Source organism: Pseudomonas sp. Pse35, from assembly GCF_024519715.1.
Classification (GTDB): Bacteria; Pseudomonadota; Gammaproteobacteria; order Pseudomonadales; family Pseudomonadaceae; genus Aquipseudomonas; species Aquipseudomonas paracarnis.
This window is the reverse complement of the sequence record NZ_JALJRP010000040.1, coordinates 1-46,137: the sequence shown is the minus strand read 5'-3', so window position 1 is coordinate 46,137 and position 46,137 is coordinate 1. Positions and strand designations below refer to the sequence as shown.

General features: G+C 60.6%; 40 protein-coding genes, 1 tRNA gene and 1 pseudogene. 19 read left to right on the top strand and 23 right to left on the bottom strand.

The annotated features are described in order from the left end of the window. Positions 1–215: 215 nt before the first annotated feature. Positions 216–292, bottom strand: a tRNA-Met gene (locus OC445_RS24160). Positions 293–570: 278 nt separating this feature from the next. On the opposite strand from OC445_RS24160, the gene dinB reads away from it, so the two are divergent. After that, positions 571–1,629 (top strand): DNA polymerase IV, encoded by a 1,059-nt coding sequence (gene dinB / locus OC445_RS24155; RefSeq protein ID WP_003193948.1) that lies wholly within the window; start codon positions 571–573, stop codon positions 1,627–1,629. Positions 1,630–1,758: 129 nt separating this feature from the next. Here the strand turns inward: dinB and OC445_RS24150 are convergent, their stop codons facing one another. From OC445_RS24150 to OC445_RS24135, 4 genes are all read right to left on the bottom strand, one after another. After that, complete coding sequence (locus OC445_RS24150) at positions 1,759–2,712, bottom strand: hypothetical protein (protein ID WP_057975080.1); 954 nt, start codon at positions 2,710–2,712, stop codon at positions 1,759–1,761. 20 nt (positions 2,713–2,732) lie between these two features. Beyond that, positions 2,733–4,448 (bottom strand): proline--tRNA ligase, encoded by a 1,716-nt coding sequence (locus tag OC445_RS24145; RefSeq protein WP_034128629.1) that lies wholly within the window; start codon positions 4,446–4,448, stop codon positions 2,733–2,735. Positions 4,449–4,645: 197 nt separating this feature from the next. Continuing rightward, the gene (locus OC445_RS24140; RefSeq protein WP_034128628.1) at positions 4,646–6,178 is read right to left on the bottom strand and encodes an AmpG family muropeptide MFS transporter; all 1,533 of its coding nucleotides are present in this window, start codon (positions 6,176–6,178) and stop codon (positions 4,646–4,648) included. A gap of 43 nt (positions 6,179–6,221) precedes the next feature. Then, the gene (locus tag OC445_RS24135) at positions 6,222–6,536 is read right to left on the bottom strand and encodes an MGMT family protein (RefSeq protein ID WP_054897670.1); all 315 of its coding nucleotides are present in this window, start codon (positions 6,534–6,536) and stop codon (positions 6,222–6,224) included. Between the two features lie 194 nt (positions 6,537–6,730). Between OC445_RS24135 and OC445_RS24130 the strand changes: the two genes are divergently transcribed. The 5 genes from OC445_RS24130 to groL all read left to right on the top strand — a co-directional run bounded on the left by OC445_RS24130 (position 6,731) and on the right by groL (position 11,354). After that, entirely contained in the window at positions 6,731–7,738 is a 1,008-nt protein-coding gene (locus OC445_RS24130) for a DUF481 domain-containing protein (protein WP_034128627.1), read from the top strand. A 102-nt stretch (positions 7,739–7,840) separates the two neighbouring features. Then, positions 7,841–8,572, top strand: coding sequence for a HugZ family protein (locus tag OC445_RS24125; protein WP_057975083.1), 732 nt, complete (start codon positions 7,841–7,843; stop codon positions 8,570–8,572). Positions 8,573–8,638: 66 nt separating this feature from the next. After that, positions 8,639–9,115 carry an FxsA family protein gene (locus OC445_RS24120; protein ID WP_003193941.1) on the top strand — a complete coding sequence of 159 codons (477 nt, stop codon included), beginning with the start codon at positions 8,639–8,641 and terminating at the stop codon, positions 9,113–9,115. 245 nt (positions 9,116–9,360) lie between these two features. Beyond that, positions 9,361–9,657 (top strand): co-chaperone GroES, encoded by a 297-nt coding sequence (groES, locus tag OC445_RS24115; RefSeq protein WP_017846112.1) that lies wholly within the window; start codon positions 9,361–9,363, stop codon positions 9,655–9,657. A gap of 50 nt (positions 9,658–9,707) precedes the next feature. Further along, on the top strand, positions 9,708–11,354 hold the full coding sequence (groL, locus tag OC445_RS24110) for a chaperonin GroEL (protein WP_034128624.1): 1,647 nt from the start codon (positions 9,708–9,710) through the stop codon (positions 11,352–11,354). A gap of 175 nt (positions 11,355–11,529) precedes the next feature. Here groL and OC445_RS24105 read toward each other — a convergent pair whose 3' ends face one another. Further along, positions 11,530–12,243 (bottom strand): phosphatase PAP2 family protein, encoded by a 714-nt coding sequence (locus OC445_RS24105; RefSeq protein WP_034128623.1) that lies wholly within the window; start codon positions 12,241–12,243, stop codon positions 11,530–11,532. Positions 12,244–12,293: 50 nt separating this feature from the next. After that, positions 12,294–14,243, bottom strand: coding sequence for an LTA synthase family protein (locus tag OC445_RS24100; RefSeq protein ID WP_186527669.1), 1,950 nt, complete (start codon positions 14,241–14,243; stop codon positions 12,294–12,296). Between the two features lie 201 nt (positions 14,244–14,444). On the opposite strand from OC445_RS24100, the gene colR reads away from it, so the two are divergent. From colR to OC445_RS24075, 5 genes are all read left to right on the top strand, one after another. After that, positions 14,445–15,128 (top strand): two-component system response regulator ColR, encoded by a 684-nt coding sequence (colR, locus tag OC445_RS24095; RefSeq protein ID WP_003208587.1) that lies wholly within the window; start codon positions 14,445–14,447, stop codon positions 15,126–15,128. Beyond that, complete coding sequence (locus tag OC445_RS24090; protein ID WP_034128621.1) at positions 15,118–16,398, top strand: sensor histidine kinase; 1,281 nt, start codon at positions 15,118–15,120, stop codon at positions 16,396–16,398. The genes colR and OC445_RS24090 overlap by 11 nt, the downstream gene beginning before the upstream one ends. A gap of 188 nt (positions 16,399–16,586) precedes the next feature. Further along, on the top strand, positions 16,587–17,267 hold the full coding sequence (locus OC445_RS24085) for a class I SAM-dependent methyltransferase (protein ID WP_034128620.1): 681 nt from the start codon (positions 16,587–16,589) through the stop codon (positions 17,265–17,267). Positions 17,268–17,271: 4 nt separating this feature from the next. Continuing rightward, complete coding sequence (locus OC445_RS24080; RefSeq protein ID WP_019817333.1) at positions 17,272–17,991, top strand: lipopolysaccharide kinase InaA family protein; 720 nt, start codon at positions 17,272–17,274, stop codon at positions 17,989–17,991. After that, positions 17,988–18,215 (top strand): hypothetical protein, encoded by a 228-nt coding sequence (locus OC445_RS24075; protein WP_003193932.1) that lies wholly within the window; start codon positions 17,988–17,990, stop codon positions 18,213–18,215. Before OC445_RS24080 ends, OC445_RS24075 begins: the two co-directional genes overlap by 4 nt. 201 nt (positions 18,216–18,416) lie before the next feature. Here the strand turns inward: OC445_RS24075 and OC445_RS24070 are convergent, their stop codons facing one another. Genes OC445_RS24070 through OC445_RS24060 form a run of 3 tightly spaced genes read right to left on the bottom strand, consistent with a single transcriptional unit; the run spans position 18,417 to position 22,052 of the window. Continuing rightward, on the bottom strand, positions 18,417–19,514 hold the full coding sequence (locus OC445_RS24070) for a DUF1513 domain-containing protein (RefSeq protein ID WP_181123970.1): 1,098 nt from the start codon (positions 19,512–19,514) through the stop codon (positions 18,417–18,419). Positions 19,515–19,516: 2 nt separating this feature from the next. Further along, positions 19,517–20,581 (bottom strand): imelysin family protein, encoded by a 1,065-nt coding sequence (locus tag OC445_RS24065; RefSeq protein ID WP_054897663.1) that lies wholly within the window; start codon positions 20,579–20,581, stop codon positions 19,517–19,519. 31 nt (positions 20,582–20,612) lie between these two features. Further along, a complete protein-coding gene (locus OC445_RS24060; RefSeq protein ID WP_181123948.1) occupies positions 20,613–22,052 on the bottom strand; it encodes a di-heme oxidoredictase family protein in 1,440 nt (479 codons plus the stop codon). Between the two features lie 140 nt (positions 22,053–22,192). Between OC445_RS24060 and OC445_RS24055 the strand changes: the two genes are divergently transcribed. Beyond that, positions 22,193–22,756 carry an NAD(P)H nitroreductase gene (locus OC445_RS24055; protein WP_038451385.1) on the top strand — a complete coding sequence of 188 codons (564 nt, stop codon included), beginning with the start codon at positions 22,193–22,195 and terminating at the stop codon, positions 22,754–22,756. 145 nt (positions 22,757–22,901) lie between these two features. Here OC445_RS24055 and OC445_RS27220 read toward each other — a convergent pair whose 3' ends face one another. The 8 genes and pseudogenes from OC445_RS27220 to gap all read right to left on the bottom strand — a co-directional run bounded on the left by OC445_RS27220 (position 22,902) and on the right by gap (position 31,960). Then, positions 22,902–23,657: a methyl-accepting chemotaxis protein gene (locus OC445_RS27220; RefSeq protein WP_370706227.1), complete on the bottom strand. Its 756-nt coding sequence runs from the start codon at positions 23,655–23,657 to the stop codon at positions 22,902–22,904. A 102-nt stretch (positions 23,658–23,759) separates the two neighbouring features. After that, positions 23,760–24,899, bottom strand: a pseudogene (locus OC445_RS27215) (HAMP domain-containing protein); the annotation flags it as partial. Positions 24,900–25,178: 279 nt separating this feature from the next. After that, entirely contained in the window at positions 25,179–25,580 is a 402-nt protein-coding gene (locus OC445_RS24045; protein WP_014719757.1) for a YbaN family protein, read from the bottom strand. A 169-nt stretch (positions 25,581–25,749) separates the two neighbouring features. Beyond that, a complete protein-coding gene (locus OC445_RS24040; RefSeq protein ID WP_181123943.1) occupies positions 25,750–26,358 on the bottom strand; it encodes a biliverdin-producing heme oxygenase in 609 nt (202 codons plus the stop codon). 137 nt (positions 26,359–26,495) lie between these two features. Continuing rightward, positions 26,496–29,060: a TonB-dependent receptor gene (locus tag OC445_RS24035; protein WP_034128615.1), complete on the bottom strand. Its 2,565-nt coding sequence runs from the start codon at positions 29,058–29,060 to the stop codon at positions 26,496–26,498. 115 nt (positions 29,061–29,175) lie between these two features. Then, positions 29,176–30,144 (bottom strand): FecR family protein, encoded by a 969-nt coding sequence (locus tag OC445_RS24030; RefSeq protein ID WP_054897660.1) that lies wholly within the window; start codon positions 30,142–30,144, stop codon positions 29,176–29,178. A gap of 74 nt (positions 30,145–30,218) precedes the next feature. Continuing rightward, on the bottom strand, positions 30,219–30,737 hold the full coding sequence (locus OC445_RS24025) for an RNA polymerase sigma factor (protein ID WP_003193922.1): 519 nt from the start codon (positions 30,735–30,737) through the stop codon (positions 30,219–30,221). Positions 30,738–30,958: 221 nt separating this feature from the next. Next, a complete protein-coding gene (gap, locus tag OC445_RS24020; protein ID WP_003193921.1) occupies positions 30,959–31,960 on the bottom strand; it encodes a type I glyceraldehyde-3-phosphate dehydrogenase in 1,002 nt (333 codons plus the stop codon). 221 nt (positions 31,961–32,181) lie between these two features. Here gap and edd point away from each other — a divergent pair, with 221 nt between their 5' ends. The 4 genes from edd (at position 32,182) to OC445_RS24000 (ending at position 37,292) form a co-directional block, all read left to right on the top strand. Beyond that, positions 32,182–34,008, top strand: coding sequence for a phosphogluconate dehydratase (gene edd / locus OC445_RS24015; protein WP_014719752.1), 1,827 nt, complete (start codon positions 32,182–32,184; stop codon positions 34,006–34,008). Beyond that, on the top strand, positions 34,005–34,961 hold the full coding sequence (locus tag OC445_RS24010; RefSeq protein ID WP_034128613.1) for a glucokinase: 957 nt from the start codon (positions 34,005–34,007) through the stop codon (positions 34,959–34,961). The genes edd and OC445_RS24010 overlap by 4 nt, the downstream gene beginning before the upstream one ends. A 137-nt stretch (positions 34,962–35,098) precedes the next feature. After that, positions 35,099–35,833 carry a response regulator gene (locus tag OC445_RS24005; RefSeq protein ID WP_003193918.1) on the top strand — a complete coding sequence of 245 codons (735 nt, stop codon included), beginning with the start codon at positions 35,099–35,101 and terminating at the stop codon, positions 35,831–35,833. Next, the gene (locus OC445_RS24000) at positions 35,823–37,292 is read left to right on the top strand and encodes an ATP-binding protein (protein ID WP_034128612.1); all 1,470 of its coding nucleotides are present in this window, start codon (positions 35,823–35,825) and stop codon (positions 37,290–37,292) included. Before OC445_RS24005 ends, OC445_RS24000 begins: the two co-directional genes overlap by 11 nt. Positions 37,293–37,415: 123 nt before the next feature. On the opposite strand, the gene OC445_RS23995 is transcribed toward OC445_RS24000, so the two are convergent. Then, on the bottom strand, positions 37,416–38,345 hold the full coding sequence (locus OC445_RS23995) for an AraC family transcriptional regulator (RefSeq protein WP_054897658.1): 930 nt from the start codon (positions 38,343–38,345) through the stop codon (positions 37,416–37,418). Between the two features lie 327 nt (positions 38,346–38,672). Between OC445_RS23995 and OC445_RS23990 the strand changes: the two genes are divergently transcribed. After that, positions 38,673–39,014, top strand: a complete 342-nt coding sequence (locus tag OC445_RS23990; protein WP_003193915.1) for an antibiotic biosynthesis monooxygenase family protein — start codon at positions 38,673–38,675, stop codon at positions 39,012–39,014. Between the two features lie 41 nt (positions 39,015–39,055). Continuing rightward, the gene (locus OC445_RS23985) at positions 39,056–39,301 is read left to right on the top strand and encodes a hypothetical protein (protein WP_019817340.1); all 246 of its coding nucleotides are present in this window, start codon (positions 39,056–39,058) and stop codon (positions 39,299–39,301) included. Between the two features lie 125 nt (positions 39,302–39,426). Here OC445_RS23985 and OC445_RS23980 read toward each other — a convergent pair whose 3' ends face one another. After that, the gene (locus OC445_RS23980) at positions 39,427–40,059 is read right to left on the bottom strand and encodes a flavin reductase family protein (protein ID WP_054897657.1); all 633 of its coding nucleotides are present in this window, start codon (positions 40,057–40,059) and stop codon (positions 39,427–39,429) included. Positions 40,060–40,236: 177 nt separating this feature from the next. On the opposite strand from OC445_RS23980, the gene OC445_RS23975 reads away from it, so the two are divergent. Then, the gene (locus tag OC445_RS23975) at positions 40,237–40,992 is read left to right on the top strand and encodes a hypothetical protein (RefSeq protein WP_019817341.1); all 756 of its coding nucleotides are present in this window, start codon (positions 40,237–40,239) and stop codon (positions 40,990–40,992) included. 140 nt (positions 40,993–41,132) lie between these two features. Here the strand turns inward: OC445_RS23975 and OC445_RS23970 are convergent, their stop codons facing one another. The 3 genes from OC445_RS23970 to OC445_RS23960 form a co-directional block, all read right to left on the bottom strand. Continuing rightward, entirely contained in the window at positions 41,133–42,452 is a 1,320-nt protein-coding gene (locus tag OC445_RS23970; RefSeq protein WP_034128609.1) for an MFS transporter, read from the bottom strand. Positions 42,453–42,785: 333 nt separating this feature from the next. Continuing rightward, positions 42,786–44,111, bottom strand: a complete 1,326-nt coding sequence (locus OC445_RS23965) for a sigma-54-dependent transcriptional regulator (protein ID WP_262020390.1) — start codon at positions 44,109–44,111, stop codon at positions 42,786–42,788. Beyond that, on the bottom strand, positions 44,105–45,871 hold the full coding sequence (locus OC445_RS23960) for an ATP-binding protein (protein ID WP_054918384.1): 1,767 nt from the start codon (positions 45,869–45,871) through the stop codon (positions 44,105–44,107). Before OC445_RS23960 ends, OC445_RS23965 begins: the two co-directional genes overlap by 7 nt. Positions 45,872–46,137: the final 266 nt, after the last annotated feature.

Sequence of the window (46,137 nt, the reverse complement as noted above, 5' to 3'; positions counted from 1 at the left end):
GACCTTCGGGTTATGAGCCCGACGAGCTACCAGACTGCTCCATCCCGCGTCTGTGGGCGGCATTCTACAGCCCAATGGCGGGGTGTCAACCGTTAATGAGCCGATCGCTGAAATAAGCGCTAATTATTCTGAAATCAAGGTGTTGGGCGCATTCTGCAAGGGAAAACAAGCGCGCACAAAAAAGGCCACTCTTTCGAGTAGCCTTTTTTGATGTTTGGTTGCGGGAGCCGGATTTGAACCGACGACCTTCGGGTTATGAGCCCGACGAGCTACCAGACTGCTCCATCCCGCGTCTGTGTGTCGGCATTCTACAGAGGAACGCGAGTGTGTCAACCTGTGAATCGAAGAAAAGCGCTTTTGCTTCAATCGGTTAGCGCTTGATGAGGGGCTTCTTGAGGGCTTGAAGCCAGACAGGGCAAGGCTTTCAGCTCTATTGGGATGCTGGATTCGATTGATAAAATATATTCGTCTACGAAATTTCCTACCGCTCAGACAGAAGATTCAAACTACTGGTGCTATATACAGGGGTGAGTGCGATACTGGCCACCCGTTGGTTAACACCCCGTTTATATGACGCAGCGCAAAATCATCCACGTCGACTGTGATTGCTTCTACGCCGCCATCGAGATGCGCGACGACCCGAGCCTGGCGCAAAAGCCCTTGGCTGTCGGTGGCTCGGCAGATCGGCGCGGCGTGATCGCCACCTGCAATTATGAGGCGCGGGCGTATGGGGTGCGTTCGGCGATGTCGTCACGTCACGCCCTGAAGCTGTGCCCGGACTTGACCATCGTCAAGCCGCGCATGGATGCCTATAAAGAAGCGTCGAAAGAAATCCAGCTGATTTTCCGCGACTACACCGACTTGATCGAGCCGTTGTCGCTGGATGAGGCTTACCTCGACGTGTCTGACAGCCCGCATTTTGGCGGCAGCGCCACGCGTATTGCTCAGGACATTCGGCGCCGGGTCTCCAACCAGCTGCATATCACTGTGTCTGCCGGCGTGGCGCCCAACAAGTTTTTGGCCAAGATCGCCAGCGACTGGAAAAAGCCCAACGGCCTGTTTGTGATCACGCCGGATCAAGTTGAAGACTTTGTCTCGCAGTTGCGTGTCAGCAAGCTGCATGGCGTGGGCAAGGTCACCGCTGACAAGCTGGCGCGCCTGGGCATCGAAGACTGCCTGCAATTGCGCGACTGGAACAAACTGGCGCTGGTGCGCGAATTCGGCAGTTTTGGCGAGCGCCTCTGGAGCCTGGCCCGTGGGATTGATGATCGTGTAGTGCAAAACGACAGCCGGCGGCAATCCATCAGTGTAGAAAATACCTTCGACGTGGACTTGCCCGATCTTTCAAGTTGCCTGGCGAAACTGCCGGAGTTGATGGAGACCCTGGCCGGGCGCATGGCGCGTATCGACAGTAGCTACCGGGCGGGCAAGCCGTTCGTGAAAGTGAAGTTTCATGACTTTACCCAGACGACGCTGGAGCAGGCGGGGGCAGGGCGGGATCTGGAGAGTTATGAACAGTTGATGACCCAGGCGTTCAATCGCGGGGGCAAGCCGGTGCGGTTGTTGGGGATAGGCGTACGGTTGCTGGACCTGAGCGGCGGCAACGAACAGCTCGAGTTTTCCTGGTAAAAAACCGAAACAAATGTGGGAGCTGGCTTGCCTGCGATAGCAGTGTGTCAGTCACGAATGCTTTAACTGATACACCGCTATCGCAGGCAAGCCAGCACCCACAGTTTGATCTTCACAGGTATTGAGCGATCAGCGTGCGCCGGGATCCGCCACCAAACGCCCCCCGTCCTTGGTCAACGCCTGCACAAACTCCTGCTGCAACTCCGGATCATTGCGCGTCAGTTCGATCAGGCTTTGTTCCAGCTCGCTGGCTTCTTCTTCCAGGCCCAGCTCCGACAGGCGTTTGACCCGGTGTACCCACTGGTTCACTTCGTCATCTTCCAGGTCGTCATAGATCAGGGCATGGGCTTCGAGCAGCTTGCTGCGCAGCGTGTTGCTGACCGCCAGGGTCGAGTCGGTATGCACGTCGTCCTGGCCATCCGCCACAGTGATTTTCAGCGTGGTGACGCGGTTCAGGTCCTGCTCGGCAAAGGGGCTGTCCAACAGGTTAAGGCGCAGGATGCCGTTACGGTCGGTGGTCAGCTCATGGGTCTGCTTGCCGGCAGTGACTTGCACCGGGCGCTCGCTCCAGGGCAGGCTCGAATACTCCAGGCGCTTGTCACGCTGGACTTCATCGATAGCCGCCAGGTTCTGTTGCGCACGGCCGTGGGATTGCACGTTCATGAACGGGTTGATGCCGTCCACGCCATAGCTCAACCAGTCATGGGTCACACTCGTGGGCAGGTTGCCGAGGGCGAAGATATTCGCCACGTTGGCACCCACGCCCGCCACCAGCGCCACGGCACCCAAGGGCATCTCATAGAGTTTGCGCCAGGGCTGGTAGGGCGTGTAGCGGTCATAACGACGGGTGACTTCGAATTCGGTGACCTCGAAGGTCTTCTGCTCATGAATGCGAACCCGGCGTTGCGGCAGCTCCAGCACTGTGGGTTCGCCTACATCGATCTGCAGGCTGTGGTCGAGCAACTTACGCTCGACCCGCTCCTCGTGCTCACTGCGTTGCGACATCTGATTGGCGCAGCCGCTGACCAGCAGGGCGCCGCACAAGGCGGCGCCCCCCAGGGCTCTGGTGTTTCGCTTGAACATGACTTCTCTTGATCTGGTTTTCAGCGACGAATACGCGCCTGGAGGAAAGACAGCACGTCAGCCACCGGCAACGGTTGGGCTTCGGCTTCGGTCCGGCTCTTGTATTCCAGATTGCCATCCGCCAGGCCGCGGTCACTGACCACGATCCGGTGCGGGATGCCAATCAGTTCCATGTCGGCGAACTTGATGCCCGGGCTGGTTTTCTTGTCCCGATCATCGAGCAGCACTTCGAAACCGGCAGCGGTGAGTTCCGCGTACAGTTTGTCGGTGGCTTCGCGTACTTGCTCGGTTTCATAGCGCAATGGCACCAGGGCTACCTGGAACGGCGCCAGCGCGTCACTCCAGATGATGCCTTTCTCGTCGTTGTTCTGCTCGATGGCAGCGGCAACCACGCGGGATACGCCAATGCCGTAGCAGCCCATGTCCAGGGTGATCGGCTTGCCGTTCTCACCCAGTACTTCGCACTTCATCGCCTTGCTGTACTTGTTGCCCAGCTGGAAGATGTGCCCGACTTCGATGCCGCGCTTGATCTCCAGGGTGCCCTTGCCATCCGGGCTCGGGTCGCCGGCCACGACGTTGCGCAGGTCGGCCACGGTCGGAACCGGCAGGTCACGCTCCCAGTTCACGCCGAAGTAGTGCTTGTCGTCGATGTTCGCGCCGATACCGAAGTCGCTCATCAGCTCGACCGAACGGTCGATGATGATCGGCAGCGGCAGGTTCAGCGGGCCCAGGGAGCCGGCACCGGCGCCAATGGCGTCGCGCAGTTCGGCATCGGTGGCCATGACCAGCGGGCTGGCCACGCCAGGTTGCTGGGCAGCCTTGATTTCGTTGAGCTCGTGGTCGCCACGGATCACCAGGGCGATCAGTTTGCCTTCTTCTTCGGCGCGCACGATCAGGGTCTTGATGGTCTTTTCAATCGGCAGATTGAATTTCTCCACCAGGGCCGCGATGGTCTTGGTGTCTGGCGTGTCGACCAGGCGCAGCTCCTCGGTGGGAGCAGGGCGCGAGGTTTCACGTGGTATGGCTTCGGCCTTCTCGATGTTCGCCGCGTAGTCGGAACCGTTGCTGAACACGATATCGTCTTCGCCGGACTCGGCCAGCACGTGGAATTCGTGGGAGCCGGCACCGCCGATGGAGCCGTTGTCCGCTTCAACCGGGCGGAACTTCAAGCCCAGGCGCGTGAACACGTTGCAGTAGGCCTGGTGCATGCGGTCGTAGGTCGCTTGCAGGGAAGCCTGGTCTGCGTGGAACGAATAGGCGTCCTTCATGATGAATTCGCGGCCACGCATCAAGCCGAAGCGTGGGCGGATCTCATCACGGAACTTGGTCTGGATCTGATACAGGTTGAGCGGCAACTGCTTATAGCTGCTCAACTCGTTGCGCATCAGGTCGGTGATGACTTCTTCGTGGGTCGGGCCGGCGCAGAAATCGCGGCCATGACGGTCTTTAAAGCGCAGCAACTCAGGGCCGTACTCTTCCCAGCGCCCGGATTCCTGCCACAACTCAGCCGGTTGGGTGCTCGGCATCAACACTTCCAGAGAGCCGGCAGCGTTCATTTCTTCACGAACGATGGCTTCGACCTTGCGCATCACCTTCAAGCCCATGGGCAACCAGGTGTACAGGCCCGAGGCCAGTTTGCGGATCATACCGGCGCGCAGCATCAACTGATGGCTGATTACAACCGCGTCGGAAGGCGTTTCTTTCTGTGTGGCGAGCAAATATTGACTGGTACGCATGGTAGGCCGTTGTCGGTTGCTTGGACTTGAAATGACTTGGGATTGTACGGGCGCTTGTCGCCGGAGTACAGGCGTGAGGTAGCTGGGTGTATCTGTCGTAACCGTCGCTTGTGTGGGAGCTGGCTTGCCTGCGATAGCGATGGTGAACCCAACGCCGCTATCGCAGGCAAGCCAGCTCCCACATTGACCGAGTCGTATCAGTCTTCCGGCGGGGGATTCAGTCGGGCGCGGCGGTTCTCCTGGAACCAATGCAACGCAATCAGGAGCAGCGTCGGCACACCCAGCAGGCAGGTGATCATAAAGAAGTTGTGATAACCGAACTTCTCCACCATCACCCCTGAATAGCCGCCGATCAAACGCGGCAGCAACAGCATGATCGAACTGAGCAGCGCATATTGGGTGGCGGAGAACTTGAGGTTGGTGAGGCTCGACAGGTACGCCACGAACGCCGAAGTGGCCATGCCCGAACTGAAGTTGTCCAGGGAGATGGTGACGATCAACATCTGCAGGTCGGGGCCCATGTCGGCGAGCATCACGAACAGCAGGTTGGTACCGGCCGAGGCCACGCCGCCGATGAACAGGATCGGCAGTATCCCGAACCGCACGATCAACAGGCCGCCCATGCCGGCGCCGAGCAGGGTCATGATCAGGCCGAAGATCTTGCTCACCCCGGCGATCTGGTCCTTGGTGAAACCCTGGTCGATATAGAACACGTTGGCCATGACGCCCATCACCGTGTCGGACATGCGATAGGTGGCAATCAGCCCGAGCAGCAGCAGCGCCTGCCAACGGTAGCGCAGGATAAAGTCGTTGACCGGCGTGAGCACGGGCGCCAGGCCCCGGCGGCCCATGGCTGAAAGGCACAGGGTAGTGAGGATGATATAGAGGATGGCGCGCAGGAACGCGCGGTCTTCCATCAGCAGTTCCCACAAACTCACGCCCTGGAACAGCACGCTGGCGAAGTCGGTGTTGTACAACTGGGTGAACATCGCCGGCACCGAGACCAACAGCACGATGAGTACAAACACCGACACCAACTGGTGCATGAAACTGTAGCGGCCGGCCTGCAACTGGGTGCGCAGTGGCACATCAGGTTCACGCATGAGGAAGGTGGTGAGCAACGCCGGCACCATCAACACGCCGAACAACACATAGGTGCCGGTCCAGGCCGAGTGTTTATAGTTGAAGCCAGTGGAGCCAAAGCCTTCGGCAAAGAACAGCGCACCGGCCGTGGCCAGCAGGGCGGCGATGCGATAACCGGACATGTAGCTTGCCGCCAGGGCGGCCTGACGGCTGTCGTCGGCGATTTCCAGGCGGTAGGCATCCACGGCAATGTCTTGCGTGGCCGACGCGAAGGCGACGACCACCGCAATGGCGATCAACCAGGACAGGTGTTTTTGCGGGTCACAAAAGCCCATGCCGATCAATCCGAGGATCACCAGCGATTGGGCCAGCACCAGCCAGGAGCGACGTCGCCCCAGTTTGCCAAGCAACGGCAGGCGCCATTGGTCGAGCAGCGGCGACCAGACCCATTTGAAGGCGTAGGCCAGGCCTATCAGGCTCGCATAGCCAATGGTCTCGCGAGCCACACCGGCTTCACGCAGCCACACTGAAAGCGTCGAGAACACCAACATGTAAGGCATGCCGGCGGCGAAACCGAGCAACAACAGCACTAACGTCGAAGGGCTGGCATAGGCGGCGAGCGCGGCGCGCCAGGTTTTACGGGGCATGGGCTGGAGTCTGCCTCAGATTTGCGGAAACAAAGCGCGCACTCTAACCGCTGTGCTCTACCGGGCGCCAGCCATGACGCTGAATATCAACACGATTGTTCAGGATGGTGACGCCTTCGCTACGTAAACGCGCACGTTGTTCGTCACCCGAGGCACTGCCCACCGGCAAACTTATCCGACCACCGGCAGCCAGCACCCGATGCCAGGGCAACCGCGTGTCTTGCGGCAACTGGCTCAGGGTGCGCCCGACCCAGCGGGCAGCCCGCCCCAAACCGGCCAGGTGGGCCAGCTCGCCGTAACTCACCACGCAGCCTTCGGGCACCTGCGACAACGTCAGGTAGAGTGCGGTGCGGCGCATCTCGGCGGGGCTTTGTGGCGTATCGGCGGGTAGGATCACTGTGGGGATATCCGTTGAGATCGTCGTTGTTTTGTCAGAAACGTCTGTAAACATGACGATGAGTATTGAACTCAATATAAATCCTTGAGTCAGTTCTAGCCATGTAACACTATAACGCCCCTTATTTTCGCCAACCCCGAGTCCCGTACTTGCTTATGTTGTCCAGAACCCTGTTGTGCCTTGCTGTTTTCAGTGCTTCCACGCCCTTGCTCGCCGATACCGTCTGGTTGAAAAACGGTGACCGGCTCACCGGCAAGATCAAAGTCTTCGACGGTGGCAAGTTGCTGATCCAAACCGACTACGCAGGCTCCATTCCGGTGGACTGGAAGCAGGTCAAAACCCTGGAAAGTGACCAGGAGCTGCTGGTCAAGCAGGACGCCTACAGCGGTGAAAAGGCCAAGTCCTTGCAGGCATCGGATGACGGCAAGGTGGTGCTGGCCAATGGCGAGGCGCCCAAGACGGTGGAACTGGCAAGTATCCAACAGATCATGAAGCCCAAGCCCGTGATCGAAGACCTGGTTTGGAAGGGTAATGTCGACCTAGCGCTGGACTACAAACGCGCGGACAAAGACACCAACGACTACGACATCGACTTCAAGACCTCGGCCCGTCACGGCCAGTGGCGTCATACGGGCAAGGGCGAATATAACCGGGAGTTCCAGGACGACGTCACCACCACCGACAACTGGGCCCTGGAATACGACCTGGACCGTTTTATCACCGAGCACTGGTTCTGGCAGGGGCGCCTGACCTACAAGCGCGACAAGGTCGAGGACCTGGCGCGCCAGCGCACCGTGGGTACCGGCCCGGGCTACCAGTTCTGGGATGATGAGTTGGGCGCGTTCTCCCTCGGTTCGCTGGTCAACCGCACCGATTACGAATATGCCGACGGCGGCAAGGACAACTTTTACTCTCTGGCCATGAAGTGGAACTACAACCGCTACTTGGTGGGCAAGACCGTGGAGTTCTTCACCAACGGCGAATTGGGCAAGCCTCTGGACGGTCCGGCCGATTACTCCCTGGATGCCGAGATGGGCCTGCGCTACAAAGTCACCGAATGGGCGTCCCTCAATCTCAAGGCCGAGCGTGACGTCATCAGCGGCGACTCCGATAGCAGCTTGAGCAAGACCCGTTACACCGCAGGCTTCGGCGTGGCCTGGTAAACCGGCGTCGGCCACTCTGGCAACCTGCGCAGATATTGATTACCTTGTGTTGAGATCCATTCCCATATGCCATGGGCGGCGGAACACCCGAGGAGTCATCTATTGAGCACGCAGGTTGCCAAGAACGCCCGAGAGCTGTTGCTCAAGGAATACCGTGGGGCGCTCGCCACACAGTCCAAAGCCATGCCCGGCTTTCCCTTTGGCTCGGTGGTGCCCTACTGCCTGGACGAGCAGGGCCGCCCGCTGATCCTGATCAGCCGCATTGCCCAGCACACCCACAACCTGCAAAGAGATCCCAAGTGTTCGCTGTTGGTGGGTGAGCGCGAGGCCGATGATGTGCAAGCCGTGGGGCGCCTGACCTACCTGGCCGAAGCCGAGAAGCTGGAAGACCCGGCCGTCATCGAAGCTGCGGCCGAGCGCTACTACCGCTACTTCCCTGATTCGGCCAACTACCACAAGGCCCACGATTTCGATTTCTGGGTGCTCAACCCCGTCCGTCACCGTTACATCGGTGGGTTTGGCGCGATCCATTGGGTCGACCAGTTAACCTTGGCCAACCCGTTTGCGGGCAAGGCCGAGCGCAGCATGATCGAGCACATGAACAGCGATCACACCAAGGCCATCGCCCATTACGTCGACCTCGGCGGTTTGCCGACCAGCGAGCCGGCACAGCTGGCCGGCATCGACAGCGAAGGCATGCACTTGCGTATCGGCCAATCCTTGCACTGGTTGCCTTTCGAGACGCCTTGCAACACACCGACACAAGTACGCGAAGCCCTGGTTTCATTGGCTCACGCCGAGGTGTGGCCGAAAAAAACCACGGTTGACGCTTGAATTTACACAACGGCGACGTCATCTAAGGTGGACTGGCAAGGCATTCTTGCGTTGAGGAACCATTTGATGCGCCCTTTTTTATTGCTCTTTCTGCTGTTCCCGGTGCTGGAGCTGTTCGTATTCGTTAAAGTCAGCGGTGCGATCGGGTTTTTCCCGGCGCTGTTGCTGATCATCGTAGGCTCCATGCTCGGCGTCCTGGTGCTGCGTGTCGCCGGCCTGGCGACCGCGTTGCGTGCCCGTGAAAGCCTGAACCGCGGCGAACTGCCGGCCCAGACCATGCTTGAGGGCCTGATGATGGCCCTGGCCGGTGGCTTGCTGATCCTGCCGGGCTTTATCAGCGACGTGCTTGGCCTGGTGCTGTTGCTGCCATTCACCCGCAAGCTGCTGGCCGGCAAAATGCGCCAGCGTGCTGAAGAGGCGGCGATGCGCCAGCGTGCGTTCGCCGACGACCTGCAACCCCGTGGTGGCCCGGCTCCACGCCAACCCCTGGGGCGTGAAGGTGATGTGATCGAAGGCGAGTTCGAACACCGCGACCCTAAGTAACCGCTTCACTGGCACGGCACCTTCGGGTGCCGTGTTGCATTTACCCTTGAGCCGACACAAAAAATTTCATCCTCGGCCCCTTGTAATAAGCCTGGGCGCCCTTATGTAACGGTCACCGCAAGGTTTCTGGTGGTGACACTAGACAGACTTCCGCGTCTCGCCCAGCGAGCCGCGACCGGCACCGCCGGAATTTAACCCGCCGGATTGAACCGGCCGATGAAAAACACAATTAGGAGAGATCGACAATGAGCAAGCTTCGTCCTCTGCACGACCGCGTCGTCATCCGTCGCAGCGAAGAAGAAAAGAAAACCGCTGGCGGGATCGTTCTGCCAGGTTCGGCTGCTGAAAAAGCCAACCACGGTGTGATCGTCGCTGCTGGCCCAGGCAAGACCCTGGAAAACGGTGAAGTACGTGCGCTGGCCGTGAAAGTGGGTGACAAGGTTGTTTTCGGCCCTTACTCCGGCAGCAACACTGTGAAAGTCGACGGCGAAGACCTGCTGGTAATGGCTGAGAACGAAATTCTCGCTGTACTGGAAGGCTGATTTCCCCGCTCATTTTCCCGTTACTACAAAGTATTTAAGGAATATCGATCATGGCTGCTAAAGAAGTTAAATTCGGCGACTCCGCCCGCAAGAAAATGCTCACTGGCGTCAACGTGCTGGCTGACGCAGTAAAAGCGACCCTGGGCCCGAAAGGCCGTAACGTGATCATCGAGAAGAGCTTCGGCGCTCCGACCATCACCAAGGACGGCGTTTCCGTAGCCAAAGAGATCGAACTGGAAGACCGTTTCGAAAACATGGGCGCGCAGCTGGTCAAAGACGTTGCCTCCCGTGCCAACGATGACGCAGGTGACGGTACTACCACCGCAACCGTACTGGCTCAGTCGATCGTCAACGAAGGCCTGAAGGCCGTTGCTGCCGGCATGAACCCGATGGACCTCAAGCGCGGCATCGACAAGGCGACCATCGCCATCGTCAAAGAGCTGAAGAACCTGTCCAAGCCATGCGCCGACACCAAGGCCATCGCTCAGGTAGGCACCATCTCTGCCAACTCCGACAGCTCCATCGGCGACATCATTGCCGAAGCCATGGAAAAAGTCGGTAAAGAAGGCGTGATCACCGTTGAAGAAGGCTCGGGCCTGGAAAACGAACTGTCGGTTGTAGAAGGCATGCAGTTCGACCGTGGCTACCTGTCCCCGTACTTCGTCAACAAGCCGGACACCATGGTTGCCGAACTGGACAGCCCGCTGATCCTGCTGGTCGACAAAAAGATCTCCAACATCCGCGAAATGCTGCCAGTGCTGGAAGCCGTTGCCAAAGCCGGCCGCCCACTGCTGATCGTGGCTGAAGACGTTGAAGGCGAAGCCCTGGCGACTCTGGTTGTGAACAACATGCGTGGCATCGTCAAGGTTGCAGCCGTCAAGGCTCCAGGCTTCGGCGACCGTCGCAAGGCCATGCTGCAGGACATCGCCGTTCTGACCGGCGGTACCGTTATCTCCGAAGAGATCGGCCTGAGCCTGGAAAGCGCCACCCTGGAAAACCTGGGTAGTGCCAAGCGCGTGACCCTGTCCAAGGAAAACACCATCATCGTTGACGGTGCTGGCGTTGAAGGCGACATCGAGTCCCGTATCGCTCAGATCCGTGCCCAGGTTGCCGAGACTTCCTCGGACTACGACCGTGAAAAACTGCAAGAGCGCCTGGCCAAGCTGTCTGGCGGTGTTGCAGTGATCAAGGTTGGCGCTGGCTCCGAAGTTGAAATGAAAGAGAAGAAGGCCCGCGTTGAAGACGCCCTGCACGCAACCCGTGCAGCCGTTGAAGAAGGCGTGGTACCTGGCGGTGGCGTTGCGCTGATCCGTGCTCTGGAAGCCCTGACTGACCTGACCGGCGACAACGCTGACCAGAACGTTGGTATCGCTGTACTGCGCCGTGCCGTTGAAGCACCGCTGCGCCAGATCGCTGCCAACTCTGGCGACGAGCCGAGCGTTGTGGTCAACGAAGTCAAGAACGGCAAAGGTAACTACGGTTACAACGCTGCGACTGGCGTGTACGGCGACATGATCGAAATGGGCATCCTGGATCCAACCAAGGTGACTCGTTCCGCGCTGCAAGCAGCATCCTCCATCGGCGGTCTGATCCTGACCACCGAAGCTGCGATCGCTGAAGCACCGAAGAAAGAAGGCTCGGCTGGCGGCGGTATGCCAGACATGGGCGGCATGGGTGGCATGGGCGGCATGATGTAAGCCAGCCTTACCCTGCACAATAAAAAGCCCCGCCTGCAGTGATGCAGGCGGGGCTTTTTTATGCACGGCTTGCCTTCCTCTGTAGGAGCGAGCTTGCTCGCGAAAAACGTCAACGGTAAAGCGTGCTTGCTGAGTAAACGCGGCGCCTGTGCGTTTTTCGCGAGCAAGCTCGCTCCTACAGGAGAATGCGATTAGGCCGGTACAGCAACAAGCAATACAGCCCGAGGCAGATCAGCCAGCAAAAGATCGCTGTCCACACATTGTGGGAAAAGAAATGCGCCCCTTGCAGCATACGGCTGACTGAAAACACGCTGCCCAGGCTGACGGCAAAGATGAACGCATATCGGGCCAGCCGCGGCCGTCGATCCCGCAAGGCAAAGAACCAGGCGAACAAGGCGAACCCGGTGGCGGCATGTCCGCCGGGCCAGCAACGGCCGGGTTTATCGGTAGGTGGGCGCGGGCTGAGCAGTTCACTGTAGGTTTCCTGGCCGCCGAACTCCTTGAGGCTCCAGGGGCATTGCACGGCGGTGATGGTTTTCAATGGCGACACGAACGCCGTCGCCATTCCCAGCGACAGCACCAGGCACACCAGTTCACGGCGGTACGGCTTGAGTCGCTGCAGGATGAAGCTGCCGACCAGGCCCAGAATCGCCAGCACCGAAAACAGGATCACCAGTTGCTTGGCACGGTCATGCAGGATGTCTTCAAGGAAGAAGCTATAGCGGCCAATGAAGCCGCCAGCCTCTGCACTGTAGAAAAGCCTGGCCAGGTCCATGTCCAGTGACGTCAGCTCCAGCAACAGCAAGGCCACTGCAGCGCTGGCAGGCAGGCCCAGGCACAGCCAAAAATCAAGCGGTTTGGAAACCGGTAAAGAGGAGGGGGATTTCATCTCGAACCTTGGTAAAAAAGCCCCGCGCTCACCTGCGCGGGGCTTTTTGATTAGCGTTTGCTTAAGACTGGTGCCTCTTCCTTGGGCGCTTTCCAGCTCAGCAGTTGCTGTTTGTAGTCGTAACTGGCGGCCTGGTAGTAGGTGATCGCCCGTTGAATCAAGGGGTCATCGCTACCGACGCGCAGCTCCTGGCTCTCGCCCAGGGCCTGGTCGTGGCGACGCAAGCCTTGGCGCGGGCTGAGGATTGCCAGGTCCTTGCCATCAAACAGACCCAGGTGCTGGTAATTGCCCACCACCACCCGTGGAGGTAATGGGTTGTCTTGCAGCAGGTTGCGGCCAAAGAATGTCGATTCGTAGCTCAGGTTGAGCAGGCCCAACAAGGTTGGCGCCAGGTCGATCTGGCTGGACAGTTGGGCGGATTCCCGTGCGTCGATCAGCTTGGGCGCGTAGATAAACAGCGGGATCTGGTAGTTGGTGATAGGCAAGTCTTCCTTGCCCGCGCTGCCGGCGGTGTGGTCGGCGACGAACACGAAGATCGTGTTATCGAACCACGGCTTCTGGCGCGCTGCCTCAAGGAACTGGCCGATGGCGTAGTCGGTATATTTCACCGCGCCGTCGCGACCCTTGCCGGATTTGATGTCGATGCGCCCGTCCGGGTAGGTATAAGGACGGTGGTTGGAGGTGGTCATCAGTTGCAGCAGGAACGGCTGTTGCTTGGCGTAGTCGGCGTCGGCCAGTTTCAAGGTCTGTTTGAACAGGTCTTCGTCGGCCATGCCCCAGGCGTTTTTGAACGAGATCTCCGACTCTGGCACGCTGCTCTGGTCCACCACCCGATAGCCGTTGCCGCTGAAGAACGCGTTCATATTGTCGAAGTAACCGCGCCCGCCATAGACAAACACGCTGTCATAACCGATGGCCGAGAGCTGTTGCCCCAGGCTGGCGAACCCGCTTTCGCGGCCGATGCGCTTGACGATCGAACGCCCCGGCGTCGGCGGGACTGCCAGGGTAATGGCTTCCAGGCCGCGGTCGGTGCGTGTACCGGTGGCGTAGAAGTTATTGAAGTACAGGCTCTGTTGGCGCAACGCATCCAGATTGGGCGTGAGGTTGCGCGTATCGCCATTACTGCCCATGTACTTGGCGCTGAAGCTCTCGATGGTCACCAGTACGATGTTGGGCTTGCGCAGTGTGCCGGGGTTGGTGATGGCACGGCGAATATCCAGCGGGTCCTGGTCGATAAAGCGGGCGTTGGGTTCACTCAGTTCGGCGCGCAACTGCTTGGCGACGACGTCGGTCGGCAGGCTTTTGTAAAACTGGGTGTAGTCCAGTTCGTTGTTACGGAACGCGGCAAAGAACTGATAGGGGCCATTGCTGGCCAATTCGTTGTTGTACGCGTTGCCGCCTTGGGTGCGCGGGCTGTCCTGGCTGACCAGTTGCAGGCTGAGGCCGGCGAGCACCAGCAGGCCCAGGGCGTTGATCACACGGCCACGCAGTGGAGGCAATGGCGCTGCCATCGCGGCATTGAAGGGTTTGCGCAGAGCCACGCTCAGAATCAGCGCCAGCATTGCCAGTAGGCTCAGCAGCTTGCCGATCGGATAAGACTCCAGCAGGTTGTTCAGTACCTCATCGGAGTACACCAGGTAATCGACGGCGATAAAGTTGAAGCGCACGCCAAACTCATCCCAGAACAACCATTCGGCTACCGAGGTGAACAGCATGGCGAACAGGCTGACGGTCAGCACCGCTTGCAGGAACCAGCGATGGCCACGGCGGCGCCACAGGGCGGGTGGGCAGAGCAGCAAATACAGGCCAAGCGGCAAGGCTGCATAGGCGAGGAAGGCCAGGTCGTAGAGCACACCTACGCCAAACACCGGCAGCAGGTTGCCGCCGACTTCATCCAGGTGAGTGATGAGCAGCACACTGCGGGTGAGCAGGAAAACCACTAACCAAGCCCCGGTGATCAACAGCAAATAACGCATTGGCGCGGTTTTGAAAAAACCCATGTCTATGTTCCTTAGATCAATGGGGGGCGATCTTCTTCCTGAGGCTGTAGTCAGTTTGTGAAGCTATAGTGAAAAACTTGTTTGGCTCTAAAAACAGTTGAAAAGCTTTATCGGCGGGGCTCTGCGCTCTATCCCTGAGCCCCGCTTGGCCTTAAGCTGCGCGAGCCAACACGGCCGTTACCGCGTACGGAGACACTGCCCATGCGAATTCTATTGGTTGAAGACAACCGCGATATCCTCGCCAACCTGGCCGACTACCTGGGGCTCAAAGGCTACACAGTGGACTGTGCGCAGGACGGTTTGTCGGGCCTGCACCTCGCGGCCACCGAGCATTACGACCTGATCGTGCTCGACATCATGTTGCCCGGCATCGATGGCTACACCCTGTGCAAACGCCTGCGCGAAGACGCGCGCCGCGACACGCCGGTGATCATGCTTACCGCTCGCGATCAACTGGACGACCGGCTGCAGGGCTTCAAGTCCGGCGCCGATGATTACCTGCTCAAACCCTTCGCCTTGTCGGAACTGGCCGCCCGTATCGAAGCGGTGTTGCGCCGTGCCCAGGGCGGCGGGCGTCGTGCCCTGCAAGTGGGTGACCTGAACTACGACCTCGATACGCTGGAAGTCACTCGCGAAGGGCGCTTGCTCAAGCTCAACCCCGTAGGCCTGAAACTGCTCGCCGTGCTGATGCAAAAAAGCCCGCACGTTCTGCGCCGGGAAATTCTCGAAGAAGCCCTGTGGGGCGACGACTGCCCGGACAGCGACAGCCTGCGCAGCCACGTTCATCAATTGCGTCAAGTGATCGACAAGCCCTTCGCCAAACCGCTACTGCAAACGGTGCACGGTGTGGGTTATCGCCTGGCCGAGGGTCGTGATGGAGTTTAAGCAAAGCCTTGCCCAGCGCATCATCATCGCCTTCGCCTTGATGAGTGCGTTGGTGGCGGGGGCCTTCGCCATCGGCATCATCGCGACGGTGCACCTGGTGGAGGAGAAGTTGATCTCGGCTGGCCTGGGGGGTGACCTGCAGCGCCTGTTGCTGATGGACAGCGTTGAAGACTGGAGCCACCGGCCAGAGCCGGACCAGCTGTTCTATTTCAGCGGCGGGCGTGGCGATTTTGAACTGCCCAAGGATCTGCGCCATCTGGACCCGGGGTTCCATGAGGTGTTTCGCGAGGCGCTGTCGTACCACGCCATGGTCGAAGTGGTCGACGGCCGGCGTTATGTATTGCTGCAAGACCAGAGCGATTTCGAAGAGCGTGAGCGCGTGCTGTTTGCGGTGGTGCTGGTGGGGTTCGTACTCAGCTTGGCGCTGGCGGCGTTCCTCGGCTGGGTGCTGGCCCGCAAGGTGATGGCGCCGGTGGTGCGCCTGGCCCGCCAGGTCCGTCATCGTGACCAACTGTTGGGCCTGGCACCGCCCCTGGCGCCGGATTACGCCGCCGATGAAGTGGGCGAACTGGCGGTAGCGTTCGACGCCACCCTGGGGCGTTTACGCCAGGCGCTGTCACGTGAGCAATTGTTTACCAGCGATGTGAGCCATGAGTTGCGCACGCCCTTGATGGTCCTGGCCAGCTCCTGCGAACTGTTGCGCGAAAACCCGGCCATCGATCAGCGCGGTCGCAATCAGGTAGAACGAATTGCCCGTGCCTGTGAAGAAATGCGCGAGCTGGTGCAAACCTTCCTGATGCTGGCCCGCGCCAAACACGACGACGCTGCCAGTTCGCCCCAAGGCAACCTCACCCAGGTGGCCGAAGACCTGCTCGGTATCTGGCGCGAGCCCATCGAGAAAAAAGGCCTGACGTTGATCTACCTGCCAGGCAACCCCCTGGACACCTGCTACAACACCACCTTCTTGCATGCGGTGATGGGCAACCTGCTGCGCAACGCACTGCATTACACCGAGCAAGGGTTTATCCGCCTGACCCTGGAGCCCAGTGGTTTCACGGTGGAGGACTCCGGTGTCGGCATCCCCGAAGAGAAGCGCGAAGCGATGTTCGAGCCGTTCGTGCGCGGTAGCGAGAAGCGTGGCGAGGGCCTTGGCCTCGGCCTGTCACTGGTGCAGCGGATCTGCGAAAGCCAGGGTTGGAGCGTGAGCCTGAGCACCATGGAGCCTAATGGCTGCCGTTTTCATGTGGAACTCAACCCAGTCAAAACCTGACCCTTCAGTCTGTCGTTTTGCTGATGCAGACTGCGTGCTTTTCGGCGAAGATGGCCCGGTGCTACTGAATGTTTCTGTAAAGTCTTGAAATGTATGCAATTGGACAGGACAAGATTTTCACAACGAGTTGACCTGTTGATCACAGTTCGCTGCTTAAGGTCGTAGGCATCAGTTACTGGAGACGTAAGATGCCTTCCCCGATCAAGCTGGAATTTTCTGACAAGTACGACGATCAACACGCGCAGAAATATTTGCTCAAGCATCAGGACAATCTGGCTCGCCGGTTGTCCCACAAGCGCGACGAGCAGTTGGCGCGCGGTGCGCTGGCCATGGCCGGCGAGCCGGGGCTGGTGTTGGACCTGCCGTGTGGCGCTGGACGTTTCTGGCCGTTACTGGCCGAAAAACCCAACCGTGTGATTATCGGAGCTGACAATTCGGCGTCGATGTTGAAGATCGCCACCGCAGCCCAACCGGCAGAGGTGGTGAAACGGGTACGCCCTTTGCAGACTTCTGCCTTTGATATCGATTTGCCAGATAACTCCGTCGACAGTATTTTTTGCATGCGCTTGATGCACCACATCGGTGAGCCAGAGCACAGGCTGACAATACTGCGCGAGTTTCAACGTGTTACCCGCGACAGCGTGATTATTTCGCTGTGGGTAGACGGCAATTTCAAGGCCTGGAAGCGCAAGCGCAGCGAAGTGCGTCGTCGCAGAAAAGGTGAGCAAGAAGGTTACCAAAACCGGTTTGTGTTACCGGCTGCTACTGTCGAGGCAGAATTCGAGCAGGCCGGTTTCCGTGTTCAGGAATCCCTGGACTTCATACCGCTCTACGCCATGTGGCGAGTGTATGTATTGCGCAAGAGGTAACAGGATGGCAGTTGAGTGCGTAGTAGGCAGTCATGTAGCTCCCGAAGAACGATTTGATTTTTTCTGGCGTCAACAGGGTGAGTGGGTTGAAGAACCCAACCGCCGACGTGGTGGTGAAAGTGGCGTGCAACGGGTCATAAGCCCTAATGGCCGTTTGCTCTATTGCAAGCGCCAGACCGGCCACATTTACCGTAGCTGGCTGCACCCCTTTGGGCGTCCGACCGTGCTGCGTGAACGCGATGCCCTCAAAGGCCTGCGTTTGCTGGATGTGCGTGTGCCGGAACTGGTGTTTTGCGAAGCACGTCGCGACCCGGAGCACCAATGGAAAGCCCTGTTGGTCACCGCGTCTCTGGACGGTTTCGACGAGATTGAAAACTGGTACGCCGCCGGTGGCCGCGAACAGTATGGCGAGGCGGTCCACGAGCGCCTGCTGCAAGAGTTGGCCGGCACCTTGGCCCGTATGCACAAAGGCCGCTGGCAACACGGTTGCCTGTATATCAAGCACATTTTCGTGCGGGTGACCGGTGAGCCTGATGCGGCGACTGTGGAAGTGGCCCTGCTGGACTTTGAGAAATGCCGCCAGCGCCTGACCGCTTATCGGGCCGCGTCCCACGACATGCTGCAATTGCGTCGCCATTCGTCGTGGAATGATACCGACTGGAAAAAACTCAGCTACTTTTACGAGACGGCGTTTGGCAGCGCTATCAAGGGTTTAACCAGATGAAGCTAGAAATAGCACGAGGTTTGTTTCTGGTCGGGGCATTGGGTGTTGCAGCCCTGGCCCTGGCGGTATGGGAACAACCTCGTACACAAGTGTTGAGTGCGGTAGACGGTGGCGGGCAATGCCTGCTGCCACGCATTGCCAAGACGAGTGTGGCGGCCAAGCCCGACCATGAACTGTTGTTATTCATGTTCGGCATGTCTCAAGCGATGAGGCCGCAAAGTTGAAACGATTGACCCCGAAAAGGGCCTTGCCATGCGAGGCCCTTTTTTTATGGTGCGCCAGGCATGATCATTCCCACGCTCTGCGTGGGAATGCCTCTTGAGACGCTCTGCGTCTCGTCCGTTAGCGCCAGTGACGCAGAGCGTCACGGGTCGCATTCCCACGCAGAGCGTGGGAACGATCAGCCATTTTGATGTCGTCGGTCTTTAGACCAGGTGCAGGTGGTTATCCCAGAACCCCGCCGGTAACTCCAGTGGTGTTGCCAGTAACTTTTCCTGGCGGCAGTCATAGAAGCGGCAACGCCCCTGACCGGATGTCACCACAAACCCATCCGCCACCGCACCCACCCCCGCACAGTCCGGCAAGGGCCCATCCAGGCGTAGTTCGGTGGTGTCCATGTCCCAGATAAAAAAGCGATTGCCCCGCGGTGCTGTCAACGCCACCAGGCGCAGTTCGCTATGCACCGCCACGCTGGCGGTGTAATGCCCCATCGCCTGCAACTGTTCGTCAGCCACCGGGAACGCCACGAACGGCTGCCCCGGTCGCTTGATCGCCAGCAACTCGGAACGCTCCTGGGACGGGCCCATGAACTGTTGCCCGGTGAGGATGGTGCCATCGCTGGCAATACCCATGTGCCGCACGCTGTTCATCTGCTGGGCCAGGGTTTCCTTGCTGATCAGGCTGCCGTCGCGCCGCATCAGCACCAGGCTCGGCTCCATGGCATTGAGGTTCATCTCTACCCGGCTTTCGGCTTCGGTACGAATGCCACCGTTGGCCACGATCAGCGTCTCGCCGTCGGGCATCCACGAGACTTGATGCGGGCCGATGCCGTGGGTAGATATCTCGCCGCTGTGCACCAGCCGCTCACCTTCAAACTTATACACACCCAACAGGCCGCGGCCAGGGTCGGAGGTGTCGTTCTCGGTGGCGTACAGCCAGTCACCGCTCCTGTGGATCACCGCATGGCCATAGAAATGGCGGTTGGCGTTCGAGGTGATGGTTTGCAGCAGCCTGCCATCGCGTAGGTCGATCAGGTAGCTCTCGGTGCCTGGGCGACGGGCGACGAACAACGCAATCGGCAACGTCGGGTGGTTAATGATGTCATGGCAGCGCTGGCTGACCTGAGTGGCAAATACCGGCTTGCCGTCCAGGCGATAGCCGACAGCGTAGTGCTTGCCGTCGGCGTCATCGCGCGCCGACAGCAGCAGCGGGCCTTTGTCTTTGTGCTTGAACAGCGTCCAGCCACCCAAGGTGATAGCGCTGAGCAGCACGCTGCCCACCGCCAAAGCCTGTCGCCTGAGCATCATCAGTCACCGTCGTTGGCGTTAAAGCCCAGTTGTACGCCCAGCGCCTTGGCCAGTTCACCTTCATGCAGGCGGTGGACTACGTTGAGGCTGTCGTAGATGTCGTTGAGTTGCTGGCGCCCGACGTCGTCGTTCAACAGTTCGTTGAGGGTGCGCTGGTTGCTGGCGAACAGTTTCAGCGACGCTGCGTAGGCGGCGTCGATTTTCTCGGCCAGTGGCTTTTGGTCCGCCGGCAGCAGGCCACGCAGGCCTTTGTTATCGACGCCTACCCACACGGTCTGAGCCGCGGCGAGGCTGGCTTCCAGGCTCTGCAGGGACGACTGGCTGCGCCAGGCATCGGCCTGGAACGGTTGCGGGATGCCCTTGGTCTGGCGGCCCATTGGGGTGCCGAGTTTTTTCTTCAGGGTGTCCAGGGCGGTCACTTGCACGCGCAGCAGATCGGCGATGGCTTCGTGGGAATCAGCGTAGCGCTGGTTCGGAAACTTGGTCATTTGCGCGAGCATACCGTCGGTGCTGTTCCAACTGGCCAGGATCTCTTCGGCCAGGACTTTCTGGCGCTCGCCGATAGCCATCAGCAACGGGCAATAACGTGCTTTCTGGGCTTCGTCGGCGACGTCGGGCTTGGCGTCGTAGAGGATGTATTCGTAGGCCGACAGGCCCTGCACCACCACGCTGGATTTCGCCAGGGCCGCGGCGTCGATCTGCGGTTGGGCGCTGACCAATTGCTCGACCTGACGGCCGACCAGGTTCTTCTTGTCTGGCCAGAACTGCACCTGCCACGCCCGGTTGCCTTCGGCCAGCGGGCCGATCAGCAGCGGTTGCAGCTCGGCCCAGGCTTTTTGCGCGTGTAGGAAGTCGGCGCGGGCGGTGTCCAGGCTTTCCTTGCCTTGGCAGTAGGCCAGGGCGCTGACGGCCAGTTGACGGTCGGCCTCAACCCAGCGGCTATAGGTTGGCAGGATCACTTGTTTGGCGATGGCTGCCGAGGTCACTGCTTGCGGGTCTTGGGGCGAGCAAGCGCCCAAGGCCAGGGCGGCGAGGCTGGTGAACAACAACTTGGGACGAAACATGTCGAGCTCCCTTCTGTAAGTGGGGCAAAGCTTATAAAGAATTCAGGAACGCCAGCAACGCGGCACGCTGCTCGGCATTGAACGACAACACATGTTGCTGCGCCGCTTGAGCTTCACCGCCATGCCACAGCACGGCTTCAAGCAGGTTGCGGGCGCGGCCGTCATGCAGGAACTGGGTGTGACCACTCACGGTTTGCGTCAGGCCGATACCCCACAGCGGCGGGGTGCGCCAGTCGCGGCCGGTGGCTTTGAATTCGCTACGGTTGTCGGCCAGGCCTTCGCCCATATCGTGCAGCAGCAGGTCGCTGTAAGGGCGGATCAACTGGTTGGCCAGTTCAGGTTCGGCGGCATTGGCGGCGGTGGTGAAGCTGGGCTTGTGACAGCCCTGGCAACCGGCCTGGTAGAACAGGTTCTTGCCGGCCAGCACTTGCGGCGTATCAACGTCCCGACGTGCGGGCACCGCGAGGTTGCGGGTGTAGAACAGCACCAAGCGCAGGATGTTATCGCTGACTTCCGGTTCACCCTGCGGGCCATTGCCGTTGGGCGCCTGCTTGCAGGCCACTTGGGCGTCGGTGCAGTCATCAAAGGGTCTCAGGGACGTGGTGAGGCCCATATCACCAGAAAACGCGTGAACGTTTTGTTGATTGAGGTTGGGCTGCCCGGCTTTCCAGCCAAAACGCCCGAGGACAGTTTTGGCCTGAGCGTCATCCCAGACCCAATTGGCGCGGCCCAGGATGGCCTCTTTGTCGGCGGTCTTGGGGTCGGTGTTGCGCAGGATATCGGCATCGCTGATCGCTTCGAGCAGGCCCAGGCCGATCATCGGCGGGGCGATACGCGCCGAGAAGCGTGTGTCGGGGTGCATCGGGCCGTAGCCGAGTTGGGTGATCTGCAGGTCGGGCTTGCGTAATTCAACGAGCGTGCCGTCTTTGAACCTGACGTTGACCGGTGTGTAGTCGACCCGCACCTTGCCTTCCGGCGCAACGCCAGGCACCGCCATGTCCTGGAGTTGCCCGCCGTAGACCGGCTCGGGTACCACGCCGATCTGTTCGATGAGCTTGGCGTAGGCGGGCTGCTCTGTAATAGAGGGATGGATGGACAGGCGCACCAGCATCGATACGGCATTGGGCGCGTCGGGCAGTGGCGGGTGGCCACGGCCATCCTTGATATGGCAGTTCTGGCAGGCGTTGGTATTGAACAGCGGGCCCAGGCCATCGCGCGCCGTGGTGGTGGACGGCGCAATCACCCACGGGTTGCGAAAGAAACTGTTGCCGACGCTGAAGTCCAGGCGCCGCGTCGGCGCCAGGTTGGCCGAGGGCAAGGAAAAGGCGTTCTGGTCGCGCTTGTTTACCGTCGCCGCGCCACCGGCCCGCGATTCACCCGGCTCTGCTTTCGTGAAGCGAGGGGCGTCATCGCAAGCAGTCAGGCTTAAAGCCATCAACGCTGCAGGCAGGTACAAAAGCGCACGGAACATCGAGATTCCTGGACGAGGGCAGAAAATTAAGGCGCAAAGTCTAACAGGGCAGGGCAGATTGAATAAGAGCAATTATCGTTTGGTGGCATCCCGATTCTTTCCCGCTAGAATGGCTGCACATTTTTTTATGGAGGTGGCCAATGCAGGCTCTCGACGCTTTGCTCAACCGTGTTTCCGTGCCCCGTTTGCTCGACCCGGCACCGACCCAGGAGCAGCGCGACCTGCTGTTCGCCGCCGCCATGCGCGCGCCCGATCACGGTCAACTGCGCCCGTGGCGTTTCCTCACCGTGGAAGGCGCAGCCCGTGAACAGATGGGCACGCTGTTGGCCGAAGCCGCTCGTCTGCAAGACGCCGACGCACCGCAAGCCGCCATCGACAAGGCCCAGAACGGCCCGCTGCGTGCGCCGCTGGTGGTGGTGGTGATTGCACGTGTGCAAGAGCATTTCAAAGTGCCCAAGTCCGAGCAGTTGCTGGCCGCCGCCTGTGCGGCCCACGGCATTCTGCTGGCGGCGTATGCCCAGGGTATTGGTGCGGTGTGGCGTACCGGCGAATTGTCCTACTCAGCCCATGTCGCTAAAGGCCTGGGGTTGGCGGCGAATGAAGAAGTGATTGGCTTTCTCTACCTGGGCACGCCGCAGAACCCACCGCGTACGGCGCCGAAGGAAGACCTGACGCCGTTCGTCCAGGCCTGGCCCGGCCGGTAATTCACCACTGCCCTGCTCTATATGTAGGAGCGAGCTTGCTCGCGAAGAACTCAAAGGCGCCGCGTTTATTCAGGAAGCACGCGTTATCGTCGACGTTTTTCGCGAGCAAGCTCGCTCCTACAGGGGGCAATGTTTCAGAACCGAGTCAGACCCTGAACTGATCCATCAACTTCATCTGCTGGCTGGCCAGCGCATTGAGCTGGCTACTGATCGCCGCCGACTCGGTAGCCTGGCCGGTCAGGGTTTCAGTCACGGTGCGAATCGCCGAGACGTTGCGGTTGACCTCTTCGGCCACCGCGCTCTGCTGTTCGGCCGCGCTGGCGATTTGCAGGTTCATGTCGCTGATCACGGTGACCGCGTCGCTGATCTTGCCCAGGGCTTGCACGGCTTGATGGATCTGCCCGGCATTGCTCTGCGCCTGGTGCTGGCTGGAGTGCATGGTCGCCACTACGCCACGGGTGCCGCTCTGGATACGCTCGATCACCAGGCGGATTTCTTCCACCGAGTCCTGGGTGCGTTTGGCCAGGTTGCGCACCTCGTCGGCCACCACCGCAAAACCACGTCCGCTTTCCCCGGCGCGTGCCGCTTCAATCGCCGCATTCAACGCCAGCAGGTTGGTCTGTTCGGCAATGCTGCGGATCACCTCCAGCACTGAACCGATTTGCTCGCTGTTGACCGCCAGGGCTTCGACTTCGCCCACGGCTTTGCTGACTTCGTCGGCCAGGGTGGTGATATCGCGGGTGCTCTGCTCGATGATCGACATGCCTTCGCGGGCCGACTGGTCGGCACCGCGTGCCGCGCTGGCGGCATTGGAGGCGCTGTTGGCCACGTCGTGGGCGGTGGCGCTCATTTCGTTCGACGCGGTGGCGACCTGGTCGATTTCACGGAACTGCACCTGCATGCCTTCGCTGGTCTGGCGCGCAATGGCGGACGACTGATCGGCCGTCCCACGAGCTTCGGTGATGCTTTGCTTGATCTGTGCAATGGTCGGCTGCAGCTTGTCGAGGAAACGGTTGAACCAGTTCACCAGCTCGCCCAGTTCGTCTTTCTTGGCATAGGCCAGGCGCTGGGTGAGGTCGCCGTCACCGCTGGCGATGTCCTTGAGCATGGCGGCCACGCTATTGATAGGGCGGGTCACGCCAGTAGCGGTCAGCCAGATCAACAGCAAGCCCAGCAGGCCAGCGGCGGCGGCCACCAGCAGGGCTTTGAGCGTGCCCGTTGCCTGGGCCTCGTCGAGTACGGCTTGCAGTTTTTCGTTGTCGGCCAGCATCACCGCTTTGGGCAGCTTGATCACCACGCCCCAGGATTTGGCACCGGCAATCGGCTTGAGCGGGTACACGGCACGAATGGTGTCGTCCTGTTCACGGATAACAGGCCGGTCATTGGCCAGTAGTTGCACGATCTCTTTGCCTTCGGCGCCGAGGCTGTCGATCAGGTTCTTGCCGACTTTGGCTGGTTCACCGCTGTAGGCGGCGATCAGGCCGGTGCTGGACAGAATCTCCAGGTGGGCGGCACCGTTGAACAGGTCTTTCTGCGCAGCATCGGTGGTCGCTTGCAGGGCGGTGAGGGCGATGTCCACGCCGACGACACCGATGACTTTGCCGTCGACGATCAGCGGCAGGGAAATGGTAGTCATCAGTACCGGTTTGTCGGCCACGGTGTCTTCGTACGGGTCCAGCAGGCACGTACTGCGCGTGTCCCGTGGGCAGGTGTACCAGATGTTGTAGGGCGTACCGCTGAGGTTGAGGGTGGTCTTGGTCAGGTCATCTTCGACCATGACGGTATTCAGGCTTTCGCCGCCAGCCCGGCTCCAGTAGCTGGAAAACCGGCCTTTTTCGTTGGAGACGCGTGCCTTGTCGTCGATGAATTCGCTGTCCTTGCCATCCAGCCCGTTGGGTTCGAACGATAACCAGATGCCCAGCACCTTGGTGTTGCGCTCGAACGCGGTTTTGACGCTGCGGTTGAGCTCTTCACGCAGAGCCCCGGCTTCAAGGGAACGCTGGATGCCCAACTGACGCAGGTCTTTGATCTGGTCGGCCAGGGCTGTGACCACCAGCAGGTTTTCGCCGAAGGTCTGCTGCAAGTGGCCGGCCTGTTCGGCCGCTTTGGATTGCAGCAACTGCTCCACGCTGGCGGTGAGCATTCGTGAGCTTGAATCACTGACCAGCCGATCGTTCTGGTTGGTGTTGTAGATATTGATGCCGACCACCAGTGCAATCACACCCAGCAGACACAGGCCGGACAGCAACACGATTTTCAAGCGGATGGAGAGGGTGTCGAACATAGGTTCACTCACGAATGGACTTGTTGGAATGCACGCAGAAGAGCCAAGTCCATTCGGCGCCGTACCTGAAACATCGGCGTCACAAATCAATTCATGAGCAATAGGCGATGAGCGGTAGGAAAATGCCTACACCGGCCGTTATACGGGGCGTGCGAGCTGCTCGGGGCGGGACCAGATCCACAGGTTGCCCAGGCTCATTCCGGCAATTGCCAGGTACACCGGCCAGCCGTGATCGAGCATCACCAGCATCAGCACGGCGCACAGCAACATGCTCACGGTGGCGCTGACCTTGGCGCGACGGGCGATGATCTTGCCATTGCGCCAGTTGGACAGGATCGGCCCGAACAGGCGGTGGTTTTCCAGCCAGGCGCTGAGGCGCGGCGAGCTTTTGGTGGCGGCCCAGGCGGCGAGCAAGATGAACTCGGTGGTGGGCAACCCCGGTATCACAATCGCCACCAAGCCGATCCCCAGGCTGACGTAGGCCAGCAGGCCAAAGAGGACTTGGGCGATTTTGGAGGAGGATTGGGGTTTGCCGGTCATGCTGCAGTTTTCTGGTGGGAAGGTTTACACATTATCAGCCATGAAATGCACCCAAGTGTGGGAGCTGGCTTGCCTGCGATTGCGGTGTATCAGGTTAAACATCTGGCGCTGACCCACCGCCATCGCAGGCAAGCCAGCTCCCACATTGAACCGCTGTCTACCAGAACACTTACGCCAGTTCTGGTGCGCTAGCGTACGCCTGTTCCAGCAACACGGTGAAGCGCACAAACGCATCAATCGCACCTTTTTCCACGGCAGCTTCTTCTTCGGCACTGAATGCCAGGCCGTCGAGGGTGCGGGTGAAGCTTTTCCAGCCCTCGGCGCGACCACCGGCCGGCTCGCCCAGGTGGCGGGCACCGAAGGTTTCGCTCAGGCCCAGGCCCACGGCGCGCTTGATCAGGAACGCAGCGCCCAGCTTGGAGCCTTCGGAGACGAACAGCCAGCCCAAAGCTTCGGCTTTGCTGGGGTTGTTCACCGCGCCGGCAACCGGGGCCGGGGTTTCGGTGTCCAGGTCTGCCAGGTCGAGCTTGGCGGCTTCGGCGCGGCAGCGGGCGGCCAGGTCAGGGATGATCTGGTTCAGTTCGGCATCGTTGTACAAGGCCACCAGTTCCGATTGGAACAGGTACTGGGCCACTACGAAGCGGGCGAAGTTGGCTTGGGTTTCGAACGGCGCGTGAGCCTTCACCAATGCGTCGAGCTTGGTGTGCGGCTCGTTGGTGATCTGGTTCAGGCGTTGGGAGCGCAGGCTTGGACGTTCTGCGGTGGAAGAAGCGGTCATGAAAAAAGTCCTTGAGAAGAGAAGCGCCTGGGTGCCCTGAAAAGAGCTGTTATCAACTAGACGAACAAGAAGACGCGGCACAGTAAAAAATCCTCACCTCGCCGCGGATGCAATGGCGGCGAGGTGAGGCGGAAGGGTCAGATGTCCCAGATCACGTTGATCGCAAAGTTGCGACCGGGCTGGGTCAGGCGGTCGAGGTTGGCCGGGCCGGTCACACCGGCTTCGCCGACGCTGTCGTAGCTGCGCACGTCATCCCAGTTCCAGTACTTCTTGTCGGTGAGGTTGTAGAGGCCACCGTTGACGGTCACGTCTTTGCTCACTTTGTAGTATGCGGTCAGGTCGAGGATGCCGAAGCCCGGGGTCTTGAACGGGCCGTCGGTGCCGCCGTCGGGCGCGTGGAAGGTCGTGCTGTCGACGCGGTCCTGTTTTTTCACCAAGGTCCAGCTCACCAGGCCACCGTAGTTGTCCTGGTCGTAGCCCAGGCCAAACACGCCCTTGAGCGGGTTGACGCTGTTCAACGGCTCGCCATTGTCGTCGTTGCGACCGTAGGTGTAGGCAACCGAGCCTTGGGTATACAGGCCCTTCGGCGCGCCGAAGGTATCCAGGTTCAGGCGGCCCTTGGCTTCCACGCCCTTGACGGTGGCGCGCTTGATGTTGACCGCCTTGAATTGCTCCACGGTGCCGCCGACCACGGCGTTGTCTTCGTCGATAAAGTCACGGTACTTGTTGTAGTACACCGCAATATCGAAGGAGCCTTCGTCGAATTTGCCGCGAATCCCGGTTTCGATGCCTTTGCTGGTTTCTGGCTTGAGGTCGGGGTTGGGTTCGACGGTGTAGCCCAGGTTGAGGTTTTCGAAGCGACCGTACAGCGCTTTGGCAGACGGCGTACGGAAGCCCTCGGCGTATTGACCGAACCAGGTGTAGTTGTCGGTCAGGGCATAGGTGAGGCCGAACTTGGGTGTTACGCGGTTCCAGGTCTTGTCTTTGCCATCGACGGTATAGGCGCCGGTCGGGTTGACGGTGTTGAGGAATTCCTGGGTCAGCTTGGGCTTGAGCCGGGTGTAGTCATAACGCACGGCAGGCAGGAAAGTCCATTTGTCCCAGGTGATCTGGTCCTGGGCGAACAGCGAGTAGGTGTTGATGGTTGGGTCGGGGAAGTCGCTGGCCTTCTTCACGCTGTCGCTCGCTTGCGGGCTCGGCGCGCCGATGGCGGTGCAGCCGGCACCAATGGCCAGGCACGAGGCTGAGCCTTCGCGTGAACCGGTTACTTTCTGCTGCTTGAGGGTGGTGCCGTAGGTCACTTGGTGGTCGGTTTCGCCGAGGCTGAAGGCCTTGTCCAGTTGCGCGTCGAAGACCCACTGCTTCTCTTCGTAAAGGGTGTCGCGGGTACGCAGGACGCGACGGCCGGCCTGGTAGATTTCGGCGGTGGTCTGGTCGGTCTTGGCGATCTGGTAGTTGAGGCTGGTCTTGATGCGGTCGGCAATCGGCGACTCCAGGGCAAAGGTGTTTTCCAGGCCGAAGCGCTCGCGGGTAATGGTGTCGTTACCGCGACGATCGCGGTACAGGTTCATGCCCCGGCCACCGATGAACGGGCCGCCCACTGCGTTTTTCAGATTGACGTCGCGGTCATCCTTGAACTTCTCGTAGGTCAGGCCCAGGCGGTTGTCATCGCCATAGTTCCAGCCCAGCTTGGCCAGCACGTTGGTGGTGCGCGCATCTTCCGGGTTGGCGCCGGTACGGGCCAGGCCAGTGGCGTTGTTGCCATCGTAGGATTCGGTTTCGTGGCCATTGCGCTGGCTCAGGTGCAGCAAACCGTCGAAGTCTTGCACACGCCCGGCGAAGGTGCCGGAGGTCAGCCAGCTCTCGTCGGCGGAGCTGTAGCCGGTCTTCAGGCGGGCACCGACGTCCTGGCCTGGCTTGATGATGTCATCCGGGTCGAGGGTGAAATAACTCACCGCGCCGCCGATGGCGCTGCTGCCGTACAGGGCCGAGGCCGGGCCGCGCAAGATCTCCACGCGCTTGACGATTTCCGGGTCGACGTAATTGCGGCGGGTCTTGGCGTAAGGGCCGTTGAAGAAATTGTCCGGCACTTCGACGCCATCCACCTGGGTGAGGACGCGGTCGCCGTCGATGCCACGAATGTTGTAGCCCGCGTTACCCGAGCGCGTACCGGCGCCGCCGACGGAGACGCCGGGTTCGTAGCGCACCAGTTCACGGATGTTGTTGACGTTCTGGCGGTCCAGTTCTGCGCGGTCGTGCACGCTGACGGTGCTCGGTACGCTGTTCACATCCTGTTCATTGCGAGTGGCGCTGATGGTCACCTGTTGCAGGGCGAGGGCGCTGCCGGCGCTACGTTTTTCCAGCACGATGTTGTTGGTGCCCAGTTTGCGATAGCTCAGGTTGGTCCCCACCAACAGCCGGTCCAGGGCTTTTTCCGCTGGCAGCGGGCCGCGCACGCCAGGGGACGATACGCCCTGGCCCAGTTCGGCCGGCAGGCCCACTTGCCAGCCGGTCACTGCGGTGAAAGCGTTGAGTGCCGACACCAATGGCTGCTGTTCGATGCTGAACGTGTAATTGGCGTGGCTGCGAGCGGCAGGTTCCGCGGCGGTGGCGCTCATGACGGGCGCACCAGCCAGCAGGATCGCGGCGGTCAGCAAGGACAAAACGGGCGAAGCAGACCGGCGGTTGAAACGAGAGGACATCGAGAGCGCTCCGGGATACGAATCTTATAGTTGCGAACCGAACCAAATAGGAATCAGTTGCATTGGCTATAACGAGACGTATCGCCGGTTAACATCGAGTAAAAATAATTCTCATTTAGTTCAGGATCACCAGCGCCGGGTACTCCGACAGCTTGGCCGAGGTGATGTGGGCCAGGGAGCGCACCACGTCCAGGGGCTGGTCGAGGCGGTAGTTGCCGGTGACGGCGACGCTGGCCAACTGCTCGTTGTTGTTGACGATCCAGCCTGGGTAATAGCGGCGCAGCTCAGCCAGCACTTCGCTCATCGGGCAGTTTTCGAACACTAGCCGGCCCTGCACCCAGGCCAGGTCCTTGCTGGGATCGAGCTTGGCCGGTTGGCCGAAACCCTTGGGGCCGATGCGGATGCTTTCACCGGCGCTCAGGCGCACGCGGGCATCGTCGAAAGTGTTGCTCAGGTCGACATCGCCGCGCTGCACTTGAACCTGGGCTTCGCCATTGAGGTAGCGCACGGCAAAGGCGGTGTCACGCACGCTGGCGCGCACCGGGCCGGCGTCTATTTCCAGGGGCAGGCCACGGGTGGGCGCTATTTCAAAGAACGCTTCGCCCTGGTACAGGCGGGCAATGCGCTGGTGGTGGTTGATGGTGCTGGAAAATGCCGAGTTGGTGTTCAACAGTACCTTGGAGCCATCGTCCAGTTGCAGGCGCTGGCGCTCGCCGACCACCGTCAGATGGTCGGCCTGCAAACGCACCGGCAGGTTGCTGAAACTGAACAGGCCGACCAGTAACACGGCGGCGGTGGCCAGGGGTTTCCAGTGCGGTCTGATCCGGCGCCAGCCGCTGGGCTTGCGCGGTGCGGCGAGGGCCACGGCGGCGCTATGTACCGGCGCGTCACCCCAGGCGGCCTGGGCCTTGCTGAAGGCGTGGACATGCGCCGGGTCCTGGGCCAGCCAGGCGTCGAACGCGGCCTGCTGCCCAGGTTGCGGGCACTGCAAGGCGATCAGCCAATCGAGGGCTTGGTCCATGGCCGCGTCTTGCAACACCTCATGAGCCAACGCATGGGGGCGCAGTTTATTCGGGTCCGTCACGGTGTTCCTCGGGTCTTCGCCACGTTCTATTCATTTTTCCTATAGCTTGGATCGACACCTCTGTCGGGTGAAGCTTAAGGCTGATCCAGCCGTTCGGCCACACCCACACAGATAGCCATGATCAATTTGAGTTCCTTTTGCACCGTGCTCAAGGACACACCCAACTGATCGGCAATTTCCTGATAGCTGCAACCGTGCAGACGGCTGAGGATGAAAATCCGCTGCTGGCGGGCGCTCAACTGGCCGAGGCTGACACTCAGGTGCTCCAGTAGCTGCTCGGCCTGGGTAGCTTCCTCCGGCGTGCTGGCCGGCGCGGCGACGCTTTGCAGGACATCCAGCGGGACATCCTCCTGCAGGGTACGCGCCTGAATCCTGCGCGAACGCAAGTGATCCAGCGCCAGGTTGCGCGCCGTCTGGTAGACAAAGGGTTCAAGGTGGTCGATTGGCCGCTCGCTGAGGGCCCGAGTCACGCGCAGGTAGGTTTCCTGCAACAGGTCCTCGGCAGTGCTGTGGTTATGCACCATGCGTTGCAGAGTTCGTAGCAGGATCACCCGTTGGGTGAGGAAGACGTGGTTGAAGCGAGATTGGCTCACAGTGATACCAGACCGATTTGCAGTTAATGATAATGCTTATCATCAACTGAAATGGCAAGTGGCACTTTGAGATGCCTTGGAGATTGTGCCGCTCGTTCCCATGCTCTGCGTGGGAACACATCCTGTGACGCTCCGCGTCACAACTTTAAGAGCAGGACGCGGAGCGTCCAGGGTGGCATTCCCACGCAGAGCGTGGGAACGATCTGGTCGATCTTGTGGAGTTACTCGGCGTTACACAACGCCAGGCAGTTATCCAGCATACGGTTGGAGAAGCCCCACTCGTTGTCATACCACGCGAGCACTTTGAGCAATTTGCCGCTGACCTTGGTGTGATTGGCGTCGAAGATCGACGACAGCGGGTTATGGTTGAAGTCGCTGGAAACCAGCGGCAGGGTGTTGTAGCCGAGGATCTTCGAATGCTGGCTGGCGTGTTTGAGCAGGGCGTTGACTTCATCGGCCGTGGCTTCTTTCTTCAACTGCACGGTGAGGTCTACCAGCGACACGTTGATCACGGGCACACGCACCGCCATGCCGGTCAGCTTGCCTGCCAGTTCCGGCAGCACCAGGCCCACCGCTTCAGCGGCGCCGGTCTTGCTCGGGATCATGTTCTGGGTGGCCGAGCGCGCGCGGTACGGGTCGGTGTGGTACACGTCGGTAAGGTTCTGGTCGTTGGTGTAGGCGTGAATGGTGGTCATCAGGCCGCTTTCGATACCCAGCTCGCGGTGCAGCACCTGGGCCACCGGCGCCAGGCAGTTGGTGGTGCACGATGCGTTGGAAATGATCTGGTGGGATTGACGCAAGATGTCATGGTTTACGCCATAAACCACAGTGGCATCCGCGCCTTTGGCCGGGGCCGAAATGATCACCTTGCGCGCGCCGGCGCTAATATGGGCGGCAGCCTTGTCACGGTCGGTGAACAGACCGGTGCATTCGAACACCACGTCAATCTTGTGCGCAGCCCACGGCAGGTCGGCGGGGTTGCGAATGGCACTCACGGCAATCCGGTCACCATTGACGGTCAGGCTTTCCTGATCGTGGGCAACCTCTGCGTCGAAAGTGCCGTGTACGGTGTCGTACTTGAGCAGGTGAGCATTGATCGAGCTGTCGCCCAAATCGTTGATGGCGACGATCTGCAGATCCTGGCGATAGCCTTGGGTATACAGTGCGCGCAGGACATTACGGCCGATACGGCCAAAACCATTGATTGCGATACGAAGAGTCATTGGAAGGTGCCTGTCGTCGATTTGTTGTAAGAATTACAAGATTATTCGCATAAAAATAGAAAACAAGCCTTTTTAGTGGCAATATTTTGTTCAATCTACAACGAGTGACCTGAATCAACTGGTCCGATGATCCAAACGACCCCCTGCCATCCCATGAGCCGTGGGCGTTTGATCAGCATAGACACTCAGGTCGCCACATCCGTTAGCCTGGAGTTCTATACATGCATCCCCGCGTTCTTGAGGTCACCGAACGGCTTATCGCCCGCAGCCGCGCCACCCGCGAGGCTTACCTTGCGCTCATTCGCGGCGCAGCCAGCGACGGTCCGATGCGCGGCAAGCTGCAATGCGCCAACTTCGCCCACGGCGTGGCCGGTTGCGGCACCGAAGACAAAAACAGCCTGCGCATGATGAATGCCGCCAACGTGGCAATTGTTTCTTCTTATAACGACATGCTCTCGGCGCATCAGCCCTACGAGCATTTCCCCGAACAAATCAAAAAGGCTCTGCGCGAAGTCGGCTCGGTCGGTCAGTTCGCCGGCGGGACCCCCGCCATGTGCGACGGCGTGACCCAGGGCGAGCCAGGCATGGAGCTGAGCCTGCTCAGCCGTGAAGTCATTGCCATGTCCACGGCGGTAGCGCTGTCCCACAACATGTTCGACGCCGCGCTGATGCTGGGCATCTGCGACAAGATCGTCCCTGGCCTGATGATGGGCGCGCTGCGCTACGGCCACCTGCCGATGATCTTCGTGCCGGGCGGGCCGATGCCGTCGGGTATCTCCAACAAGCAGAAGGCCGATGTGCGCCAGCGCTATGCCGAAGGCAAGGCCAGCCGCGAAGAACTGCTGGAATCGGAGATGAAGTCCTACCACAGCCCTGGTACCTGCACCTTCTACGGCACCGCCAACACCAACCAGTTGCTGATGGAAGTCATGGGCCTGCACTTGCCCGGCGCTTCGTTCGTCAACCCGTACACGCCGCTGCGTGATGCGTTGACCCGCGAAGCTGCGCACCAGGTCACGCGTTTGACCAAGGCCAATGGCAACTTCACGCCGATTGGCGAGATTGTCGATGAGAAGTCCATCGTCAACTCCATCGTTGCGCTCAACGCCACTGGCGGCTCCACCAACCACACCCTGCACATGCCGGCCATTGCCATGTCGGCAGGCATCATCCTGACCTGGCAGGACATGGCCGACCTCTCCGAGGTGGTGCCGACCCTGTCCCACGTGTATCCAAATGGCAAGGCTGACATCAACCACTTCCAGGCGGCGGGCGGTATGTCGTTCCTGATCCGTGAACTGCTGGAAGCCGGCCTGCTCCACGAAGACGTCAACACCGTGGCCGGCAAGGGCCTGAGCCGCTATATCCAGGAACCGTTCCTGGTGGATGGCGAATTGGTCTGGCGCGACGGCCCGATCGAAAGTCTCGACGAAACCATCCTGCGCCCGGTGGCCCGTGCGTTCTCGCCGGAAGGCGGCTTGCGCGTGATGGAAGGCAACCTTGGCCGTGGCGTGATGAAGGTTTCGGCGGTAGCGCCGGAGCATCAGGTTGTCGAAGCGCCCGCGGTGGTGTTCCAGGACCAGCAGGACCTGGCCGATGCCTTCAAGGCCGGCCTGTTGGAAAAAGACTTTGTCGCGGTGATGCGCTTCCAGGGGCCGCGCTCCAACGGCATGCCGGAACTGCACAAGATGACCCCGTTCCTGGGCGTGTTGCAGGACCGTGGTTTCAAAGTGGCGCTGGTGACAGATGGGCGAATGTCCGGCGCGTCGGGTAAGATCCCAGCCGCGATCCACGTCAACCCCGAAGCCCAGAGCGGCGGGCCGCTGGCGCGGGTCCAGGATGGCGATATCATCCGTGTGGATGGCGTTACCGGCACCCTGGAGCTTAAGGTGGACGCCGAAGTATTTGCAGCGCGCACGCCTGCCACGGGCCTGTTGGGCAATAACGTGGGGGCCGGTCGCGAGTTGTTTGCATTCATGCGCTTGGCCGCAAGCTCCGCAGAGCAGGGCGCCAGCGCCTTTACCTCTGCCTTGGAGACGCTTAAGTGAAGCTTGCGCTGGTCGGTGACATCGGGGGGACTAACGCCCGTTTTGCGTTATGGCGGGATCAGGAACTGCATTCGATCCGCGTGCATGCCACGGCGGATCACGGCAGCCCTGAAGAGGCGATCAAGGTCTATCTCAAAGAAGAAGGCCTGCAAATCGGGGACATCGGTGCGGTGTGCCTGTCGGTGGCCGGGCCGGTGAGCGGCGATGAATTCAAGTTCACCAACAACCACTGGCGCCTGAGCAAAACCGCGTTTTGCCAGGCCCTGCAGGTGGATGAACTGTTGCTGGTCAACGACTTCTCGGCCATGGCCCTGGGCATGACCCGACTCAAGCCCGACGAATTCCGCGTGGTCTGCGAAGGCACGCCGGAGCCCTTGCGCCCGGCCGTGGTGATCGGCCCGGGTACGGGTCTTGGTGTCGGCACCTTGTTGGACCTCGGCGCAGGCCGTTGGGCAGCATTGCCGGGGGAGGGTGGGCATGTCGACCTGCCCCTGAGCAGCCCACGGGAAACCCAGCTGTGGCAACACATCTACAGCGAGATCGGGCATGTCAGCGCCGAAACCGCGTTGAGCGGTGGCGGCCTGCCACGCCTGTACCGGGCGATTTGTGCGGTGGATGGGCACGAGCCGGTGCTCGACACCCCCGAAGCCATCACGGCGGCGGGCCTGGCCGGCGATCCGGTGGCCATGGAAGTATTGGACCAGTTCAGCATCTGGCTGGGCCGAGTGGCGGGCAATAACGTCTTGACCACCGGTGGGCGCGGTGGCGTATACATCGTGGGTGGGGTGATACCGAGGTTTGCCGACTTCTTTATCAACAGTGGCTTTGCCCAGAGTTTTCGCGACAAAGGCTGCATGAGCGACTACTTCAAAGGTATTCCGGTGTGGCTGGTGACAGCGCCGTATTCTGGGCTGACCGGGGCGGGTGTAGCGCTTGAGCAAGCCTTTGCATAGGTCATAATGGCGCCATCGCAGGCAAGCCAGCTCCCACAGTCTGGAATGCATTCCAAGTGTGGAAGCTGGCTTGCCTGCGATGACGGCCTAAAGCGCACCCGATGATTTAAGCCAGGCCATAACAACAAGGAGGCCCCGTGAGCGTAATCAGTAAATCCATTCTCCTCGTCGACGACGACCAGGAAATCCGCGAATTGCTGCAAACCTACCTCAGTCGCGCCGGCTTCCAGGTCCGTGGCGTGTCCGACGGCGCGGGGTTCCGCCAGGCGATGAACGAGGCGCCGTGCGACCTGGTCATCCTCGATGTCATGTTGCCAGACGAAGACGGCTTCAGCCTGTGCCGCTGGATCCGCCAGCACCCGCGTCAGGCGCAGGTGCCGATCATCATGCTCACCGCCAGTTCCGACGAAGCCGACCGCGTGATCGGCCTGGAGCTGGGCGCCGATGACTATATCGGCAAACCATTCAGCCCCCGCGAGTTGCAGGCGCGCATCAAGGCACTGCTGCGCCGCTGCCAATTCGGCCAGGAGCGCAGCAGCGGCGGTGATGTGTGGGTGTTCGATGAATGGCGCCTGGATATGATCAGCCACCGCTTGTTTCATGTGGATGGTGAAGAGGTGATCCTCTCCGGTGCCGACTTCGCCTTGCTCAAGTTGTTTCTCGACCACCCGCAACAGATCCTCGACCGCGACACCATCGGCAACGCCACCCGTGGCCGCGACCTGATGCCCTTGGACCGTATCGTCGACATGGCCGTCAGCCGCTTGCGCCAGCGCCTGCGCGACACCGAGAAACCTCCGCGGCTGATCCGAACCGTGCGTGGCAGCGGCTATCAACTGGCAGCCAGCGTGGTTGCCGGCAATGCCCACTGAACCGCTGAACGAACGTCGCCGCCGCTTCCCGGTACCCCGCTCGCTGCTGGGGCGCATGTTACTGTTGACCTTGCTGGCGGTGCTGTTTGCCCAAGCGCTGTCCAGCGTGATCTGGGTGTCGCAACTGCGCGCCACCCAGCTTGAGGGCCTGGTGACCAGCGCCCGTAGTCTGGCGCACTCAATGACCGCCAGCGTGAGTTACTTCCGGTCGCTGCCGGTGGCCTATCGCCCGTTAGTGCTGGACCAATTGCGCAGCATGGGCGGCACGCGTTTTGTGGTGACCCTCAATGATCGCCCGCTGGACATGCAAATACTGCCCGAAACCCCGCGCAAGCAAGCGGTGCTGGTGGCGGTGGATGAAGTGCTGCGCCAGACCCTGGGTGCCGACGTGCATATCTCGGTGGAGTTTGTCAGCGCCGAAGACCTGCGCATCTTCAATGCCGGCCTGAAGCTCGACGAACTGCCACGTTCCTGGGCCCATTACGCGCTGACCCTGGAACCGGTGAACCCGCCGGTGCTGGTCACCCAGATCCAACTGGCACCCGGTGAATGGCTGTACATCGCCTCGCTATTGCCCGAGCCCTACACCAGCCTGGAAGAGCAAGGCCTGCCGTCCCAGCAGGTGTGGTTCATCGTGCTCACCAGCGGTTTTCTGCTGTTGTTCATCGGCCTGCTGGTGCACTGGCAAAGCCGGCCACTCAAGCGCCTGGCGCGAGCGGCGCGGGACATGTCCCTGGGCGCCGATGTGGAGCCGGTGGCTGAAGGCGGCGGCAGTGAAGTGGTGGAAGTGGGCCGTGCATTCAATGCCATGCGTGAACGCATCAGCCGTTACCTGACCGAGCGCAGCCAGTTGTTCAGCGCGATTTCCCATGACCTGCGCACGCCCATCACCCGCCTGCGCCTGCGTGTGGAATTGTTGGAAGACGAGAACCTGCAAAACAAATTCGGCCGTGACCTGGATGAGCTGGAATTGCTGGTCAAGGGCGCGCTGCAATGCGTGAAAGATACCGACATCCACGAAAACATCCAGCCGGTGGACCTCAACCACGTCCTCGAATGCCTGGTGGAGCCGTACCTGGCACCCCATGGCAATGGCCGAGTGACCCTTGATGGCGCGGCCCTGTCAGCCTACCCAGGCAAGCCGCTGGCGCTCAAGCGCTGCATCGGCAACCTGATCGACAACGCGCTCAAGTACGGGCAGAACGCGCATTTGCATATCGAGGACGATGGCGTGCAGTTCATCCTGCATGTGGATGACGAGGGCCCCGGTGTGCCGCAGCAGCGACTGGAGCAGGTGTTTGAGCCGCACTTCCGCCTGGCCGGCCAGCAGCAGGGTTACGGATTGGGATTGGGGATTGCGCGCAATATTGCCCACAGCCATGGGGGCGAAGTGAGTTTGCAGAACCTGCGTGAAGGCGGCCTGCGCGTTACCCTGCAACTACCAAGAACCTTGGACTAACAAACACCTGAGATCAAATGTGGGAGCTGGCTTGCCTGCGATAGCGGTGGTTCAGTTGACTCATTAGTGACTGACACACCGCCATCGCAGGCAAGCCAGCTCCCACATGTTGCTCTGCGTACATCAGATGCTCTGGCGCAACCGGGCCAGGTCGCGCAGCGGCGGCGCACCGAACAACCGGCTGTACTCCCGGCTGAACTGGGACGGGCTTTCATACCCCACCCGATACCCCGCTGCCGAGGCCTCCAGCCCTTCGGCAATCATCAGCCGCCGGGCTTCCTGCAAGCGCAGTTGCTTCTGGTATTGCAGCGGGCTCATGGCGGTGATCGCTTTGAAGCGATGGTGCAGGGTCGAGACGCTCAGGTTCACCTCTTTGGCCAGGTCGTCGATACGCAGCGGCTGTTCGTAGTTACCGTTCAGCCAGGTGATCGCCTGGCTCACCCGATGGCTCTGGCTGTTAGCCACAGCGATTTCATACAGGCGATAACCCTGCGGGCCACGCAGCAAGCGGTAGAGAATTTCACGGTTGATCAAGGGCGCGAGCATCGCGATGTCTTTAGGCGTGTCCAGCAAGCGGGTCAGGCGCAGCACCGCGTCGAGCAGTGCGTGATCGATGCGGTCGACGTACATGCCTCGTGAGGTCGGGCGCGAGGGCACGCCCATTGGCCCGGCCTCTGCGATCAGCGCGGTGAGCTGCGCCGGGTCGATATTGATGCGCACCGAGAGGTTCGGGTCCTCGGCGGTGGCGTCGATGATGCGGCCGGCCACCGGCATCGCCACCGAGAACACCAGGTAGTTGAGCGGGTCGTAGGCAAAGATCTCGTCGGCCAGGCGCACTTCCTTGCTGCCACTGGCAAGGATGCACAGCGCGGGCTCCACCAGCACCGGCATGAAATCCCGGGGTGCGTTGTGGCGGTTCAGGTACAGCGAGGTGATCGCCGTGCCGTAGGAGCCGTCCTCCCAGGTATGGCGGTGCACGATACTGGCCAGCTCGGCGCGTTGTTTCTCCATCTCGGCATCGAGGGGAGTGGACCTGGATTCGGGCGACGGCATGGGGCGTCCTCTACACGCTGCTTTGATGGGCTCAGCTTAGCGGCGGCTTTTCAAAAAGTGTTACGTCGATTCTGCAGCATCCTTGCCTGATCCTGCGAGATAGCGTGAATCAGGCAAGTGCGCAGCCTGTCATCACCCTGAAACATGAGGCCTGGGCCTGGAATAAATCCTGGGGCCGAACGTCCTTCCTACGCTTCTCGCAGGATTGTGCAATAAGCCTGCAGGAATTGACTAACCGCGCCCACCCCCGCGCCGTTATCTTTGATCCTGTGGCAACACGCCCTCATTGTGCTTGCCGAGCATCACTTCTCAACGGGAGAGTCGAACATGTCCACCCCCATTCCCGCGAGCCATATGGCCTTTATCCGCGCCCGTAGCGGGTGCAGCACCGAACTCGGTGCACGCTTGAGCAGTTTGATCGAGCCAGGTCGCCAGGCCCAGGGTTGCCTGCAATTCTCGTTGCAGCACTCCCAGGTCGATCCCGATGTCTGGCTGGTGTCCGGGTTCTGGAGCAGCGAGCAGGCCATGAGCGCCTACTTCAACTCTCCGGCCCTGATGATTTTCACCGAGCTTCTGAACGACATGGTCGTGCGCAGCATGGACTTCCAGACCTTCACCGACGCATCGGCGGCACAGGCCTACGGCGAGTACCTGCAACTGGCCGGTTAACGGTTAGAATGGCCGACTTTCCATTGGCCAGGACCTGCAACATGGCACGTAAACAATTTGCCCACCACGAAGCCGTTTCCGCCGTAGTACCGGGCGAAGGTGGCTACAGCGCCGCCGTCGCCGTCAAAGCACTGGATGGCATGGGCGCACCCAGGTTTCACAAGATCCTTGATGGGCAGACGTTCAAGACAGCGTCCGATGCCGATGATGCGGCGACGTTGCAACTCGAGCATCTGGTCGATGTGGATGCAGAAGGCCAACTGACCTGGGCGACTGCTGAACGCTGAGGCAGCACACCTAACCAATGTGGGAGCTGGCTTGCCTGCGATAGCGGTGTATCAGTCACTCCTGAGTTAACTGACCCACCGCTATCGCAGGCAAGCCAGCTCCCACAGTTTTGATTGCATTTCAGTCAGGGTTTGGTGGCGCCTGGTCTGTGCATTTTGAACAGGGCCTCAGGCCCCAGCTGGAAATAATCCGCCGGGCCACCCCCGCGCAAAATCGGCTCGGCGGCAGCAGTGTCGTAGATCCCATCCTTGAGCAACCATTTGGCGATGTGCACCGCAACCACCTCGCCCAGCACCAGCCAGCTTGGGACCAACTGTTGGTCGGCACGTTGCAGTTGGATGATCTGCGTCACCTTGCACTCGAACGACACCGGGCTCTCGCCCACCCGTGGTACGCCAACGATTTTCGAAGCCACCGGCGTCAGCCCGGAGAGTTCGAATTCATTCACCTCGGGCGATACGGCCGCGCAGCTCTGGTTCATCTGCTCGGCCAGCGGGCGGGTGGCCAGGTTCCAGACGAATTCTCCAGTCTGTTCGATATTGTTCAGGCTGTCTTTACGCCCGACACTGGAAAACCCAATGATCGGTGGAATGTAGTTGAACGCATTGAAGAAGCTGTAGGGCGCCAGGTTCAGGCGGCCTTCGCGATCGTGCGAGGAGATCCAGCCAATCGGGCGTGGGCCGACGATCGCATTGAACGGGTCATGGGGCAGGCCGTGGCCGTTGGCGGGTTCGTAATAGTGGATGTCGTCAGGCATGGCCGGGGTTCCTGCTACGCGGTTTGGGAGGCGGTCATAGTGCAATTCATGGCGGTGAATTTCCATCGTGCCCATGGATTTTTCATACATCTGCCACCTATTTTTCACAGTTTCCCCTTCAGTCTGCGCCCAAGGTCAATACCCCCTATAAGACTGAGCCTTGGAGCTATCCACTGCATGAACAAACTTCCTCAGATCACCCTGGCGTTCTGGGTCATGAAAATCTGCGCAACGACCTTGGGCGAAACCGCCGGGGACTTGCTGTCGATGACCTTGAACGTTGGCTACGCCATCAGCTCCATGATCCTCATCAGCGTGTTCCTGGTGACCCTGGTGACGCAACTCTGGTCGAAAACCTACAACCCGGTGCTGTACTGGATCGTGATTTTGTCTACCAGCACGGCGGGTACCACAATGTCCGACTTCATGGACCGCACGCTGGGGCTGGGCTACGCCACCGGGTCGATGATCCTGATCGTGATCCTGATGATCATCTTTGCATTGTGGCACCTCAGTGGTGACTCGCTGAACGTGAACAAGGTGCAGACCTTCCGAGGGGAGCTGTTTTACTGGATGGCGATCCTGTTCTCCAACACCTTGGGCACCGCATTGGGCGATTTCCTCGCGGACGATTCGGGGCTGGGCTTCGCCGGTGGCGCATTGTTGATCGGCTCAACCATCGCCGCGGTGGTGGTACTCAAGTACTTCACCCGCATCTCGTCGGTATTGTTGTTCTGGGTGGCGTTTGTACTGACACGGCCGTTTGGCGCGACCTTGGGGGATTTCCTGACCAAACCCCATGAAAAAGGCGGCTTGGATTTCGGCACCATCGGTTCATCCGCGGTATTGGCTGCGGTGCTGGTGGTGATGATTGCTGGCGCGTCGTATGCGCAGCGGCGCTATGGGCGCAATGAGGCCGCAGAGTTGTCCTAAGGCTAAATGAGGGAGCGGGCTTGCTGTGGCGAGGGAGCTTGCTCCCGTTCGACAGCGTAGCTGGAGCCAGCTTTTTGGGGGCGCTTCGCACCCCAGCGCAAGCAAGCTTGCTCGCCACAGCAAGCCCGCTCCCACATTTTTTAGTCGGTGGTGATGCGTGAGTGTTTACGCGTGTCTTTCATGGTCACGTACACCATCAACGACACGGCGATACACGCGGTCACGTACCAGTAGTAGCCAGTTTCCATACCGATGCTCTTGAACCACAGCGCGATGTATTCAGCGGTACCGCCGAAGATCGACACGGTCAGGGCATACGGCAGGCCCACGCCCAGTGCGCGGATTTCGGTCGGGAACAGCTCGGCCTTCACCACGGCGTTGATAGAGGTGTAGCCGCTGACGATGATCAGCGCCGCCATGATCAGGAAGAACGCGCCCCACCAGCTCTGGATGGTGTGCAGGGTAGTAAGGATCGGCACGGTGAACAGGGTGCCAAGCACGCCGAAGGCGATCAGGATCGGGCGGCGGCCGATTTTATCCGACAACCCGCCGATGATCGGTTGCAGGCACATGAACAGGAACAGCGTCGCCGCCGAGATGGTGGTGGAGTCGGAGATGCTCATGCCGACCGTGTTCACCAGGTATTTCTGCATGTAGGTGGTGTAGGTGTAGAACGCCAGGGTGCCGCCCATGGTCAGGCCGACCACGGTCATCAGCTCCTTGGGATGGCGCATCAAGGTGCGCATTGCGCTTTCCTTGGCTTTTTCTTTCTTGGTGAACGACTCGGTTTCTTCCATGCCGCGACGCAGGTACAGCGCGACCACTGCACACAATGCACCGATGGCGAACGGGATACGCCAGCCCCAGGCATACAACTGCTCGGTGGTGAGCACCTGTTGCAGAACGATCAGCACCGCCAGCGCGATGAGCTGGCCGGAGATCAGGGTCACGTACTGGAAGCTTGAGTAGAACCCGCGACGTTCCTTGGTGGCCATCTCACTGAGATAGGTGGCAGAGGTGCCGTATTCGCCGCCGACCGACAGGCCCTGCAGCAGGCGGGCAAACACCAGCAGGATCGGCGCACCGATACCAATGATTTCATAGCCTGGGCTCAGGGCAATCAGCAGCGAGCCGAAGCACATCAGGTACACCGAGGCCATCAAGGCTTTTTTACGCCCGACTTTGTCGGCGTAGAGGCCCATCAGCCAGCCACCGATCGGGCGCATCAGGAAGCCCACGGCGAAGATCGCGGCGGTGTTGAGCAGTTGGGCAGTGGTGTCGCCTTTGGGGAAGAAGGCTTTGGCGAAGTACAGCGAGAAGGCGGCGTAGACGTACCAGTCGTACCATTCGACCATGTTGCCGACCGATCCGCTGAAGATCGACTTGATGCGGCTGGAGGTGGTGCGCTCCTGCGCTTTGACGGCCGTCGATCCCAGAGGCACGGTGTTGGAGTTATCCATTGAAGGATCCTTCATCTAGTTGTTTTTATGGAGCGGCGCGTGCGCAGCCTGTTGGGGCTATAGCAGGAGCTGTGCCAAGTAGAGGAAGGCCCGCAATAGAAGGGTTGCGGGATTTTATTGAGCGGAAATTCGCTGATGGTTTTGGGGTGGTGAGCGGAAATCCGCTTATGGCTGCAGTAATCGTTCCCACGCTCTGCGTGGTAACGCCTGTTGTGACGCTCCGCGTCGCGCCTTTAAAAAGCGACGCAGAGCGGCCTAGGCTGCGTTCCCACGCGGAGCGTGGGAACGATCAGTGTGGGAGCGGGCTTGCCCGCGATGGCGATCCAAAGATCGCTACACAAACATCTCCCTTACCAACCCATGCCGCTGCATCTTCTCATTGAAGGTACGGCGCGGCAGTTGCAACTCGGCCAGCACCGCCTTGATATCGCCCTTGTGACGCGTCAACGCGGCCTTCAGGCAGTGTGCCTCGAACGCCTCCTGCTGCGCCGCTAACGACTGCCCGGCTTCGACCCCTTGCGGTTCCGGCTCGTCCAGCCCCAACACCTGGCGCTCGGCGACGTTGGCCAGTTCGCGCACATTGCCCGGCCAGTCATGGCTGAGCAGGCGCCCCAACTGTGGCCCACTCAAGGGCTCGACCTGGCGGCCCAGACGCTCGGCGGCGCTTTGCGCAAAATGCTCGTACAGCAGGGGAATATCTTCGCGACGTTCACGCAATGGCGGCAGGCGCAGTTGCGCGACGTTGAGCCGATAGGCCAGGTCTTCGCGAAAGCGCCCGGCACGGGCTTCTTCCAGCAGGTCGGGCTTGGTGGCAGCGATGATGCGCAGGTCCACTTGGATACTCTGGTTGGAGCCCAGCCGCTCCAGCTTCTGCTCTTGCAATACGCGCAGCAATTTCACTTGCTGGGCCAGGGGCATGCTTTCGATTTCATCCAGGAACAAGGTGCCGCCGTGGGCATATTCCAGTTTGCCGATGCGTTTGCCGTGGGCGCCGGTGAAGGCGCCGCTTTCATGTCCGAACAGTTCGGCTTCGAACAACTGCTCGGGGATTGCCGCGCAATTGAGGGCCATAAACGGCTTCTTGGCGCGTGGGCCGAAGTCGTGCAGGCAGCGGGCGACCAACTCCTTGCCGCTGCCGGTCTCACCGCGAATCAGCACATTGACCGGCAAACTCGCCAGGTCCAGCACTTGGCGGCGCAAGCTTTGAAGGCCCTTGGACACACCCAGCAGGCTGGATTCCAACTGCGCGCGATGATCGGCCTGTTGATGCAGGCGGCGGTTTTCCAGGATCAGGCCACGCTTGTCCAACGCCCGGCGCAGGCTGTTGAGCAAGGCGTCGGGGCTGAAGGGTTTTTCCAGGAAGTCGTAGGCGCCGTCGCGCATGGCTTCGACGGCCATTGGCACGTCGCCATGGCCGGTGAGCAAAATCACCGGCAAATCGGCATCGCGGCGCTGCACCTCGGCCAACAGTTCAAGGCCGCTGAGCCCCGGCATGCGCACGTCGCTCAGAATCACCCCGGCAAAGTCCTTGGGCAGTTGCGCCAGGCACTCTTCGGCGCGGCTGAACAACTGCACGTCAAACCCCGACAGGCTCAGCCATTGCTCGACGGCCGTGCGAATACTGGCTTCGTCATCGACCACAATCACCGCGTTCAACATAGGTCTGGCGTCTCCAGGGCGATAGGCAGGGTCAAGGTGAAAGTCGCGCCATCGCCACGGTTAGCGGCACCCAGGCGTCCGCCCAGTTCATGCACGATAGCGTAGGACACCGCGAGTCCCAAACCGAGCCCGTCGCCCACTGGTTTGGTGGTGAAAAACGGGTCGAACACGCTGCTCAAATGTTCTTCGGCAATCCCGCCGCCGCTGTCGCAGACGCTCAACTGCCACAGCTGCTGATCGGCGTGCAGGCGGATTTCCAGGCGCTTGCGCGGTTTGTCGGCCATGGCGTCGAGGGCGTTGCGCAACAGGTTGATCAGCACCTGTTCCAGGCGGATCGCGTCGCCACGTACCCAGGCCGGGCGGGTGAGGTCCAGCACCACACCGATGGCTTCGTCACGCAGGCGCGCGTCCAGCAGGTGCAAGGATTGGTCGACCACCGTCGCCAGGTCCAGCTTTTCGCGCAGGCCGCTGGGGCTCTTGCGCGCGAATGTCTTGAGGTGGCCGGTGAGCGCGGCCATGCGCGTGAGCATGTCATCCAATGGCGTGAGAGCCTTGTAGGCATCGTCCACGCGACCATGGTCGAGCAGCAGCCGCAGCGTCGCCAGTTGCATGCGCTGGGCGGTCAGCGGCTGGTTGATTTCATGGGCGAGGGCGGCCGACATCTGCCCCAATGCCGCCAGCTTGGCCGACTGCACCAGGCCATCCTGGGCGGTGCGCAGCGCCTGGGTGCGTTCTTCGACCAATTGCTCCAGTTCTTCACGGCTGCGCTGGCGCAAGCGGGCCAGGCGCCAACGCTGGCTGAGGAACAGCCCCAGGAACACCAATGCCAGCCACGAACCCGCAGCGGCAAGGCCCGCGTTACGTTGGTCTTCAAAGGCAAACTGGGGTTTGCGCAACAGGTGCAGGGTCCAGCCTTCGCGCTTGAGCGGCAGCGACTCCCAGATGTAATTGGCGTTGCCGTCGGGGCCGTTGACGCGGATCAAGTGGCTGTTTTCGTCAAAGCGTTGCAGGGGCTGGGTGTCCAGCGGCTGCAGTTGCTTCTTGTCGTATTGGCGGGTGGCCTTGAGTTCAGCCAGGTCATTTTCGGACAACGGCCGCAGGTTGCGATAACGCCAGCCCGGCTGGTTGGCGATAAACACGATGCCCCGCGCATCGCTGACCAACAGCAGGTCATTGCCCTGGGCCCATTCGCGCTCCAGTTCCGGGAACTCCAGCTTGACCACCATGGCACCGAGGAACTGCTCGTGCTCATCCACGACCGCGCTGGAAAGAAAATAACCCGGAATACCCGTGGTCACGCCCACTGCATAAAAGCGCCCGGTGCCCTGGCTCAAGGTCTGGCTGAAATACGGCCTGAACGCGTAATTGTGGCCGACATAACTGCTGGGCAGGTTCCAGTTGCTGGCGGCCACGGCCAGGCCGGTGCGGTCCATCAGTTCCAGGGTCGAAGACTGCGCAGCGCCGTTGATGCGCTCCAGCTTGCGGTTGAGCCGGTCTTGCGTGGCGGCGTCCAGCGGGCCCTTCAAGGCGCTGATCATCTCCGAATCCAGCGCCAGTACGGCGGGCAGGGCACGGTAGCGTTCGATCAGGGTGTGCAGCGAGTTGGCATACAGCGCGAGCTGCTGATTGGCACGGGCGGCGTCGTCCACCAGGGCCTGGCGTTCGGCATGGCGCGTGGCCAAGGCGGCAGCCAGCACCGCACCGGCGATGATCAACAGAGAATAGAAGGTCAGGCGCAGGGGGCGAGGGATCACGATCATACGATGATGAACAGGCACGGTAAGGGGCGAGCACCATAGCATGGGCAGCTCATATCTTGTGACCAAGGAGCTTGTGGGGGAGCTGGCTTGCCTGCGATGACGGCCTGCCAGCCGACGGCTATCTACCTGACGCCCCACGATCCCAATGTGCGGGCTTGCTCGCGAAGGGGGCCTGGCAGGCGACACAGTTGGATTGTGTGCATATCCATTGCTGCGGTAACGGCCACTTAGGGTTCCGCCCTGACGGCGGGTCACTTTGGAAAAGC

Coding starts and splice junctions, on each gene's coding strand:
- dinB (WP_003193948.1), top strand. CDS start 571: ATGACGCAGCGCAAAATCATCCACGTCGACTGTGATTGCTTCTACGCC.
- OC445_RS24150 (WP_057975080.1), bottom strand. CDS start 2,712: ATGTTCAAGCGAAACACCAGAGCCCTGGGGGGCGCCGCCTTGTGCGGC.
- OC445_RS24145 (WP_034128629.1), bottom strand. CDS start 4,448: ATGCGTACCAGTCAATATTTGCTCGCCACACAGAAAGAAACGCCTTCC.
- OC445_RS24140 (WP_034128628.1), bottom strand. CDS start 6,178: ATGCCCCGTAAAACCTGGCGCGCCGCGCTCGCCGCCTATGCCAGCCCT.
- OC445_RS24135 (WP_054897670.1), bottom strand. CDS start 6,536: ATGCGCCGCACCGCACTCTACCTGACGTTGTCGCAGGTGCCCGAAGGC.
- OC445_RS24130 (WP_034128627.1), top strand. CDS start 6,731: ATGTTGTCCAGAACCCTGTTGTGCCTTGCTGTTTTCAGTGCTTCCACG.
- OC445_RS24120 (WP_003193941.1), top strand. CDS start 8,639: ATGCGCCCTTTTTTATTGCTCTTTCTGCTGTTCCCGGTGCTGGAGCTG.
- groES (WP_017846112.1), top strand. CDS start 9,361: ATGAGCAAGCTTCGTCCTCTGCACGACCGCGTCGTCATCCGTCGCAGC.
- groL (WP_034128624.1), top strand. CDS start 9,708: ATGGCTGCTAAAGAAGTTAAATTCGGCGACTCCGCCCGCAAGAAAATG.
- OC445_RS24105 (WP_034128623.1), bottom strand. CDS start 12,243: ATGAAATCCCCCTCCTCTTTACCGGTTTCCAAACCGCTTGATTTTTGG.
- OC445_RS24100 (WP_186527669.1), bottom strand. CDS start 14,243: ATGGGTTTTTTCAAAACCGCGCCAATGCGTTATTTGCTGTTGATCACC.
- colR (WP_003208587.1), top strand. CDS start 14,445: ATGCGAATTCTATTGGTTGAAGACAACCGCGATATCCTCGCCAACCTG.
- OC445_RS24090 (WP_034128621.1), top strand. CDS start 15,118: ATGGAGTTTAAGCAAAGCCTTGCCCAGCGCATCATCATCGCCTTCGCC.
- OC445_RS24085 (WP_034128620.1), top strand. CDS start 16,587: ATGCCTTCCCCGATCAAGCTGGAATTTTCTGACAAGTACGACGATCAA.
- OC445_RS24080 (WP_019817333.1), top strand. CDS start 17,272: ATGGCAGTTGAGTGCGTAGTAGGCAGTCATGTAGCTCCCGAAGAACGA.
- OC445_RS24075 (WP_003193932.1), top strand. CDS start 17,988: ATGAAGCTAGAAATAGCACGAGGTTTGTTTCTGGTCGGGGCATTGGGT.
- OC445_RS24070 (WP_181123970.1), bottom strand. CDS start 19,514: ATGCTCAGGCGACAGGCTTTGGCGGTGGGCAGCGTGCTGCTCAGCGCT.
- OC445_RS24065 (WP_054897663.1), bottom strand. CDS start 20,581: ATGTTTCGTCCCAAGTTGTTGTTCACCAGCCTCGCCGCCCTGGCCTTG.
- OC445_RS24060 (WP_181123948.1), bottom strand. CDS start 22,052: ATGTTCCGTGCGCTTTTGTACCTGCCTGCAGCGTTGATGGCTTTAAGC.
- OC445_RS24055 (WP_038451385.1), top strand. CDS start 22,193: ATGCAGGCTCTCGACGCTTTGCTCAACCGTGTTTCCGTGCCCCGTTTG.
- OC445_RS27220 (WP_370706227.1), bottom strand. CDS start 23,657: ATGCAGGTGCAGTTCCGTGAAATCGACCAGGTCGCCACCGCGTCGAAC.
- OC445_RS24045 (WP_014719757.1), bottom strand. CDS start 25,580: ATGACCGGCAAACCCCAATCCTCCTCCAAAATCGCCCAAGTCCTCTTT.
- OC445_RS24040 (WP_181123943.1), bottom strand. CDS start 26,358: ATGACCGCTTCTTCCACCGCAGAACGTCCAAGCCTGCGCTCCCAACGC.
- OC445_RS24035 (WP_034128615.1), bottom strand. CDS start 29,060: ATGTCCTCTCGTTTCAACCGCCGGTCTGCTTCGCCCGTTTTGTCCTTG.
- gap (WP_003193921.1), bottom strand. CDS start 31,960: ATGACTCTTCGTATCGCAATCAATGGTTTTGGCCGTATCGGCCGTAAT.
- edd (WP_014719752.1), top strand. CDS start 32,182: ATGCATCCCCGCGTTCTTGAGGTCACCGAACGGCTTATCGCCCGCAGC.
- OC445_RS24000 (WP_034128612.1), top strand. CDS start 35,823: ATGCCCACTGAACCGCTGAACGAACGTCGCCGCCGCTTCCCGGTACCC.
- OC445_RS23995 (WP_054897658.1), bottom strand. CDS start 38,345: ATGCCGTCGCCCGAATCCAGGTCCACTCCCCTCGATGCCGAGATGGAG.
- OC445_RS23990 (WP_003193915.1), top strand. CDS start 38,673: ATGTCCACCCCCATTCCCGCGAGCCATATGGCCTTTATCCGCGCCCGT.
- OC445_RS23985 (WP_019817340.1), top strand. CDS start 39,056: ATGGCACGTAAACAATTTGCCCACCACGAAGCCGTTTCCGCCGTAGTA.
- OC445_RS23980 (WP_054897657.1), bottom strand. CDS start 40,059: ATGCCTGACGACATCCACTATTACGAACCCGCCAACGGCCACGGCCTG.
- OC445_RS23975 (WP_019817341.1), top strand. CDS start 40,237: ATGAACAAACTTCCTCAGATCACCCTGGCGTTCTGGGTCATGAAAATC.
- OC445_RS23970 (WP_034128609.1), bottom strand. CDS start 42,452: ATGGATAACTCCAACACCGTGCCTCTGGGATCGACGGCCGTCAAAGCG.
- OC445_RS23965 (WP_262020390.1), bottom strand. CDS start 44,111: ATGTTGAACGCGGTGATTGTGGTCGATGACGAAGCCAGTATTCGCACG.
- OC445_RS23960 (WP_054918384.1), bottom strand. CDS start 45,871: ATGATCGTGATCCCTCGCCCCCTGCGCCTGACCTTCTATTCTCTGTTG.